This is a genomic window from Methanogenium sp. S4BF, from assembly GCF_029633965.1.
Lineage (GTDB): Archaea > Halobacteriota > Methanomicrobia > Methanomicrobiales > Methanomicrobiaceae > Methanogenium.
In genome coordinates this window covers 1,897,205-1,954,875 of sequence record NZ_CP091277.1, presented here as the reverse complement: position 1 = coordinate 1,954,875, position 57,671 = coordinate 1,897,205, and the positions used below count along the sequence as shown (strand labels likewise).

The 57,671-nt window shown below is 56.3% G+C and carries 42 protein-coding genes (1 of these 42 cut by a window edge); 27 read left to right on the top strand and 15 right to left on the bottom strand.

The window, feature by feature from the left end:
- Nucleotides 1-79: 79 nt before the first annotated feature.
- Both L1S32_RS09400 and L1S32_RS09395 read left to right on the top strand, forming a co-directional pair.
- On the top strand, nucleotides 80-811 hold the full coding sequence (locus L1S32_RS09400) for a metal-dependent hydrolase (RefSeq protein ID WP_278154840.1): 732 nt from the start codon (nucleotides 80-82) through the stop codon (nucleotides 809-811).
- A gap of 628 nt (nucleotides 812-1,439) precedes the next feature.
- Entirely contained in the window at nucleotides 1,440-4,574 is a 3,135-nt protein-coding gene (locus L1S32_RS09395; protein WP_278154839.1) for a PKD domain-containing protein, read from the top strand.
- Nucleotides 4,575-5,221: 647 nt separating this feature from the next.
- Here L1S32_RS09395 and L1S32_RS09390 read toward each other — a convergent pair.
- Nucleotides 5,222-7,297 carry a sodium-translocating pyrophosphatase gene (locus L1S32_RS09390; protein WP_278154838.1) on the bottom strand — a complete coding sequence of 692 codons (2,076 nt, stop codon included), beginning with the start codon at nucleotides 7,295-7,297 and terminating at the stop codon, nucleotides 5,222-5,224.
- A 487-nt stretch (nucleotides 7,298-7,784) separates the two neighbouring features.
- Nucleotides 7,785-8,258, bottom strand: a complete 474-nt coding sequence (locus tag L1S32_RS09385; RefSeq protein WP_278154837.1) for a universal stress protein — start codon at nucleotides 8,256-8,258, stop codon at nucleotides 7,785-7,787.
- A 345-nt stretch (nucleotides 8,259-8,603) separates the two neighbouring features.
- Here L1S32_RS09385 and L1S32_RS09380 point away from each other — a divergent pair, with 345 nt between their 5' ends.
- The 8 genes from L1S32_RS09380 (at nucleotide 8,604) to L1S32_RS09345 (ending at nucleotide 20,087) form a co-directional block, all read left to right on the top strand.
- Nucleotides 8,604-9,836, top strand: coding sequence for a methanogenesis marker 16 metalloprotein (locus L1S32_RS09380; protein WP_278154835.1), 1,233 nt, complete (start codon nucleotides 8,604-8,606; stop codon nucleotides 9,834-9,836).
- Between the two features lie 36 nt (nucleotides 9,837-9,872).
- Complete coding sequence (gene comE / locus L1S32_RS09375; RefSeq protein ID WP_278154834.1) at nucleotides 9,873-11,027, top strand: sulfopyruvate decarboxylase subunit beta; 1,155 nt, start codon at nucleotides 9,873-9,875, stop codon at nucleotides 11,025-11,027.
- A gap of 47 nt (nucleotides 11,028-11,074) precedes the next feature.
- Nucleotides 11,075-12,100 carry an iron chelate uptake ABC transporter family permease subunit gene (locus L1S32_RS09370; protein WP_278154833.1) on the top strand — a complete coding sequence of 342 codons (1,026 nt, stop codon included), beginning with the start codon at nucleotides 11,075-11,077 and terminating at the stop codon, nucleotides 12,098-12,100.
- A complete protein-coding gene (locus L1S32_RS09365) occupies nucleotides 12,097-13,350 on the top strand; it encodes an ABC transporter ATP-binding protein (protein ID WP_278154832.1) in 1,254 nt (417 codons plus the stop codon). Before L1S32_RS09370 ends, L1S32_RS09365 begins: the two co-directional genes overlap by 4 nt.
- A 109-nt stretch (nucleotides 13,351-13,459) precedes the next feature.
- The gene (locus L1S32_RS09360; RefSeq protein ID WP_278154830.1) at nucleotides 13,460-15,349 is read left to right on the top strand and encodes a PQQ-binding-like beta-propeller repeat protein; all 1,890 of its coding nucleotides are present in this window, start codon (nucleotides 13,460-13,462) and stop codon (nucleotides 15,347-15,349) included.
- Nucleotides 15,334-16,983: a DUF4430 domain-containing protein gene (locus L1S32_RS09355; protein WP_278154829.1), complete on the top strand. Its 1,650-nt coding sequence runs from the start codon at nucleotides 15,334-15,336 to the stop codon at nucleotides 16,981-16,983. Before L1S32_RS09360 ends, L1S32_RS09355 begins: the two co-directional genes overlap by 16 nt.
- A gap of 24 nt (nucleotides 16,984-17,007) precedes the next feature.
- A complete protein-coding gene (locus L1S32_RS09350; RefSeq protein ID WP_278154827.1) occupies nucleotides 17,008-18,993 on the top strand; it encodes a helical backbone metal receptor in 1,986 nt (661 codons plus the stop codon).
- Nucleotides 18,990-20,087 (top strand): PQQ-binding-like beta-propeller repeat protein, encoded by a 1,098-nt coding sequence (locus L1S32_RS09345; RefSeq protein WP_278154826.1) that lies wholly within the window; start codon nucleotides 18,990-18,992, stop codon nucleotides 20,085-20,087. The genes L1S32_RS09350 and L1S32_RS09345 overlap by 4 nt, the downstream gene beginning before the upstream one ends.
- A gap of 125 nt (nucleotides 20,088-20,212) precedes the next feature.
- On the opposite strand, the gene L1S32_RS09340 is transcribed toward L1S32_RS09345, so the two are convergent.
- Nucleotides 20,213-20,701, bottom strand: coding sequence for a helix-turn-helix domain-containing protein (locus tag L1S32_RS09340; protein WP_278154824.1), 489 nt, complete (start codon nucleotides 20,699-20,701; stop codon nucleotides 20,213-20,215).
- Between the two features lie 222 nt (nucleotides 20,702-20,923).
- On the opposite strand from L1S32_RS09340, the gene L1S32_RS09335 reads away from it, so the two are divergent.
- From L1S32_RS09335 to L1S32_RS09305, 7 genes are all read left to right on the top strand, one after another.
- Nucleotides 20,924-22,357, top strand: coding sequence for an aldehyde dehydrogenase family protein (locus L1S32_RS09335; protein WP_278154822.1), 1,434 nt, complete (start codon nucleotides 20,924-20,926; stop codon nucleotides 22,355-22,357).
- Nucleotides 22,358-22,435: 78 nt separating this feature from the next.
- Nucleotides 22,436-23,338, top strand: a complete 903-nt coding sequence (locus tag L1S32_RS09330; RefSeq protein WP_278154821.1) for an ADP-ribosylglycohydrolase family protein — start codon at nucleotides 22,436-22,438, stop codon at nucleotides 23,336-23,338.
- 26 nt (nucleotides 23,339-23,364) lie between these two features.
- Nucleotides 23,365-24,357, top strand: coding sequence for an N-acetyl-gamma-glutamyl-phosphate reductase (gene argC, locus L1S32_RS09325; protein ID WP_278154820.1), 993 nt, complete (start codon nucleotides 23,365-23,367; stop codon nucleotides 24,355-24,357).
- Between the two features lie 20 nt (nucleotides 24,358-24,377).
- On the top strand, nucleotides 24,378-24,863 hold the full coding sequence (locus L1S32_RS09320) for a CBS domain-containing protein (protein ID WP_278154818.1): 486 nt from the start codon (nucleotides 24,378-24,380) through the stop codon (nucleotides 24,861-24,863).
- Nucleotides 24,863-26,035: a bifunctional ornithine acetyltransferase/N-acetylglutamate synthase gene (gene argJ, locus L1S32_RS09315; RefSeq protein ID WP_278154816.1), complete on the top strand. Its 1,173-nt coding sequence runs from the start codon at nucleotides 24,863-24,865 to the stop codon at nucleotides 26,033-26,035. The genes L1S32_RS09320 and argJ overlap by 1 nt, the downstream gene beginning before the upstream one ends.
- Nucleotides 26,032-26,904 carry an acetylglutamate kinase gene (gene argB, locus L1S32_RS09310; protein ID WP_278154813.1) on the top strand — a complete coding sequence of 291 codons (873 nt, stop codon included), beginning with the start codon at nucleotides 26,032-26,034 and terminating at the stop codon, nucleotides 26,902-26,904. The genes argJ and argB overlap by 4 nt, the downstream gene beginning before the upstream one ends.
- Nucleotides 26,905-26,997: 93 nt before the next feature.
- Nucleotides 26,998-29,511, top strand: coding sequence for a PAS domain S-box protein (locus tag L1S32_RS09305; protein ID WP_278154811.1), 2,514 nt, complete (start codon nucleotides 26,998-27,000; stop codon nucleotides 29,509-29,511).
- Between the two features lie 32 nt (nucleotides 29,512-29,543).
- Here the strand turns inward: L1S32_RS09305 and L1S32_RS09300 are convergent, their stop codons facing one another.
- Complete coding sequence (locus L1S32_RS09300; protein ID WP_278154809.1) at nucleotides 29,544-29,828, bottom strand: chorismate mutase; 285 nt, start codon at nucleotides 29,826-29,828, stop codon at nucleotides 29,544-29,546.
- A gap of 109 nt (nucleotides 29,829-29,937) precedes the next feature.
- Between L1S32_RS09300 and L1S32_RS09295 the strand changes: the two genes are divergently transcribed.
- The 3 genes from L1S32_RS09295 (at nucleotide 29,938) to L1S32_RS09285 (ending at nucleotide 32,954) form a co-directional block, all read left to right on the top strand.
- Complete coding sequence (locus L1S32_RS09295) at nucleotides 29,938-30,597, top strand: peptidase M50 (protein WP_278154808.1); 660 nt, start codon at nucleotides 29,938-29,940, stop codon at nucleotides 30,595-30,597.
- A 381-nt stretch (nucleotides 30,598-30,978) separates the two neighbouring features.
- A complete protein-coding gene (locus tag L1S32_RS09290; RefSeq protein WP_278154806.1) occupies nucleotides 30,979-32,295 on the top strand; it encodes a PAS domain-containing protein in 1,317 nt (438 codons plus the stop codon).
- Nucleotides 32,296-32,378: 83 nt separating this feature from the next.
- Nucleotides 32,379-32,954, top strand: coding sequence for a flavodoxin family protein (locus tag L1S32_RS09285; protein WP_278154804.1), 576 nt, complete (start codon nucleotides 32,379-32,381; stop codon nucleotides 32,952-32,954).
- A 263-nt stretch (nucleotides 32,955-33,217) separates the two neighbouring features.
- Here L1S32_RS09285 and L1S32_RS09280 read toward each other — a convergent pair whose 3' ends face one another.
- A complete protein-coding gene (locus L1S32_RS09280; protein WP_278154802.1) occupies nucleotides 33,218-34,054 on the bottom strand; it encodes a transglutaminase domain-containing protein in 837 nt (278 codons plus the stop codon).
- A 247-nt stretch (nucleotides 34,055-34,301) separates the two neighbouring features.
- Between L1S32_RS09280 and L1S32_RS09275 the strand changes: the two genes are divergently transcribed.
- Nucleotides 34,302-35,420 (top strand): aminotransferase class I/II-fold pyridoxal phosphate-dependent enzyme, encoded by a 1,119-nt coding sequence (locus tag L1S32_RS09275; RefSeq protein WP_278154799.1) that lies wholly within the window; start codon nucleotides 34,302-34,304, stop codon nucleotides 35,418-35,420.
- A 58-nt stretch (nucleotides 35,421-35,478) separates the two neighbouring features.
- Here L1S32_RS09275 and L1S32_RS09270 read toward each other — a convergent pair whose 3' ends face one another.
- Together L1S32_RS09270 and L1S32_RS09265 are read right to left on the bottom strand one after the other, a co-directional pair.
- The gene (locus L1S32_RS09270) at nucleotides 35,479-36,936 is read right to left on the bottom strand and encodes an MATE family efflux transporter (RefSeq protein ID WP_278154798.1); all 1,458 of its coding nucleotides are present in this window, start codon (nucleotides 36,934-36,936) and stop codon (nucleotides 35,479-35,481) included.
- Nucleotides 36,914-37,396, bottom strand: a complete 483-nt coding sequence (locus L1S32_RS09265; RefSeq protein WP_278154796.1) for a MarR family transcriptional regulator — start codon at nucleotides 37,394-37,396, stop codon at nucleotides 36,914-36,916. Before L1S32_RS09265 ends, L1S32_RS09270 begins: the two co-directional genes overlap by 23 nt.
- Before the next feature lie 328 nt (nucleotides 37,397-37,724).
- Here L1S32_RS09265 and L1S32_RS09260 point away from each other — a divergent pair, with 328 nt between their 5' ends.
- The 3 genes from L1S32_RS09260 (at nucleotide 37,725) to L1S32_RS09250 (ending at nucleotide 41,092) form a co-directional block, all read left to right on the top strand.
- The gene (locus L1S32_RS09260) at nucleotides 37,725-38,849 is read left to right on the top strand and encodes a hypothetical protein (RefSeq protein WP_278154794.1); all 1,125 of its coding nucleotides are present in this window, start codon (nucleotides 37,725-37,727) and stop codon (nucleotides 38,847-38,849) included.
- 241 nt (nucleotides 38,850-39,090) lie between these two features.
- Nucleotides 39,091-40,587, top strand: a complete 1,497-nt coding sequence (gene pepD, locus L1S32_RS09255) for a beta-Ala-His dipeptidase (RefSeq protein ID WP_278154792.1) — start codon at nucleotides 39,091-39,093, stop codon at nucleotides 40,585-40,587.
- A 328-nt stretch (nucleotides 40,588-40,915) separates the two neighbouring features.
- Nucleotides 40,916-41,092 carry a hypothetical protein gene (locus tag L1S32_RS09250; RefSeq protein ID WP_278154790.1) on the top strand — a complete coding sequence of 59 codons (177 nt, stop codon included), beginning with the start codon at nucleotides 40,916-40,918 and terminating at the stop codon, nucleotides 41,090-41,092.
- Between the two features lie 160 nt (nucleotides 41,093-41,252).
- Here the strand turns inward: L1S32_RS09250 and L1S32_RS09245 are convergent, their stop codons facing one another.
- The 3 genes from L1S32_RS09245 to L1S32_RS09235 all read right to left on the bottom strand — a co-directional run bounded on the left by L1S32_RS09245 (nucleotide 41,253) and on the right by L1S32_RS09235 (nucleotide 48,263).
- Nucleotides 41,253-44,558, bottom strand: a complete 3,306-nt coding sequence (locus L1S32_RS09245; RefSeq protein WP_278154788.1) for an AAA family ATPase — start codon at nucleotides 44,556-44,558, stop codon at nucleotides 41,253-41,255.
- Entirely contained in the window at nucleotides 44,555-45,796 is a 1,242-nt protein-coding gene (locus tag L1S32_RS09240) for an exonuclease SbcCD subunit D C-terminal domain-containing protein (protein WP_278157078.1), read from the bottom strand. The genes L1S32_RS09245 and L1S32_RS09240 overlap by 4 nt, the downstream gene beginning before the upstream one ends.
- 364 nt (nucleotides 45,797-46,160) lie before the next feature.
- Nucleotides 46,161-48,263, bottom strand: coding sequence for a histidine kinase N-terminal 7TM domain-containing protein (locus tag L1S32_RS09235; protein WP_278154786.1), 2,103 nt, complete (start codon nucleotides 48,261-48,263; stop codon nucleotides 46,161-46,163).
- 117 nt (nucleotides 48,264-48,380) lie between these two features.
- On the opposite strand from L1S32_RS09235, the gene L1S32_RS09230 reads away from it, so the two are divergent.
- Both L1S32_RS09230 and L1S32_RS09225 read left to right on the top strand, forming a co-directional pair.
- Nucleotides 48,381-48,542, top strand: a complete 162-nt coding sequence (locus tag L1S32_RS09230) for a hypothetical protein (protein ID WP_278154784.1) — start codon at nucleotides 48,381-48,383, stop codon at nucleotides 48,540-48,542.
- Nucleotides 48,543-48,737: 195 nt separating this feature from the next.
- Nucleotides 48,738-50,987: a hydrophobe/amphiphile efflux-3 (HAE3) family transporter gene (locus L1S32_RS09225; protein ID WP_278154782.1), complete on the top strand. Its 2,250-nt coding sequence runs from the start codon at nucleotides 48,738-48,740 to the stop codon at nucleotides 50,985-50,987.
- A gap of 254 nt (nucleotides 50,988-51,241) precedes the next feature.
- Here L1S32_RS09225 and L1S32_RS09220 read toward each other — a convergent pair whose 3' ends face one another.
- From L1S32_RS09220 to L1S32_RS12020, 4 genes are all read right to left on the bottom strand, one after another.
- Nucleotides 51,242-52,654, bottom strand: a complete 1,413-nt coding sequence (locus tag L1S32_RS09220) for an MFS transporter (RefSeq protein WP_278154781.1) — start codon at nucleotides 52,652-52,654, stop codon at nucleotides 51,242-51,244.
- A 64-nt stretch (nucleotides 52,655-52,718) separates the two neighbouring features.
- Complete coding sequence (locus tag L1S32_RS09215) at nucleotides 52,719-54,119, bottom strand: MFS transporter (RefSeq protein WP_278154778.1); 1,401 nt, start codon at nucleotides 54,117-54,119, stop codon at nucleotides 52,719-52,721.
- Between the two features lie 30 nt (nucleotides 54,120-54,149).
- Nucleotides 54,150-55,709 (bottom strand): sodium:solute symporter family protein, encoded by a 1,560-nt coding sequence (locus tag L1S32_RS09210; RefSeq protein WP_278154776.1) that lies wholly within the window; start codon nucleotides 55,707-55,709, stop codon nucleotides 54,150-54,152.
- Nucleotides 55,699-55,788, bottom strand: a complete 90-nt coding sequence (locus L1S32_RS12020) for a hypothetical protein (RefSeq protein ID WP_347403377.1) — start codon at nucleotides 55,786-55,788, stop codon at nucleotides 55,699-55,701. The genes L1S32_RS09210 and L1S32_RS12020 overlap by 11 nt, the downstream gene beginning before the upstream one ends.
- On the opposite strand from L1S32_RS12020, the gene L1S32_RS09205 reads away from it, so the two are divergent.
- Complete coding sequence (locus L1S32_RS09205; RefSeq protein WP_278154774.1) at nucleotides 55,764-55,955, top strand: hypothetical protein; 192 nt, start codon at nucleotides 55,764-55,766, stop codon at nucleotides 55,953-55,955. The genes L1S32_RS12020 and L1S32_RS09205 overlap by 25 nt on opposite strands.
- Before the next feature lie 247 nt (nucleotides 55,956-56,202).
- Here the strand turns inward: L1S32_RS09205 and L1S32_RS09200 are convergent, their stop codons facing one another.
- On the bottom strand, nucleotides 56,203-57,671 hold the 3' end of the coding sequence (locus L1S32_RS09200) for a hypothetical protein (protein WP_278154773.1). Its footprint extends 1,723 nt past the window's final position; only the last 1,469 of its 3,192 coding nucleotides appear in the window; its start codon lies off the right edge, out of view — the gene reads right to left on this strand; its stop codon occupies nucleotides 56,203-56,205.

Genomic DNA, 57,671 nt, shown 5'->3' with positions numbered 1-57,671 from the left:
TAAATAAGAAGAGAAAGGTAGACGGAAAAATCAGGGGAATTCCAAAAAATATGATCTCAAAAAACAGGGAAAACGGGGCATGCTTCCGGCAGTTCACCTCTTAATCGGGATTACGCTCGGCATCTTTCTTTTGTATCTCACGAAGGATTGTCGGGCGGTCATCTACTGTTCCATTGGTAGTCTTCTCCCTGACATCATTGATAAACCGGTCGGGCATCTCATTCTGGCAACTCTTGGAAACGGCCGCATCTTCTTCCACAGCCTGACCATCTGTGGCATTGTTGCCTTCCTGGGGTTCATCATCCTGATAAAATGGCGGCATCCCGGTCTTCTCTTTATCGCAGCAGGCATGCTCTCCCATCAGCTTGCAGATGCGATGTGGGCCATTCCAAACAGCTGGTACTGGCCGTTTCTGGGTTGGTTCCGCCCGAAATATATGCCGTTTTATTTTGAGGATATGTTTTCCCTCGAATTCTCCTCGCCGTCTGAACTGCTTGTCATTATCCTGGGTCTCATTCTTCTCATCTGTATGGTACATGCATGGCGAAAGGGAAACATCGCCCTCTTCCGCCGGGTTGCAGGCGTGGTCGGGCTCATTCTCCTCATAGCAGGGGGTCTTGTCCTCTCCACGCTGGCGGGTTTCTTTTGTCCATCCTTTTGCTTTGTCATGCAGATTCTTCCCGGATTTCTGGTCTATTCGGGTTTTCAGGATATCTTCATCTGTGGCCTGGCTCTCATACTGGGAGGAGGGGCCTTCCTCCTTGTCTCGCTCTCTCCTCCGATCGGGTGCGGGATGAAAGATTTCCTGTGAAAGGTTCAGAGGGTTTGTGTTCCCCGTCGGCGTTCCCCCCGGAGCGTGGAGCACAGAAATGGTACAGAATGATACATATTTGCACGGACCTGAATCCGACCTAAAATAGTTCACGGCCCCAAATCATCGCGAACGATACCCGAACATCTCGGGGTTCTCAATTTGGTACTCTGTCTGATTTCACCGGAGAGGCCGGGAAAAAACCGGCATGACGGAAAATGTGTATGACTTAAGCGCTGATACTGGGTTAATTTATGTAAATAGCCTTTAAAATGACGGTTTTTTGCCTTGTTCAAATAAATATATTGCTTAATCAGAACTGATATGGTGAATGGCGGATATGATGAGTGCCGGATATGATCACTGCCTTTGAACCATGGAGGATGGTATATTTTGTCTGGGGGTGGGGTTATCGGTAACTGACAGGACAGGAAAATGCCGCTGGAACCGCTATCCCGAAACAGATTTCCATAATGGTATCGCGGTTGTACCTGTCCTAATATGAGTATAACGGTAAAATATCAGAAATAAGGCAGAAATCGAACCAGAACAGTCAATTTCATCAATAAATAGCCTTTAATACCATAAAATGAACAAAAAGAGTAATCTCTTTTAGGTGGTCGCAGGAATGGATAAAAAAACCCGAACAGTGGCAGTATCACTTCTTTTTTTCCTGTGCTTTTTGATCCCGGCAGCTGCCGGGGCAGATGATGTGGGGAATGATACCCCTGGCGATATACAAAATACCGGCTGGGTTGGTGATGAATTTCAAGTCAGTGATGAAGCGTGCGACTCCTGCGACTCCCGTGGGTGTGGTCTGGAAATGGTGGCAGAGGCAGAATCCGATGGGAATGCCGGCGACCCGGTGGAGGCATATCCTCTCGGCTATCACCCTGCACCGGAGAGCATTGCATACCGAACAGCAACGGACATCTCGCATCTGACCATCGCTGACGTGGCTCCGATTATGGCAGACGATCCTCTCCCCTCCCGCTATGATCTCAGGGATTACGATCGGATGACCAGTGTAAAAAACCAGGGGAGCTGCGGTTCATGCTGGGCGTTCGCAACCTTAGGTTCGCTTGAATCATATTTCATGGGAGATGAGGGGACTGCATATGACTTCTCCGAAAACAACATGAAAAATATGCATGGGTTTGACTGGGGGTGCTGTAACGGAGGCAATTATGAGATGGCAACGGCGTACCTGACACGGTGGGCTGTACCGGAGGATGTGTCATGGTATTCGGGTCCGGTGAATGAGGAGGACGACCCGTATGACCCATTCTCATGCTCAGGTCCGGATGCACCTTTGATACAAAAACATGTCCAGAATGTGTATTTCCTTCCGGTTCAGTCTCCGACGGACAATTCACTGGTAAAGTCAATGATACAGGACTACGGCGCCGTTGGAGCTACCATTCTGGTCAACAAAACCATTGGGTTTAATATGGCCGGCAGTTCGCCGGCATATTATTACGATCCCTCCGAAGGGATGAAACTGGACGGGGGGCATGCGATTCTCGTCGCCGGATGGGACGATTCGTTTCCCAAAGATAATTTCAATGTGATGCCGCCAGGGGATGGGGCATATCTGGTCAAAAACAGCTGGGGCAGTGACTGGGGCAATGATTCGGGATACTTCTATGTCTCCTATTATGATCCACAGATCAATAAGGACTTCACCATTTTTACGGCAGAATCTACAGACACCTATGACTCTGTCTATTACCATGATGAACTGGGTGCAACGACATTCGCGTATGTTCAGGCATCAACAACAGGCTCGTTTGCCAATGTTTTCCCGGCGTCGGACACAGAGACAATTGAGGCAGTAGGTGTCTACACCTATGAGGCGGGAGCTGAGTTTGTCGCCGGCATTTACCTGAATCCGGATTCCGGTCCGATAAATACCACGGCGGGCCCGGTTTCAACGGTAACGGGAATTTGCGGGCTTGCAGGATACCATACCATTGACCTTGAAACACCTGTTGAAATATCTCCCGGTGATGCATTCTCGGTCGTCTTTACGGTAACAAACCCTTCGCAGTATTTTACCATCCCGCTTGAAAAACAAATTGCCGGTTACTCCTCCGGCGCAACTTCAGCAGCAGGGGAGAGCTATTACCTAAATTATGCGGGCATCTGGAATGATGCATATGGTATAATCGAATTCAACCGCCCGAATGTCTGCATCAGGGCATACGCAACAGATCGTCATACTGTCCCCGCCCCGGTTGCAAATTTCACTGCAGAACCAATATCCGGCACGGCACCACTCACTGTTCAGTTTAATGACACCTCCACCGGCACTCCCACCGAATGGAGCTGGACCTTTGGTGATGGTGCCACATCAACAGACAAAAATCCGACTCATCTCTACAACACCAGCGGCAGCTACACGGTGAATCTGACCGTTACGAACACCGGCGGTTCGAATACAACAACACAGACAGATCTGATCACGGTCCTGGCCGCGGCACCGACGGCAGAGTTTGATCTCAACCGGAATTTTGTTGCATTAACGCAGAACAATACATTCGAGGCCGGCACCTACTCTTCCGATCTCAGCTACCGCCTTCATGCAGCGAATACCGGTCTGAACGTCACGCTTGGAAACCTGACGTATACTGCAGCCGCAGAGAATCTTGCATGGGTTGATTATCCATCATATGCAGTATGGAATGCAACCTATGCAGAGTGGAATTTCCCCCTCGGATATGTGATACCCGGTGGCAGCGGGCTTGACACACGGGCAGGAACGTCGTATTCCGAGGAGAAGGTCTACAATCACAGCATCACCCGCATCAACAACGTGAGTTTCTTCCGGACGAACGGTTCTCAGCGGACAAATGTTACCGTAGTATTCAATGATCTCGACTTTGAATCGGCCTTTGTCGGATTTGCAGCTGCAAAGGATGTGAATGTGACAACCGAAATCATTTCGGGGTCGGTGGAGACCAATGCACCGCTCGCTGAACCGCTCCCGTCTGCTGGAGCATATCACCTGAAACTTGACACGGAAGAGCTTGTCGCCGGAAGTGAGTACTACTTCACCTTTGATACCCGGATTTATCTCAACGGGTCTGCGGCGGTTCACAAACCGATGGTCTATGTCTGGGAAGGCATGAGCCATGATACGGCATCACTCGGTGAAACATACACAGCCACAGTCCCCTCCGCTATGCTTCCCGCCGATGCAGCAGCATTTTCGGTTGAGACGAACACCTCCTGTGACTGGACGGTTGTCCGGCAGAACAACCTGCTTTCCATCCTTGATGGCAGTTCGAATGCGGTACCGGGCCTTCCGGTTGCGGACTTCTCCGGGACACCGCGGACAGGGGCACCACTGTTGAATGTTTCCTTCACCGATCTCTCCACCGGAGAACCGGATACATGGCTGTGGACTTTTGGTGACGGCACCAGTTCAACAGAGCAGAATCCGGAGCACATCTATACCGCAGACGGTGTATATACGGTAATGCTCTCGGTGAACGGGGGCGAATCCACCTCCACAAAAGCCGATTATATCCGGGTCACCTCCCTTTTCCTCGGCGATGCAAATGGTGATGGGATAGTGAACCAGGCAGATACCCTGCGGGTGCTCAAAGAGGTTGTCGGGCTTACAACAGCACCACTCAGCGGAACCGATGCATTCGAACGGACCGATGTCCACTGGAACGGTGTGATTGACATTGGCGACGCGATGTACATTGCCCAGTATAATGTCGGGCTGCGGGACCAGTGGTTTGAACTGGTTTGACGGCGGAATCCGTCACCATATCTTTTCTTTTCTCCCCGGTTGCCCTCATAATGTTAGATCGTTCCTATTGGTCCGGATCTGGTGCTGGCTTGGGAGTGAGAGTCATGAACGGTATAAGATGGGAACCTGAGGATTGTTTCAGAGCCTTTACAGGAGGGGGACGTAAATTAGAGGATTGATTTGTTTTTTTGATTCGATTTTCCATTGCATCCAAATGAATTTCGGGTACCGATTGATCCTGATGCAACCATTCAACCGCTTATTTCATGCTTTTCCTCCCCCCGGAGGAGGGCGAAGGGTCACGGCATCAGCCGTACGGGGATGGAGGGTTTGGCAGGAAAAGGGGAGATCCTAAAACCGTTCTAGCATGCGTACGGTCTGGAGGGATTTCATCGTCACGTGCCCGCCCGTCATGAGATGTCCCTGTACGGGAACGAGAGGATCATCTTCGATGTACCCTTTTTTTCCGTCTGTCTCAACGTCAATTCTCCCTTTTAGCACGGCGTGCAATGACAAAGGCATCGACACCGGAATGGACTCATGAGGAGGTACGCTTCGCGGATTCCATGTCCGGAACGAGTGACATGACATATCCGCACCACCCCGTCTGCCGATCACAGGCAGGGAGGAGCAAAAAAAGAATGAGATTAAAGGAAGAGCGGTGCAAAGACCACTGCGACGATGCTCATCAGCTTCAGAAGAATGTTGATGGCAGGGCCGGAGGTGTCCTTGAACGGGTCACCGACGGTGTCACCGGTGACAGCTGCCTTGTGGGTGTCTGAACCCTTGCCGCCGAGGTGTCCCATCTCAATGTACTTCTTTGCATTGTCCCATGCACCACCGGCGTTTGCCATGGTGATTGCAAGCATGAATCCTGCGCCGAGTGAACCGACGAGGAGACCACCGAGGGCATCCTTGCCGAGAATAACACCAACGAGAACTGGTGCTGCAATGGCGATGACACCCGGGAGGATCATCTCACGCAGAGCGGATGAGGTGGAGATGGAGATACATGCCGCGTAGTCAGGTTCTGTGGTGCCTTCCATGAGGCCCTTCATCTCCTTGAACTGACGGCGGACTTCAATCACAATGGCATATGCCGCACGTCCGACTGCCATCATTGTCATGGATGAGAAGAGGAACGGAAGCATTGCACCGATGAGAAGACCGATGAAGACCGGAGGCTGCATGACATCGATTGCCTCGAGGTCCACAGCGATGCCGTAGGAAGCAAAGAGTGCGAGTGCAGTAAGTGCTGCTGAACCGATTGCAAATCCCTTGCCGATGGCTGCGGTGGTGTTTCCGACTGCATCGAGGGTATCGGTGATAGTACGGACAGACTCAGGCTGGTGGCTCATCTCTGCGATACCGCCTGCATTGTCTGCGACAGGTCCGTATGCATCGACTGCGAGGGAGATGCCGAGCGTTGCAAGCATACCGACTGCTGCAATCGCAATGCCGTAGAGGCCTGCGAAGGTGTATGCGAGGTAGATGGCAAGTGCGATGAGAAGGGTCGGGACGAGTGTTGACTCCATACCCTTGGCAAACCCGGTGATGATGTTGGTTGCAGCGCCTGTTTCACAGGAGTTTGCAATCGTCTGGGTGGGTTTGCGTTCGTAGGAGGTGTAGTACTCGGTGACCTGACCAATCAGGAACCCTGCGACAAGACCTGAGACACAGGCAACAAAGACACCGAATCCATAGCTTCCGAGGAGCATGGTGGCGATGAAGTAGGTTGCTGCGACCACGAGGATGAGTGCTGCGACAAGGCCCATGTTGAATGCCATGTGAATTGCGGAGGACTCGGTCTTGTTGGTTCTCACAAAGAACGAACCGATGATAGCGCAGATGATACCGACTGCGGCGATGATCATCGGGAGGACGACGAGGTTGTACTCCGGCATGCCGCTGAGAGCTGCGGTGGACTCAATGCCCAGAATAAGGCTGATATCGCTGCCCTTGCTGATTGCAAGAATGGCTGCAGCGCCGAGGAGCATGGTGGAGATGATTGAGCCGACGTATGACTCGTAGAGGTCAGCACCCATACCGGCGATGTCACCGACGTTGTCACCGACGTTGTCTGCAATGACAGCGGGGTTTCTGGGGTCGTCTTCAGGGATACCTGCCTCGACCTTACCGACGAGGTCAGCACCGACGTCTGCGGCCTTCGTAAAGATACCGCCGCCGACACGGGCGAAGAGTGCAATCGAACTTGCACCAAGGGAGAATCCTGCAACGACATTGACAATCTCATAGATGCCGGCGCCTTCCATCATGGTGGAAACTCCGATAAATGCGACGGAGAGACCAAAGAGGCCGAGACCGACGACGGACATTCCCATGACCGTACCGGATGCAAAGGATACCCGGAATGCATCAGCAATGCCACGGGTGGCTGCATGTGCTGTCCGGCCGTTTGCGGAGGTTGCGGTGAACATGCCGATGTAGCCGGCAGTTGCGGAGAGAGCCGCTCCGATGACAAAGCAGACCGCGGTTAACGGGCTGATGAGTATTGTCAGGATGATCGCGAGTACTATCACAAAGACCGCGATATACTTGTACTGGGTGTTTAAGTACACCATCGCACTTTTGTGTATCACGGATGTGAGCTTCTTGATGAGCTCACTGCCTTCCCCTTCGGACTGGACCTTTTTAAAGGAGAGTCCTGCAAAGAGGAGAGCAATCAGGGCACATACCGGTGCCAGATAGACGAGTGAATCCATGGTTTATCCAAATCCCCCTTTATGGTTTCAGGCACACAACCACACGGGTTTTCGATTCCATACAGATTAGGGTTCTCTATATAAAAAAAGAATAGGGCGGTTTATGGTGACTGCGGTATGGCATGTCTCCGGATGGGTGGAGCCGCCCTCATCGCCCGCCCGTTTCAGAATCAAAGAGAATGATACAGTTTCGATATCCGCCCGGTGGAGGCACCTTGGTATATCCGAATATCATGTCTGCCGGTCAGGTCACTTTTCCGTGAATCTTATTCTTCCTTTTTTGCCCAATTTAGTCGTCCATTTAGCTTTTAACTCTCAATTCTCCAGCCGTATTAATTTCGGGTCAGAAGAGAATACGGGATTGTGAACACCGGTGCAGGATGGTTATCGGGAGGAAACGCGTAAGTGCGGCGGAATGAGGCACCTATTGGAAAAACGGGTGAAATGGGACTTCAGTGAAGATCTGCCGGAAAGGAAAGCCTCATTCTCACTTTGATTCCGAACCCCGCACCACAAGCACGGGCTGGCGGGCCCGCCGGATCACATCCGCGGATACTGAGCCGAGGAATGCATGTGAAAGGCCTGTTCTCCCGTGAGCACCCACGACAATGAGGGAGGCCTCCCTGCTCTCTGCAATCCGGACGATCTCATCTGCCGGGTTGCCGCTGAGGATCACCGGCTCCACCTCAAGCCCAGCCTCGCGGAAGCGGCAGACAGTCTCCGTCATCAGCTGCTGGCTTTCCCGGTGAAGGCGGTCACGGAGCGTATCTTCATAGAGCGTGGCCGAATCTGCATCCAGACCGGGCGGTTCAGCGATGACGAACTGTTCTTTTGGGGCATCCGAGACGTGCAGGAGCACGACCTTCCTGCACCCGGCATCTGTGAGGCGGAGGACATAGTCCGCCGCCCGTGCAGACACAGGAGAGAAGTCGGTGGCAAGGCAGACAGTGTCAAAAAGCATACTGGCCCCTCCCTGGCACCGTATGTGGCATTCTCTGGTATATCATGATGACTCTTCCTGACAGAGATGTACATTTTGGCAGGAAAAAAGGTTGCGTATTCATTTCCGGGGGCGCATCTGAAAAATCTGATGGTACGCATCGGGCCGTGTGAAACGGCGGGGGGTGTATGCCCGTGATACAAATGAGAGGTGTACCCTCCCGATCTGGTTGAAGAACAGGCATCCGTTCACCTGACATCAGATGCATGTGCAGGCCGCTGAAGAAGTGAATCGTATCAGTGTTCCTGCTAAGAAGAGTGCAGAAGAAGAGAATACTATAAGTGTCCTTACGAAGAAGAGCGCACAATGAAGACGATGCAGGAAGTCCGGGATCGGCTGGCCCGCGGGGAGGCCACCGTCTGGACGGCGATGGAGATGAAAGAACGGGTGCGGGCGGGTGACATCCCGACAGCAGCAGAGGTGGATATCGTCACGACCGGCACCTTTGGGGTCATGTCCGGCACCGCTGCCGTGATGACCGTACCTGTTGCACCCCCCGGTGCGTTCCTCCGGGCCGACAGGGTCACCCTCAATGGTGTTCCCGCCTTTCCTGGCCCCTGTCCGAATGAACGGCTGGGCACCGTGGACCTCATCGTCTCCGGCACTGCCGCCGCCTCGGAGAGCTATGGCGGTGGCCACCTCTTCCGGGATCTGGTTGACGGGAAAGAGGTCGATGTGATAGCAGAGGCCGGAGGAAAGACCTTTGAGAACACTGTCTTCATCGAAGACCTCACTTCTGCCCGTATCTTCACCACCCGGAGCTGTTTTCGCAATTACACCGCATTTGTCAACCGCGGAGCCGCCCCTCTCGACACCATATTCTCGGTCCTGCCGCTGGAAGGCCATATGAGGGCGGCGACCGTTTCGGGGTGCGGGGAAATAAACCCGGTCGAAAACGACCCTGGCCTTATGCATATCCGGCCGGGCACCCCGCTTCTGGTAAACGGCGCTCCGGGTATAGTCATGGGGGAAGGCACACGGAGCACACCGGAACGCCGGAACATCGCCGCCTGTGCCGGGCTCAGTGCGATGGACGGTGAGTACATGGGAGGATTTGTGACTGCCCACGGGCCGGAATGCCTCACCTCGGTCGCCATTGCCCTGCCGGTCCTCACGGCAGATGACATCGCCCGCCTCTCGGTAACAGATGAGCAGATCGCCCTGCCGATAGCAGACATCACCGACCGTGCCCCGTTCTCAGCCGCAACCTATGGTGATGTCTGGCAGGGAACCGAACTCACGGTGCAGGTGAATCCCCTTCACTGCCTCTTCTGCGGGCCCTGCACCGCCGCCGGGGCCTGCCCGACGAAGGCGGTAATGATGGGAGGCGGAATCATGCGCTCCCGTTGTGTCTCATGCGGCACCTGTGTGCATACCTGCCCGAACGGGGTATATACGATGCAGGCAGGTGCCCTGCACCAGACGGACGACAGCACCATCGCTGTGCCCATCGTGCTCCGGCAGTCAGACCGCTCACGTGCAGAGGCACTCTGCAGGCGGCTGAAAGATCAGCTCCTGAGGGGGGAGTTCCTGTTATGAATATCTCTTCGCGGTGCAGTATGGAGGTGACCGGCGATGCATGAAGAGAGCGCCCTGCGGTATGTCGCCTCCGCCGGTGTGGACACGGTGGTCAGCCTGCCCTGTGACCGGACACAGGGTCTGTACTGTCTGATTCAGGAGAACTTCCGGCACATCACGGTTATGCGCGAGGAGGATGGTGTCGGCCTCTGTGCCGGTCTCTTCCTTGCAGGAAACCGGCCGATGATGCATATCCAGAGCTCGGGACTTGGCACCATGCTCAATGCGATAATGACGCTCCCGGTGCCATATGAACTCCCGCTCCCTGTCCTTGCCTCATGGCGTGGTGTCCACCGGGAGAAGACGGAGGTGCAGATGCCGTTCAATATCCATCTTCCCGATCTTCTGGATGCGCTGGATATCGTCTATACGGTGGTGCACGAGGCGGGGGACCTCGATCGTATCGAGGGAGCCATTGCCGATGCCTTTGAACACCACCGGCCGCATATTATTCTTGTCTCCCCGAAGGTATGGGAAGGAATCGGGGGTACAGCCGGAGTCCCGCCCGCTCAGATTTTTCCCCTCCGCAACCGTGATATCAGCCTTGCATACGAACGAACGATCACCCAGCCGTTCTGGCGGCGGGCGGATGCCATCGCTGCAGTCGCATCCCTCCTCACCGATGAACTGGTGGTCACGAATCTTGGCGTTCCCGGAAATGAACTCTATGCGGTTCGGGACCGGCCGGAGAACTTCTACATGATGGGCAGTTACACGCAGGCGACACCCATCGGTCTGGGGCTCGCCCTTGGGCAGGACAGGGATGTCGTTGTCTTTGACGGGGACGGGAGCCTTCTGGGGACAGCCATTCTGCCGGTGGTGGCAGCGGAGGCGCCGGCAAATCTCACGATCATCGCTCTTGACAACGGGTCATTCGGCAGCACCGGCGATCAGCCGACCCATGCATATGCGGTCGCTGACCTTGAGCTGCTGGCCCGCGGAGCGGGCATCACGAACACCTGCAAGGTGCAGGATGAGGAGAGCATCCGTGCGGCCTTCCGTTCGCACAGCTCCGGCCCCCGCTTTATCCATGCTGTTATTGCCCCCGGCAATTCGAAAGCCCTGTCGATCCCCTTCCGTGCAAGGGACATCAGGGACCGGTTCATGGGGGCGGTCTGGTCTCCTGCGATGAAACAAACTCTGTTTGGTTAAAGCAAACACATTTTAGTTAACCGCTCCAACGGTACTAGAGAATTCATATGCCTGAGATCTCGCGTGCCCGGACTGCCAGCATTATCACCCTCCTCGGAGCCATGCTTGTCTGTGCATTCTTCCTCGCACTGAGCCTCGGGCCGACGACGGTACCGTTTTCTGCGTTCATCCCGGATGATATCCCGGGTATGCTTATGGCCCTCTTCTCCGGCGGGGACACTGCAGGATTCTTCTCTGACCAGACCTCGTACCTCATCATCTACTCCATCCGTCTCCCGCGGGTGATTGCCGCAATACTCGTCGGTGCCGGTCTTGCTGCGGCCGGCACGGCGATGCAGGGGCTCTTCAGGAATTCGATGGCAGACCCCTATATCATCGGCACCTCTGCAGGTGGAGCGTTTGGCGCCGCTTTCACCATCGTCTTTATGGGCGGCTTCCTTCTGCCGCTTTTCGCCTTCCTGGGTGCACTTGGGTCAACCTTCCTGGTCTATGCCATTGCAACCCGCAACGGGCGTGCCCCGGTGGAGACCCTGCTTCTGACCGGTGTCGCGATTTCGATGTTCTTCTCGTCCATACTCTCGTTTCTCATGTATTCGGCGGGAAACAGCCTGCACCAGATAGTCTTCTGGCTGATGGGCGGCCTGTGGAACGTCTCATGGGATGATGTCCGGCTCGGTCTTTTGATCCCTGTCGGAGGGGTTCTTTTGTTTGTTCTCGCCCGCGACCTGAATATTCTCTCACTGGGAGAAGAGGATGCCCTGCACCTCGGGGTCAATGTCGAGCAGTTCAAGCGAATCTTACTCTTTGTCTCATCGGCCCTTACGGCGGTTGCGGTATCCATTGCCGGGTCGATCGGCTTCATCGGGCTCATCACCCCGCACATCATGCGGCTGGTGGTCGGCCCGGATCACCGCATTCTCTTTCCGGCGGCAATGCTTGCCGGCGGGCTCTTTCTTTTGGCGGCTGACACCCTCACGCGGTCGTTTCTGGGTGAGATGCCGGTAGGGGTGATCACCTCCTTTGTCGGTGCGCCCTTCTTCATCATGCTGTTGCGCAGGAGGATGCGGGCATGATCGATGTGGAAGACCTCTGTGCAGGCTACGGCGGCAAAGATATCATCGGGGAGATTACGTTTGCTGCAGGAAAAGGCGCGTTCATCGGCATTATCGGCCCCAACGGATCGGGAAAGACCACACTCTTAAAGGCCATCAGCCGGGTGCTGAACGTCTCCGGAGGTGTGGTGACGCTGGAGGGGCGGGCGATCACCGACTTCGGGCAGAAAGAACTGGCCCGCACGGTGGGTGTCGTCCCGCAGGAGACGGCGATGAACTTCTCGTATACGGTCGCTGATATCGTCATGATGGGCCGTTTCCCCCATAAGGAGCGGTTTGCAAAGGAAAATGCCGACGATTACCGCATCGTGCGGGAGGCAATGGAGGTGACCAATGTCGCCCATCTCGCGGACCGGCCGGTCACCGACATCTCCGGCGGGGAACGGCAACGGGTAATCATTGCTCGTGCGCTTGCCCAGCAGCCGAGGGTGATTCTTCTCGATGAGGCGACCGCCCACCTCGACATCAATCATCAGGTGGAGATCCTCTCCATCGTCCGTGATTTGGGGGAAGGTGTCACCAAGATCGGGGTCTTCCATGACCTGAACCTTGCCGCCGAGTTCTGCGACCGGATTGTGCTTATGGCGGGGGGGCGCATCCGTGCGATGGGTACGCCTGCCGAGGTGCTCACGATGGAGCGCCTGCGGGATGAATACGGTATCACCGCGATGGTCCAGACCAATCCGGTCACCGGCAGGCCACTGGTCACACCCCTGAGCGAAGGGGTCCCGCCCGCCCTTCGTGGCGCCCGTATCCATATCATCTCCGGCGGGGGCACTGGTGCGGGGCTGATGTATACGCTCACGGCGGCCGGATGTCTCCTGACGGCAGGCGTGCTCTCACCGATGGATTCAGACTTTGCGGCTGCATCACGGCTTGGAATTCCCTGTATTACGGTGCCTGCTTTTGCCCCCATCACCCCTGCTGTCTGTGAGGCGCTCGGCGTATATCTCGACGAGGCGGATGCAGTTATTCTCACCGCCATGCCGGTGGGGGAGGGCAATCTGCCGAATATCCAGGCGCTCACCAGCACCCGCCGCTCCCGGCTTCTCCTCTTTATGCCGCCCGGTGAGGAGTTCACCGACTGCACACCCGCAGGGGACGGGTCCTTCCTTGCAGCGATACGGGCTGCGGGGTGCCCGGTCGTCTCATCGCGCAGTAGCCTTTACCGGGAGATTGAGCGGCTTGTTCTGGCCCGAGACCGTGTCTAACCGGTTTTCCCCTCCCTTTTTAGACTCAGCACCGGTATACACATTTATTCGGATATAGCTAAATATAAATTTAGCAAATTATATTGAGTTAGTAACAATAGGTTTGTTTATGTTTCCCAAAACGGCTCTTCGTCTCTCTCTCCTCATTATGATGGTACTCATCATGGTGCAGGGCTGTACAGCTGCTGACTATCTCACCTTCCATGGTGATGCCCGGCGTACGGGATATGTCCCGGATGCGGGCCCGCTCTCGGAAAATATCCGCTGGTCGGCCTCACCCGGCTGGATCGATGCGTCCCCGGTGGTGGCAGGTGACCGCGTCTATATCGCGACCATTGCTGACTGGAACCACCCGGAGGCAGTGCCTGCGGTCTTCTGTTATAATACGACAACCGGTGTTGAGGTCTGGACGTATGCAGCCGGCTCCCAGTCGGGCCTTACGATCGCAGATGACCTCCTCATCGTCGGCGGTACAGACGGGTATCTCTGTGCTCTTGATACCGCAGACGGCAGTCTGGTCTGGTCTGTCCAGGCGGATGAAAACCCCGGATTTTTCGGTCTCTCATCGTCGCCGCTCTTTTATGACGGCCTGCTGTATGTGCTGACCCCCTCTGACGGCGGCCTGCATGTCTATTCCCCGGCAGACGGCAGTGAGGTCTGGTCGGTTGCGTTCGGTGCCTGGGACGCCGGGTGGACGGATGCCACCTACTACACCGCCCCTGCTGCAGCAGACGGTGTGGTCTACTTCCCGTCCAATCTCACTACCCTCTTTGCATATGATACGGCAACCGGGTCAGAACTCTGGAATATCACCCTGGATGGCACCATCAAGTCGGCGCCTGTCATCGGCACCGCCTCGCTCTTTGCGACAACAGAGGCAACGCTCTATGAACTCTCTTTTGCAGACGGCAGCATTTGTGCGACCCGCACGATTGCAGGCACCATCGGCACCCCGGCGCTTGACGAAACCGCCGGTCTGCTTTATGTGGGAACAGGTGACGAAGGTCTCATCTGTCTGGATGCCACCGATATCACGGCACCCCCGGTATGGCAGTCCGCTACGACTGCTGAAATCGCCTCATCCCCGGTGATTGCCGGTGATTATGTCTATGCCGGCACCAGTGAGGAGCAGTCCACCCTCTATGCCTTCTCTGCTGCGGACGGAACTGTGCTCTGGTCATACATCCTCCCTGCACCGGAAGGCGGGAACTGGGCCTCGTTCTGGGGCTCATCGCCTGCTGTCGCAGACGGTACACTCTTCATCGGCGCTGAGTATACGAACACTCTATTTGCCTTCGGGCCGGGTGCGGCTGCCGAGGCCACCGTTGTCCTGCACGAAGGCACGGAGGTGGCACTCACTGACGGCACACTTGTAAACGAAACCACTGCAGCAGGTGCCCTCCACGCCGCTGCCGCCGCCTGCGGGTTTACGGTTGACACCTCCACCGGCGCCTGGGGCTCTTCCCTGAACCTCCTTGGTGATATGGGATATGATGGAGTGACCGGGCGGTACTGGCAGCAGTTTGACAATGGAGAAGCCTCCATGGTCGGCATTGACCAGCCGGCCCGCGATGGCGACACCTTTACCTTCTGGTACTCGGGATGGGGTGACATCCTTCCGGCTGAAACGACCGGTCTTCCCGACTGTGTGACCATTCATGTCAGTGTGCCGGAAGATGACATCGGCGCCTTTACCATTGCAGACACCGGGGCTGCACCGGGCTGTAGCTTCCTCGCACGGCTCAATGTGACGAAGGCTGAAGCGGGATGGTACGTGATTGTCGTCTCCGGTGTTGATGCCGAAGGAAACAGTCTCTGCGGCCTTGCCACGGTGGAACTGGAGGCAGGGACAGAGAAGACCGGAATTCCGGTATATGTGCAGGTGCCCCTGAATGCCGCAGCTGGTGAGTATGAGCTCTTTGCAGCGGTTTACACCTTCGACACCTTCCCGTATACCAAACCGGTCACCTCCGAGGGAATCATATGCACCGTACAGTAGGCATCTGTGTGGTCCTCCTTGCCCTCATCGTCTGTGCGACGACACCGGCTGCTGCGATCAGCGTGCTGAGTGTCACCCAGGCAGGGGCAGGCGAACCGATGACGGTCACCCTTGACATGGAAGGGACGGTCGTCTTCCAGTATGGGGAGGGCACACCGGTCTTTGGCCACGGTACAATCGTGAAGTTCATTCCACCGGGAGACGGGATCGTCACCGTCTCGGCAACCGACCCGGTAACGGGCGCGATGACGGCTCCGCAGAGTATCATCATCACCAATCCGACACCTGCCCCGACACCGACTCCGCAGCCGGGCAGCGGTGGGGGCGGCAGCGGTAGTGACACTCCGGTCATTGCCTGGAAGACGGTCACTCTGCCCGCAGGCACCTTTAATGTCACTGCTGACAATTCAGGTGATGTTTCGGCTGTTTCGTGGCAGTGTGCGCTGGGCACCCTGCAGGCAGCCGGTGTCAGCTTTAAGGTAAGCGACGAATGGGACAACGGCCTCTTTGTCACTGAAGTGGACGGGAAACCCTCTGCAGGCGCCGCCGGGTGGATGTATCAGGTGAACGGGGCATCGCCCGCCACCACTGCAGACAAATGCACCGTCAAAGCCAATGATGAAGTGGTGTGGTATTATAGTGAATCGATGAGCCAGACCCCCCAGGAGTCACCAAAGGCATTCTTTTACCGGGTACAGATCAGCAGTCCCGCCCCTGGTACCAGCAGCACCCCGTCTGCCGGGATATTGGAAACCGGTACCGGCCTTACTACCGGGGCAGACGCCGCATCGTATCCGCTCTCCCTTCCGCCGGGTTCTGACCTCCGCCTGAGCGAGGGCCGGATGTATCTGACGGTCAATGTCCCGATGGCCACCGCAGCTGGCGACGTCATTGGTTTTTCCGGGAATATGATGCTCATCACCCGTGACGATGTCGTACTGAAGATTCGCTTTGCGGACTTCACCGAAAAGAGCGGTGTTGTCGCAGGTGAGATCACCGATGTCATGGTCGAGACCACACCGGTCACCGTGACGTGTGCAAACGGGGCTGGTCCTGAGGTTTCGCTCCTGATTAGGCTTCTGACCGTCCCGATGGACGCGGATCTTGATGTGACAGTCACCCCCCTCTCCGGTATCTCTGCCGTACCGTCAGCGTTTCTGAGTGCTGCCAATGCCGCACTCAGGCCTGAGGGCATGGCAGCCGGTGGCGCCGGCTGGCAGATGGACATCGACAAACGGGGGCTTGAAAATGGGGTGGACGTAGGGGATGTGACGGTCCGCATCACTGCAGACTCCGCATATATCACGGAGATGGGGGGTCTGTCTGCCCTCCGTCTCATCCATATCACCGATGACGGCACCGCAGAGGTGCTCACCCTACGGTCTGCAGGTGCCACTGCTGACGGGGAGACGATGCTTGAGGCAGGTCCTGCCGCAGGCCTCTCGTCGTTCTTCCTGATCTCGGTCACCGACGGACCGGCATCCTCCGGCACAGGCGCCGGAGCCACGCCGGTGTCGGCTGAGGATACTGCATCCCCTGCAGCCACGCAGTCCGGCACATGCCTGACGATCCTTAGTGCGGCAGTGGCCGGCATCCTCGGGATAACCGGCATATACCGGAACACAAAAAGATAATCTATACAGGACTGGTTGAACAAAATGAATACAAAATTCCTTCTTTTTTTTTTAACTCTTCTCATCGTTCCATGCATTGCGGTTACGGCTGCTGCCTATCCGCTTACGGTAGGGAACGCTGAGGTCGAAGATGCGCTTGGATATCTTGCTTCCTGCCAGCAGGCCGACGGCGGGTTTGCAGAAGAGGGGGAGGAGTCATCCCCGGCGCTCTCCACCTGGGCGATTCTTGCGATTGTCTCGGCCGGAGGCGACCCGGACCAGTGGTCCCGTGGCGGCGTTTCAGCTGGCGACTATCTCCGTACGGTGGCGGATGAAACCGTCGCTATTGACGGCACATCAGAGACGGCCAAACTCGTCTGCACTCTGGTCGCGGCAGGCGAAGATCCCCGCAATTTCGAAGGACATGACTTCATCGCCCTCCTGCAGGCAAAACAGCAGGCTGACGGCCGCTACGGCGAGCACATCTACACGACAAACTGGGCCATCATTGCCCTTTCTGCGGCTGGTAAGGATGTCTCTGGCGGTGTTTTGTGGCTGAAGAGCCAGCAGAATGAAGACGGCGGCTTTGGCTGGACCGTCGGGGGAGAGAGCGACTGTGATGACACTGCGTCAGCCATTGAGGCGCTCATCGCCGGCGGGATACCACAGGATGCCCCCGCCATCCGTGACGCGGTTGCTTACCTGAAATCCAGACAGCAGGCCGACGGCGGGTTCAACTACGGCGGATCGAGTGCGACCAACTCCGCCTCCGATGCATGGGTCATTCAGGCCCTTGTCGCGGCAGGCGAGGATCCCCTGACCTGGACGACGGCGACCGGCAATACGCCCGTTTCCCACCTCCTCTCATTCCAGGCAGATGAGGGGTATTTCCGGTGGACGTCTGTCCTCACCGATCTCCCCTGTAAGATGACTGCAACGGCCATTCCGGCACTGACCGGCAGGCCGTTTCCCGTCATTCCGGTGAAGGGTGCGGTGCCGGTTGCGCCGCCTGAAGCTGCAGCGACTCCGGTCCCCACCGAAGCACCGTCTGTTTCAGCCAAAGACACCCCCGTATTCGATTCATCAGCTGACAGCCGGACGATCACCGATGATTTCGGCCGCGAACTCTCCCTTCCGGCCCCGCCCCGGCGCATTGTCTCACTGGCACCGGCCAATACCGAGATACTCTATGCACTGGGCCTCGGCGACCGGGTGGTCGGCGTTACCGACTACTGCAACTACCCCGAAGCGGCGCTTGGCGTCGACAAGGTCGGCGGATACAGTTCGGTGAATATCGAGAAGGTGCTCCAGGCAAAACCAGACCTCGTCATCGCAGCGTTCGGCAACACCGAAGAGGTCATCACCCACCTGGAAAACCTTGGCATCACGGTCCTTGCCCTCAACCCAGCCTCCATCGAAGATGTGACGGACAATATTCTCCTCGTTGGTGAGGCGACCTGGGCAGATGACGAAGCGGCTGCCGTGGTGGCCGATATGCAGGCACGAATTGATGCCGTGAAGACAGCGGTTGCGTGTGCTGACACCACCCCGTCTGTCGTACATATGGTCTGGAATGACCCGATATGGGTCAGCGGCAGCGGTTCGTTTCAGGATGAGATGTTTGCAATTGCCGGAGCCACCAATGCCTTCTCGTCCGTACAGGGCTGGGAAATCGTGAGCATGGAGGAGTTCATCGTTACAGACCCGGATGTTATTATCGCGAACTCCGGTGCAGGCATGGGGGGGGGCAATTATGATATCCTCTATCGGTATGTCACCGAAGAACCCCGTTTCCAGGGCCTCAGCGCCGTTCAGAATGACCGGGTCTATCTGGTGGACTCAGACATCATTGACCGCGGCAGCCCGCGTATTGTAGACGCCCTTGAGGTGGTGGCACGCGATATCCATCCGGAGTGCTTCCCGGAGGATAACGGTGCTCAGCCGGTGCCGACACAGAGCCCTGCGTCATTCATCGGTGCACTGGCCGCTGTGACCGTGCTCGGGTACTGTCTTGGGAGGCAGGGGAAGTGAGCAGATTGCATGTGTCTGTCACTGCAGGCATTCTGTTTGCCTTTCTCCTTATCGCATCCCCGGTCATGGCAGGGGAGTGGGTGCCCGCCGGTTCGGATCAGCCGGGCTTTCGCATCGTCGATATAGCGGTTTCCGGAGACGGCGCATACAGCGCCCTTACGGGGAATGGCGGCATCATCCTCCTGACCGCAGACGGCACAGAGTGCTGGCGCAGTCCCGAGGGCGGCTACCGCTCTGTCTGTCTCTCCGAAAATGCGAGCATTCTTGCGGCAGGCGGTGACGGTCTGTGCGTGCTGGACAAAAACGGCACCGTTTGTGCAACCGTCCGGTCCAGAAACTATCTGAATGATGTCACTATAACGGCGGATGGTAGCCTGATTGTCGCCGTGGCTGATGACGAGACCCTGCGCCTCTACACGCCGTCAGGAGATCTCATCCGGAGCACTGAAACAGGTGATGATCTGGTCTCGGTTGCCATCAGCCCGGACGGGACCTACATCGCCGGCGGCACGGTGACCGGAAATGTGGTGCTTTTCTCCGATGCGGGAGAGGAGCGCTGGAGCTATGGGCTCTCCCGCCAGCCGGTGACCGCTGTTGCCCTTGCAGATGGTGCCCGGACGATCGCTGCCGTCTCTGCTGACGGTGCGTTCGCCCTGCTCTCACGGGCGGGAGCCCTCCTCTGGTCCGGGTCTGCCCCGCATGCAGGAGGGGTCGCGGTGACGGCGGACGGTGCGACTGCCGCCCTTGCCGATCGGCAGGGTATCCGGTTCATGGAGCGGGACGGCACGCCAGCCGGTCAGATTACCGGTCTGGACGGCTCGGTTGCAGCTGCGATGGATAGCAATGGAAGGATGGTGGCGATGACAGACGGCACCCGTATCAGCGGATTTGTTCCTAAGGTTACAGCCGTGGCAGAAGAAACACCCCTGCCGGAACAGTCACCGGGAGAAGCACAACCCGATATTACGACTGGACAGACTCAGCCGCATGAAGGAGAGGGCCCGGTTCCGACGAGCTCTCCTTTCCCGCTTCTTCCGGCAGGAGTGGCGCTCATTCTTTCGCTCGGTTGTGCCGGCAGAGGTCTCCGGTGTTAAGCGGCCATTCCACAAATATTTACCTCTCTTTTTTCGGTTACGGACCGTTTAATGTGGCCGTTTCTCTGAATGGCATGCGCTCTGCAGGAGAAAAATAGCAAAAAGAAATGGGGTTCGTGTTATCGTTATTCCCTGCGGCGGACCAGCGATTCAAAGGCCGCCCGGTAGGCATCCGGGCTGGGCCTGATGATGGCCACCGGTACGTCAACGATACGCTCCACCAGTGTGGTGAGAATCGGTGCACAGATGATCCCGATGGCGCCGTCTTTTTCAGCCCGCACGGCAGCGATGATCACTTCTTCCATGGTATTTGCGCTATAGCCGTGGATGCGGTAGGTCGTATCGCCTATCGTATACTTCACCGACTGGAGTTCATCCAGGAGAAACTTTGCAGCGATAACGGCGACAAAGTCCTTCTCTTTTGGGTCAAGGGCGTCTGCGATTGCCTTTACAAGGGAGAAGCGGGGGTCGCGATCCCCGGAGGTGATCTTATAGAGGGTGGCAGCGGAGATACCAACCATCCCTGCCAGCTCCTTTATACTCATCCCCCGGCGCTCAAGCTCTTCTTCCAGTGCCGTCCTGAAATCTGTCTCAAATACCCGGGCCGAAAACATCAATTGTTCATTTGAACAGCATCCTCTTAAGGATATCCAAGTCTGATGGTGGGGCGGCTTTTATTGCCGTCAGCCATAGGCGTTGCTCTTTCATGCATCTGTAGCCTTGAGAATGGAACCCCACTGCTCATCATCTCACCGGAGTATCCGGTCTGTATCACGGGGATCGGGGTACTCCGGGTAGACTTACGACTTATATATGGGCATGCCATAGTATCTTCCATGCAGGATCCGGAACCATTTCTTGTGGGCGGCGAGTGGCGCACCAGCCCTGCCGTTCTGGACGTTACTGACCCGTATCTTGGCCGTACGGTGGCGTCGGTCTGTCTTGCGGGGAGAGAAGACTGCAATGATGCTATTCATGCAGCTGAATCGGGTTTTGAACAGATGCGAGATCTTCCCGCATACCGACGTTCAGAGTGCCTCATCGCCATGGCAGACTATCTGGAGGAGCATGCGGATGAGGCGGCAGAGCTCATCATCTCTGAAGCAGGCAAACCCCGCAGATCGGCTGAAGGTGAGGTGATCCGCTCGGCTGACACCCTTCGTGTATCAGCAGAGGAGTCGCGCCGCATCTGCGGTGAGATTTTGCCCCTGGACTGGACGGAAGGCGGGGAGGGCCGGACCGGATACCTTTACCGGGTGCCGGTGGGCATCGTCCTCGGAATCACTCCCTTCAACTTCCCGCTCAACCTTGCCTGCCACAAACTCGGCCCCGCCCTTGCCGCGGGCAATGCCTGTATCCTGAAGCCGGCCTCAAAGACACCGCTGTCTTCCCTCTTCCTCGGTGAGGCGGCACTGGCAGCAGGTGTACCCCCTGAGGCCATCTCGGTTGTGCCCTGCCTGTCGGAGACCGCAGAGGCGATGGTCCGCGACCTGCGGATTTCGATGGTCTCCTTTACCGGCAGCCCGGAGGTGGGCTGGCACCTGCAGGCGGCGGCACGGACACCCCGTGTCGGGCTTGAACTGGGCGGAAATGCGGCGGTGATCGTGCATGAGGACGCCGACCTCGCCTACGCGGCCGCACGGATTGTGCAGGGTGCCTTCTCGTATAGCGGGCAGACCTGCATCTCGGTCCAGCGTGTCCTTGTCCACCACGCGGTCTATGAGGAGATGCGCCTTTTAATATGCGAGCGTGCGGCAAGCCTCGTCACCGGGGATCCGTCAGCTCCGGAGACCGATGTGGGGCCGATGATCAGCGAGTTTGCAGCGATGGCAGCGGAAAAGAAGATTCAGGAGGCGGTGGACGCCGGAGCGGTCTGCTGCACCGGCGGCATCCGTGAAGGTGCAGTCCTGCATCCGACGGTGCTGGAAAATACTGACCCGGCGATGGGCGTGAATGCGACCGAACTCTTTGCACCCGGCATAACGCTCACCCCCTACCAGACATGGGCAGAAGCCATTGCACTGGCGGCGGAGACGCCGTACGGTCTGCAGGCCGGCATCTTCACGAATGATCTTACCCGCATCCATCAGGCGGCCCGTGGCATCCCGGTGGGGGGGCTCATCGTCAATGATATCCCGACATTCCGGATGGATCATATGCCGTATGGCGGCACGAAACGCTCCGGCTTTGGCCGGGAAGGGCCGCGGTCCGCCATCCGGGAGATGACAGAAGAGCGTCTCGTGGTCATTAATCAGCGGGTCGGGCCCTGAAGGGCCTTTCTTCATCTCACTTCGGGGGCCTGTTTTCTGCAGAGCTTTTTTCCCTTCGGCACCGCTATACTACATTATATGCTCAGCAGGTACAGGGGATGCATGCTGGGTGCTGCCATCGGTGATGCACTGGGGATGCCTCAGGAGACGCTGCCCCCCTCTCTCTCGCGTCTGGGGGAGGGCTATGGAAAACCGCTGCGCCGCCACCCAAACGAGGGCCTCCGGCCGGGCCAGTTTACCGATGATACCCAGATGATGCTGTGTGCGGCCGAACTGTTAGGGGAAGGGATATTCACTCCGGATGAATACGGAAAACGACTGGCCGCCATGCATGCGAGGAGACGGCTGCGGTTCCCGGACGGCACGGTTTCAACCGCGTGTGCACGCATCACTGCCGGGATGGCGGACTCCGGCCGCAGTTCTACCACAAGCGGGTGCATGGCCCTTGCGGTCCCGTTTGCCCTGGCCTGCAAAAACGGTGATGAGATGCGCGAGCGTCTGAAGGCCGCCTGCGAGGTAACGCACACCCACCCTGCTGCCTATGGCGCCACCATCTCCTATGCCCTCTTTCTGCGTGCGGTTATGCACCGGCACCCGGATCCCTTCCGCGTGGCAGAAGAGATTGCAGGTGAGTATGACGCCCAGCTCGCCGGGTCCATCAGAAATGCCCGTGCCCTGGAGAAAGAGGGACTCTCGCTGGAGACTGCACTGATCTCTGTGGGGAATGATGTCGCAGTGTATCATACATATCCCTTAGCGCTCTTCCTGATTGCCCGTCTGGGGCACGATGAGGCGTTTTTGCCGGTTGCCACCCATGTCGGCGGCAACACTGACACCATTGGATTTATCTGTGGTTCATGGCTTGGTGCAGCAATGGGGACCGCTGCATTCACGAGCGATCTGGTGATGCAGCTGGAGGATCAGACCTATATTGAGGAAACTGCAGAACTGCTCTTTGACGTAGTTTCAGGAAAGAATTAATTCCTGTATAGAACGATACATTTTTTATGGAAATTGCGATCATCGGAGCCTCCGGTTTTACCGGCGGAGAGCTCATCCGCCTCCTTGCCGGTCATTCCGAAGGAGACGTGGTCTGTGCAACCTCCCGGAAGCTTGCGGGAACAGCGGTCGCTGCGACCCACCCGTACCTGAGGGGATTTACCGACCTGGAGTATACGAACCCTGATGTGGGTGATATCGATGCGGATGTTGCCTTCCTCGCCGTGCCGCATACTGCCGCAATGCAGTATGCCGGCTCCCTGATGGAACAGGGAATCAGGACCATCGACCTCTCGGCAGACTACCGCCTGCCGAAGGAGATCTATGAGAAGGTATACGGTGTCGAGCATACGGATTATCATGCCGTGCCCTACGGTCTGCCCGAACTGCACCGAAACGATATCCCCGGAGCTCTCTTTGTGGCAAATCCGGGCTGTTTCCCTACCGGTGCGACTCTTGCGGCAGCGCCCCTTGCGAAACGGGCCCACACCATCATCTATGACTCCAAGAGCGGTGTCTCCGGCGCAGGTGTCTCCCCTTCGGTCACCAATATGTATACCAGTGTCGGCGACAATCTCACTGCGTATAAGCTGACCGCCCACCGCCATGTAGCAGAGATGCGCCAGGAGATGGCATTTCTGGGCTCATCTGCCTCTGTGCACTTCACTCCGCATCTCCTGCCGGTGAACCGGGGCATCCTTACGACCGCCCACATCCTGCTCGACGAGCCAATAACACAGGAGGAGGCAGATGCCCTCTATCAGGAGTACTATGGGCGCGAGTACTTTGTGCGCCTCCAGTCACCATCCCTTTCCGGTGTCCGTGGCAGCAACTTCTGCGATGTGGCAGTTGAGGTTGAGGAAGGCGGTATGCGGGTGGTCGCAGTCTCTGCAATTGACAACCTGGTGAAAGGCGCCTCCGGGCAGGCAATCCAGAATATGAACCTGATGTGCGGGTGCGCTGAACCTGATGGCCTGATGGTCGTCCCGCTCCAGCCCTGAGATATAATGGTGAACAAACAATGAAAGTACAAGATGTAATGACCCCACGGCCGATATCGGTCACCATAGATACCCCGGTAAGCCAGGTCTCCCTCCTGATGAAGAAGAACCGTATCGGAGGTATTCCGGTCACAGAAAACGGAAAGCCGGTCGGCATTGTGACAGAGACTGATATTCTCTCCCTTCTCACGATGCCGGAAATCAGCGATGACCTCTGGCTCCCCTCACCCTTTGAGATCATCGAGATCCCGATTCGTGAACTGATGAACTGGGAGAAGACGAAAGAGGCGCTCTCAGACGTCGGCAGTCTGCCGATATCTGAAGTGATGTCGGATGACCTGATCTGCACCGCTCCGGATGTTGATATCGAGGAGGCAGCCAGTATCATGATGAAAGAGGGCATTGCGCGCCTGCTGGTCGTTGAAGGTGATGAACTGGTGGGTATTGTGACCCGGGCAGACCTGGTGCGTGGTCTCGGATCGCGCTACGGTGCGGTGGAGGAGTAATGCAGAGCATCTGTCTTGTTGAAGGAGTGCGGGCGGCTGGTGTGCGTGAGGGCAAGTACGGCGTTGCACTCATTGCTGCATCCGGCACTGCCGCGGCGGTCTTCACCAAAAATCTGGTCTTTGCAGAGCCTGTCCGCCTGATGCGTGAACGTATGAATGCTGGTGTTCTGGATGGCATCGTCGTCAATGCGGGAAATGCCAATGTATTCACCGGTGAACAGGGCTACGCCGATGCCTGCCGAATGGCTGAGGATGCGGCGGCCGTGCTCGGGACCGTTCCGGAACGCATCGGGGTCGCCTCAACGGGTGTCATCGGCCGGTATATGAAGATGGATATCGTGACCCGTCAGATAGCAGAGGCAGGCCCTATGCTCCGCAGTGATGAGTCGGCTGAGAAGGATGCCGCACGGGCCATCATGACGACCGACATCACCGAAAAGCATGCGGCGGCAGTGCGTGACGGCTTTGTGGTGGCGGGCATCACCAAGGGAAGCGGCATGATCGCCCCGAATATGGGGACGATGCTGGCCTTCATCTATACCGATGCGACGATTCCGGCACCGATCCTGCAGGAGGCCCTCCAGACGGCGACTGACCGGAGTTTTAACCGGGTGGTCGTGGACGGCGACACCTCAACCAATGACTGTGTCTTCTGCACGGCAACCGGCCGCCGTGAGACGCCGGATATGGCTGTCTTTCAGGAGGCACTGGAGGAGGTATGCATCTCTCTTGCACGCCAGATCGCAGCAGACGGCGAAGGCGCGACCAAACTAATTGAGGTCAGGGTCAGCGGGGCCCGGACAGAAGAGGACGCTGCCGCGATCGCCCGGACGGTTGTGGGTTCATCCCTGGTGAAGACTGCGGTCTACGGCAAAGACCCGAACTGGGGTCGTATAATCGCCGCCGCAGGGCGTGCCGGGGTGGAATTAGACCCGGTAACCGCGACCATCGCGGTGACTGACGGCACCCGACGGGTGCTCCTTGCGGACAAAGGCAAAATCTGTGCGGATAACGTGATGTACCCGGAGGCGCTCGCGGAAGCAGCTGCCCTGATGGGTGGGGCAGAGGTTATTCTTGAAGTATCCCTCACCGCCGGAACCGCATCGGCTACTGCCTGGGGCTGTGACCTGACAGAACGGTATGTGGAGATAAACGGGAAGTATACGACATGAAACGTGAAGATGTGCTGATGGAGGCGATGCCCTACATCCAGAGGTTCCATGGAAAGACGATTGTCATCAAACTCGGCGGCCATGCGATGGTTGATCACCGGATTCTCGATACGGTTATTCAGGATGTCGTTTTGCTCCGGTATGTGGGAATAAACGTCGTCCTCGTCCACGGTGGCGGCCCGGAGATCACCGAGAAGATGGAGGCGATGGGCAAGAAACCGAAATTTGTGGGTGGTCTGCGCATCACTGACCCGGAGACGATGGAGATCGCCCAGATGGTCCTTGTGGGTAAGATTAACGACAATATCGTCTCTGACATCTCGAAGTTCGGTGCCCTCGGCGTGGGTCTCTCCGGCAATGACGGCAACCTGCTCATCGCCCGCAAGGCAGGGACAAAGACTGTGGTGGTGGATGAAACTTCGCAGGAGGTTGACCTTGGGCTGGTCGGTGAAATCGAGGAGGTCAATCCGCGGATTCTGGAGGACCTGATGGCAAACCGCTACATTCCGGTGGTCTCTCCGGTTGCAATCGACCGGCAGGGGCATTCCCTGAATGTTAATGCCGACACTGCGGCAGGGGAAATCGCTGTGGCCCTGAAGGCCTATAAACTCATCAACCTTTCAGACATTGACGGCGTGATGAACGCAAACCGGACGCGTACATTTCAGCGACTTACAATACCCGAGGCTGAAGGGCTTATTGCTGACGGGACCATCGTGGGCGGGATGATCCCAAAACTGGATTCATGCCTCTATGCCGTGAATCACGGTGTGCTTTCGGCACATATAATTAATGGCAACCGTGAGCATAATCTCCTCCTGGAACTCTTCACCGATAACGGCGTTGGAACGATGATTCACCACTCCTGAAGCGGAACTGACCGCTTCGGCATCTATTTATTTCAGTATGCACGAAAATGTCCTATGAATATGGCGGGGAATGGCCGTGATTCTCAAAGGGCAATGAAATTATTAGTTATTGCCAGTCTGACGGTTCTCTCCTTTGTCGTTGTTACCACCGGTCTCTATGCCGGGGTTACGATTCTTTTAGCCCATCTCTTCTATATTCCCATCGTCCTGGAAGCCTACTGGTTTCGCCGGAAGTTCCCTCTCTTTGCGGTCGCTGTCGGCATCTGTTATCTCCTTCTTGTGGCAGGGTTCGGCAGCACCCAGCTGACTCTTCTCACGGCAGGCGGTAGAGTTGTCCTTTTTGTGTTGATCAGCGCTCTCGTCTCGTTTCTCTCGGGACAGCTTCACAACGAGGAGCAGCGCTTTTCACGTCTGGTCGGCAGTGTAAGTGATCCGCTGATCTGGATGACGGGGGATGGCAGGGTTGCCTATGTGAATGATGCCTACTGCACCCTTGTGGGTATTACCCCTGCATCCATCACCGGAACGTCATATATCCCTGCATTCTTCCGGAATGGTGCAGCAGGAATGGATGAATTTCTCTCATCGCTCAGCCCGGAACGTCCTGCCGGGATGATTGAGTCGGTGTTTTCCGGCGGTGACGGGCATGACCATGTGGTGCAATGGAATGTACATGTCCATTACACAGATGAGGGCGTGATCTCCGGGTCGATCACCATCGGGCGCGATATTACGGCGCTCAGGGAGGTGGAAGCGTCACTCACTGAACATGTGGAGGCCCTGAAGGCAATATTTTCCAATGCGCGGGAGTGCCTGATCATCGGCACCTGTGATCCAAACGGGATGCCGGGGCAGATCCGTGATGTGAACCGATATGGGTGCACGATATTCGGATATTCCCTTGCAGAGATGCGATCGCACCGCATCAAAGACCTCTTCCCGGACTCCCTCTCCTATCTCTCCACTGCCATGGAGGCCGGGCAACTCGGCATCACTGATGGCCACATTGAGGTCAGGGCACGGGGAAAGAATGGTGCCCGGTTTCCGGTGGAGGTGGCGGTGTCATCATACGAACTGCATGACGAAACGCATTTTGTGCTGGCGATGCGTGACATCACCGCATGGGTGACTGCGCAGAGAACGCTGGAAGAGAGCGAACGGCGGTTCCATGACTTTGCGAATTTCCTGCCGGTTCCGGCCTTTGAAGTCGAGTTTGAAGGAGGGATACTCTTCAGGAACAGTACCGCAGAGGCTTTCTTTGGCTATAAGGAGGCGGACTGGATGGAAGGGCTGACAGTCTTCTCCCTCTTCTCCTCCAGTGAGCAGCCGGAACTGCGGGAGATGTTTCAGGTATGTCTGGTCAAGGATACCATTCTGAGCAATGAGTTTACCGCGGTCCGGCAGGACGGCAGCCGCTTCCCTGTAATGGTCTACTGCCGGCGGCTGACGGAGAAAGGCATTGTTACCGGGCTCCGGGTGCTGGTGGCAGACCTCACCGAACAAAGGGGCGTGGAACAGGCGCTGAACCGTTCAGAGACGATGTACCGGACGGTCTTTGAGAACACCGGGACCGGTATGTTCCTGTTAAACGCAGACGGCACCATCGTAAATACCAACCGTACCGGGGCCGAACTGGTGGGGTATCCCCTCGGCACATTGCTCAGCGGGGAACTTTCCTTTGCGGATTTGGTTGTCGCGGACGATAGTATTGGATTCCGGGAGAATGCTCTTCAGATGTTTGCAGGAACGGTCCCTCCCCGCAGACTCCCGTCGGTTGGTCTGGTGGATGCGGGAGGGATGGTGCATGATACCTCGATCACGCTCTCGTTTATTCCGGACAGTTACCAGCTGGCGGTATCCATCACCGATGAAACCGGAAAAAATCAGTCTGAACGGCTTATAGCCGTTTCAAATGGGATCATTCAGCTGATCATCTATGAGGACGACACGGCCACTCTGCTTGCGGCTGCCTGCGCAGAGTTCAGCCGCCTGGACCAGTATTATGTCGTCTCCATTGCCCTGTGCACAGACGGGCAGCTCATCACCTCGGGCGTGTCATCATCAGCATTCCGGAAGACAGATGCAGCCTTTATCAGCACATCATCCGCCCCTGGTGAGGCAATATCATCAAAGCAGGTGAGCTATTCCCCGTGGACGGTGGGAGACGAGGAGGCAGGCACGGCAGAAGAGATCGATGTCTTTGTGCTCCCGATGATCGCAGGTGACAAAGTGGAGGGGGTGCTCCCGATATATATCCGGCCATCTGCGACGGTGACAGAACAGGAACTGACTACCCTGCAGGCGCTTGCCAATGATATCGCCTATGGTATCCGTTCGCGTCGTCTGGAAGAAGAGAAGTTGGAGGCCATATCGCAGATCGAGCGGAATATGGAGGATCTTTCAATTCTTAATGACCACATCAGAAATCCGTTGCAGGTCATCCTGGGGATGGCAGAAAACGGGGATGCAGCGTATTATGATACCATGGCCGCACAGGTAGAGGAGATTGACGGCATCGTCCGTCGTCTGGACCAGCGCTGCCTTGAATCAGAAAAGATACGGGATTTCCTGCGGAAACACTATCATTTTAAGATGAAGAGCGAATGAAGCTCATATAAATCGGAAATAAAGTGATGCACTCAGGGAAGGTTTCCTTCCCCGGAATATTCCCGCTGCCGCTCTTCGTTCATCGCAATCAGGATCTCAAAGATTTTTCGTACCTCCACCGGGTCAATACCGTGGGTGACGGCGTAGTCAAAGGCCCGATCCAGCACCAGGGTGCGCTGCTCCGGATCGGTGACCGGGGCACCGCTGTGGTGTTTCTCTTCGGCGACCGCTGCCGCGAGGCGCTGACGTTCTGCGATGAGATCGATTAACGCATAGTCGATGCGGCAGATCTCCTCACGGACGGTAACGAGTGTCATATCATCTTTTCTTCTGATTTGGAACGGTAAAAAAGGATCTCTTTTCACCGGCGGCATGCAGCCGACAACGACGTATTGAATACAGAGAAGAGAAGAAATATACCTATTCATGATCACCGATAAAATTGACCGCGAGGAGCGCAAGGATCTTGTTATTGCGTGCCTCGCCCTTGCCCTTGCCTTTACTCTGGTCTTCATCCGCGGGGGATGGAATACCTGGGCGGACCTGGTACTCATCTTTGTCATATCAGTCATCACCGTTGGTGCCGCCTTTATTCTGCATGAGATGGCGCATAAATTTACTGCGATGAAGTTTGGCTATTATGCGGCATTCAGGAAGGACAACGGGATGCTTCTCATGGGTGTGGCACTCGCCGCCCTCGTGGGTGTGGTCTTTGCCGCTCCGGGGGCAACGGTCATCTATGGGCAGCCGGGGCGTGAGATGACGAAACGGGAGAATGGCATCATCTCTGTTGCCGGTCCGGTGGTCAACCTCTGCCTTGGTGTGGTATTCTTCGTGATTCTCGTCGCGGGATTTGCCCTTCAGACCCTGCCGGTCATTCTGCTCGGTACGATGGGTCTTTCGGTGAATGGCATGATTGCCTTCTTTAACCTGCTCCCGATCAGTGTGCTGGACGGGAAGAAGGTACTGGCATGGAACCCGGTGATCTTTGCCGTGGCAATCCTCCTCTCGCTCGGGATGGTCCTCTTTGCAGCGGACTACGGCGGCGTGATGGATATGGTCATCGCTGCGATATTCGGGTGGTAACCCGGATATCATCCATCTTTTCGATACTCTGTTTTTTGTCTGTTCTCTGCCGGTTTTATCACTGCTATTTTCCTCTCATTTGCATTGATGCCGGATCTGTCATGATGATGAGGCCTGGTCTGGTATTGCTATAACGGCGGTCTATCGTCCGGAGCACCCGCCAATACAGATTGAATTGATTCTCTATAGAATATATGCAGGTGTATTTATTGTAATGTATAATATTATATGGTTCACGAAAAGAGTATCTGTACACGCGGCGCGGATATAGGGGATGCCGTAGGAGCACAGAAAATCGTGAATAGTTTATCACCAGACTGCCTGCCTAGATCTTCAGGTTCGGATATACCTCTCCCATTCACTGATGAGGAGATCAACCCGTTGCTCTGGTTCACTCTGGAGAGTGCGGTTGATGAGGTCTACTGGCTGAATGCTGTCGGTACGGTTCGGTTTGCAAACCATACGGCCACCCGAAATCTTGGTTGGGCACGAAAAGACCTTATTGGGATGAATATCGCCTCTTTCCAGAGAGATATGCCGGAGGGAGAATTTTTGGTGCCGCTGAATCTCAGTCTGGTGGATGTGGAGGGTGAAGAGGTCTTTGAGGCAGTCCATGTTCGTCGTGATGGGAGCATATATCCGGTCTCCGTTCACCGGCGGGAGTTTCCGGGAGAAGGTGACCTGAAGTATTTGGTCTTTGCCCGTGATACAGCGCACCGCCATGAGTATGCCCGGCAGCTGAAACAGGCTGAGACTGAGAAGACAATGATTCTCAATGCGATTCACGAAAATCTGGTGCTTTATGACCAGGATTTCCGCATTGTCTGGGCGAATGACGATCCGGCGGAATCATCCGGCCACTCCCCCGATGAACTGCCGGGACGTCTCTGTTACGAACTCTTTTATGGACGGGAGGCACCCTGTGAGGGATGCACGGTGCAGCGGGTGATGGAGACGAGGACCCCGATCACGGAGGAGAGGCGGCTCTTAAACGGCAAGTTTGTGAAGATATCTGCCTATCCGGTCTTTGCCGATACCGGGGAGCTAATTGGTGTGGTGGAGTCATGCCTTGACATATCAAAGCGCAAGCATGCCGAGAAACGCTATCGTGAACTCTTCTCGACGATGCAGAACGGGTTTGTCGTCCTCGAGCACTACTCCGGGACAGATACTGATGGAGATGACCTCGTATTTCTGGAGGTGAACCCGGCGTTTGAACAGCTGAGCGGCCGCTGTGAAACTGAGCTCATCGGAAATACCTGCCGCAGCCTCTTTCCGGAGAGGGAGACGATCATCAGCCGCTATGCAGCGGTTGCGAAGACAGGGGAATCGATGGTCTTTGATGATTATAATCCCATTTTTAACCGTCATTTCTGTATTCAGGCTTATTCTCCTAAAAAGGGGCAGGTTGCTGCTTTGTATACCGATAATACGGAGATTGTGAACCTGAATGAACAGAAAAAACAGTCTCTCATCCAGATTGAGCGCAATTTTGAGCAGCTGGCCATCCTGAATGATGAGATACGAAATCCCCTGCAGGTGATCATCGGGCTCTCGCTTCTTTCCCCGGCAGAAGAGAGTGAGAAGATCCTGTCCCAGGCTTATGTAATTGATAAACTGGTGAACAAACTGGACCAGCGCTGGCTGGAGTCGGAGAAGATCCGGGATTTTCTGCGCAAACACTATGCATATGCCTGAGGGGTCGGGCGGGTGCAGGATACCATCCGCATCACCACCACGCATAAATACCTCTTTTTTGAAGTATTCAGGAGGAGATTTCGATGAAGGTTGTAGCGTTTAACGGAAGTCCGCGACGGGACGGCAATACCGTCCGTCTGCTGCGGATGGTCTGTGAGACCCTCGAAGAGGAGGGGATTGAGACGGAGATTGTGCAGGTGGGAGGGAAGAGTGTGCACGGCTGCACAGCCTGCATGAAGTGTGCGGAGAATAAGGACCGCAGATGCGTTCTTACCGGTGATTCGATGAACGAGTGGATGGAGAAGATGTTTGCCGCAGACGGTATAATCATCGGCAGCCCGACCTATTTTGCCGACCTGACACCGGAAACGAAGGCCCTCATTGACCGGGCAGGCTTCGTTTCCTCTGCAAACGGGAACCTCCTCAGCCGGAAAGCGGGTGCGGCGGTGGTTGCGGTCCGCCGGGCGGGCGCCATTCATGTGTACGACTCCATTAACCATCTCTTCGGTATATCGGGGATGGTGACGGTTGGTTCATCCTACTGGAATCTGGGCATCGGGCTCACACCGGGTGAAGTGGACAAGGATCTCGAAGGTCGCCAGACGATGGCAGACCTCGGGAAGAATATGGCGTGGCTGTTAAAGAAGATCGGTGAATAAGCGGGTTTTCTCTGCTTATTTCCGATTTTGGTTTTTTTTGTTTGGTGTGACCATTTCGCCGGAGTTTTCCGGTTTTTCCTCATTGATGATCGCTCTCTCATTTGTGAACCAAATAGTATTGGGGTTGGAACGGGTCATGGTGGATTCTATTCCCTGTCGTCCGGCTATATCGGAGTATAGATGGTTATTCCGGAATATATTGGATGTTTGCAGGGGTATGGTGAGGTCCATATGAATATATCGTATCCGGGCTGGTATTTGCGTCAGCCGCTCGCAATGGCCGGGTAGCGGTCGGTGACGGACTCTCCGGTTGCGGTGAGGTATACGGCAGTCACCTGCTCAGGAGAATACGGCCGATAAACGGCAGGCAGGGTGTACCAGTCGTCTGCAAGGGAGTCCCGGCCGAACCGTTGGTACTGGGCATACAGGTCGGCGTCCACCACCCACCAGACGCCGTTGACCCGGACCTCTGCCCATGAGTGGCTGGCTGCGTTCAGGCCCGGTGTGAGGTCGGCCTTTACCACACGGGCCTCGTATCCGGCTTTATCAGCGACGAAGGCGGTGAGCGCGGCCAGCTCGCTGCAGGCCCCCATGCGGTACCAGAGGAACCAGTAGGGATCTTTTGCGTATGGCGAGGGCGGCAGGGCGCGGAGTTTTCCTTCGGTGTTGAAGACATAGGCGCCGGTATACGGGTCAAGATGCCGCCAGCGGGTTGACGGCAGACCATAGGCCTCCTCCCAGAATTCGTTGGTGACGTTTGACGCAGCGAAGGCGGCGATCTGTTCGATGCGTGCGGTGTCGTTTTCTGCCGGTAACTCTGCGAGGCCGGAGATGAATGAAGTCATCTCTGCTTCTCCTGCGGGCCGGATGGTTTCGTCGTAGAAGGCGGTGAAGTAGGCGTTCAGGGATTCGAGGTTTCGTTCATGGGAGGCCTGCGTTTCCTGCTGTATGGCGATGGTAAGAATGAGGCCCGAGATGAGGAATGTGAGGCAGATGATGACGATGCAGAAATGAGTGGTCCTGCTGATGGGAATGGTCTTTTTCCCTGCATCTGAAGGGGGTGGCGTGTTCTCTGCTGTCGGGGGTTTATCGGTGTTCATGCCGGTCTCCTCACGGTGTGAGGATAATGGCGGTGATCGGGAATAAGGGTGGTGTGTGGATGGGTTTTGATATTCCCGATGTGTATTGAGAGAAGGATGTCTCTGTAGATTTCTGCAGGAAGGATGGATTGATGGTATGATGGTACCGTACATACTCCTTGCAAATGGAATGAATCGGCTTCCATTGCCTGGTCCTTGTATTCACCCCCCCATGCCTATTTATCCCATCAGTACGCATGAATAACCCATGCAAATTCCCCCGTTTGCCCTTGAACGCTACTTTGGAAAGTATGAATTTTCAGCCCCCCATATGCTCTCGGCCGCCGACTGTGAGACCTGGTCTGCAGGCGAGATCTTTGCGATGGAGGAGGGCTCGCTTGATGCCTTCTGCGGGATGCGGTTTACCTATACCGAGCCGCAGGGAGACCCGGCACTGCGTGATGAGATATCAGCGCTCTCCGGTGACATCGGGCCGGACCGGTGCGTCGTCTTTGCCGGCGCCGAGGAGGCAATCTTTCTCACCATGCACGCCCTGCTCAGCCCCGGCGATCACGTAATTGTCCTCTCCCCGGCATACCAGTCCCTCCATGAGATCGCCCGGCACATCGGCGCCGATGTCTCGTACTGGCAGATGCATGAAGAGGACGGGTGGCGGCCGGATATGGCGGAGCTGTGGTCCCTCATCCGGGCGGATACCCGGTGCATTGTGATTAATACCCCGCACAACCCGACCGGCTTCCATTTCTCGGCCGCAGAACTGGACGAGCTCATCGGGATTGCAGAGGAGAAGGGCATATGGCTCTTCTCCGACGAGGTATACCGTTTTGGCGAGTACCGCTCCTCTGCCCTGCTCCCGTCGGTCGCTTCATGGTATGAAAAGGGCATCTCGGTCGGCGTGATGTCAAAGAGCTTCGGCCTTGCCGGCCTCAGGCTGGGGTGGGTCGCAACACAGAACACTGACCTTATCAACCGTCTCCTCGCATGGAAGGACTACACCACCATCTGCACCAGTGCTCCGGCGGAGTTTCTCTCCACCCTGGCCCTCCGCCACAGGGAAGAAATAGTCACCCGCAACCGGCAGATTATCAACGAAAACCGTGGCCTGCTCAAAGCCTTTTTTGCACGGCACCCCACCGTATTCACCTGTCAGGATCCGATGGCAGGACCGGTCTGCTTCCCCCGCTATCTGGGCGAGCAGGGTGCAGAAGCCTTCTGCGACATGCTCATCAGGGAGACGGGTGTCATCCTCCTTCCCGAGACGGTATTCGGCTCCGGTGATGAACACATCCGGTTTGGCTTCGGTCGGCGGGACATGGTGCCTTCGCTTGCCGTGCTGGAGGAGTATCTGGTCAAAAACGGATGCTGAAGCCTTCTTCGAAAAACAGTATATCAGAACCGGAACACTGCATTCCGGTCTCTCTTCTTTATGCGCCCGGCGGTGTGGCAGCGGCCGCCGCGGAGTCGTTTTTCTCCCTGTTCTTTGTCATGAGCTTGTGCACATACCAGGCCGCCCATCCGAATGCCACAAGGCCGCCGGCGATATCACCGAGGACGATGCCCCACCAGGCGCCTGACTCGCCCAGCCCGAAGGTGAGGGCAAGGAGGGAGGCAAAGAACGCAATGAAGATTACATTGCGCAGGAGGGAGAGGATAAATGAGGTGATGCCCCGTCCCGTCCCCTGAAAGAGCCCGGACGACATCATCCCCATCGGGACAAAGGGGTAGAAGAAGCACATCGTCCTGAGAAATGCGGTGATCTCCGGCAGCAGATGGGCGCTTTCGGGTGTGTAGGCGAAGAGCACCGCAATCTGCGGTGCAAAGACCCAGGTGAGGATGCTGATGGCAATTGCTATCGCTGTACCCACACCGGTGGAATAGCGGTGCACGGTCCGGAGTTCTGCGTAGCGTTTCGCACCGTACAGCGCACCGGTGACTGATATGACCGCGGTGGTTATTCCGATCATCGGGACGATGGCAAACATCACGACCCGCCATCCGCCTGTGTACACCGCAACGCCATCGGTTCCCGCCACCGTGACCAGGAGGCCGTTCAGGATGATCCCGACCCCTGCCATCAGCAGGAACTCTCCGCTTGCCGGCAGCCCGACCCTTAGGATATCGGCGGCGATGGCCGGCTGGTAGTGGAAAGATCTCCGGTGGATGGTGACATAGGTGTCGCGTTTCCCGAGAAACCACCACAAAAGAACGGCAGAGACAAGAGTGACTGAGATGACCGTCGCAAGGGCGGCGCCTGCCATTCCCATGTCCAGCCCGTAGATGAGGATGGGATCAAGCACCAGGTTGACGACCGATGAGGCAGCCATCGCGTACATCGTCCGTTTCATGTCCCCTTCCGCACGGAGGATCCCGTAGGCGACATTCGTGAAGAGAATGAATATCGTCCCCCCGAAGACGATGTAGGCATACTCCAGCGCAAGGCCGATGGTATCCCCCGCACCAATGAGGAGCAGGACGGGCCGGAGGAAGATGAGGAAGCACGCTGTCATCACCACCGAGACAATGACTGTCAGGTAGAGTGCATGCATTGCGGTATTGTCTGCCCCCTCCCTGTCCTTTGCACCGATTCTCCGGGCGATAGCCGATGTCGCGCCGGCACCGATCCCGTTTGAAAAGCCGATCAGCACCATGAAGACCGGCGTTACAAAGCCGATGGCGGCAAGGGCGTCCGGGCCCAGTCCTGCTACCCATATCGCATCGACGATATTGTAGACCGACATGAGCAGCATCGCGATGATCATCGGCCCCGAGAGTTTGATGATAGCCCGTTTCGGGTCTCCGGTAAGGATTGAGACGCCTTTGGTAGTCTCTGCAGCGGCCGATGGGGCCGTCCGGAGGGTTTCAGTCTGTGCTGTCTGTGTCATGGGTGTTGTGTGCCTCTCTGTCTGCCATGCAGCTGCTGGTGTACGCCATCGACCGGAGGATGGGCATCAGGTGTGCCCGTGCCTCTTCCGGGAGCCCTGCAATGATCTCCCGGTCGATTTCATCTGCTGCTTCGGTTGCTTCTTTTGCAAGGTATTTTCCCGTTTCTGTAAGAAAAATCCTGAATTTACGGCGGTTTCTCTCGTCCGGGGTCCGGATAAGGTATCCGTCCTCTTCCAGCCGGTGAATTGCACGGGCAATGGCTGCCTTGTCGATTGTCATCCTGCGGCTGATCTCATCCTGGGTTGCGTCCGGATGTTTTGCGAGATACAGCAGCGGGCTCACCACACCGGCTGAGATCCCCTCCCGCAATGCCCATTCACTGAGCACCCTGTTCCTGCTCCGGTAAATAATGGAGATGAGTGCTCCTGTCGGGAGGTCAGGAGGGAGAGGGCTGTTCATAGTTACAGGTTGGATTGCCCGGCATTTATTTGTTGACATGACAACAGTTGATTGGACCACTAAACCCGTTTTTATGATGGGGCTCTCTTTCCCACTGCATTTGGAACACCAGATGCCTGTTTGTTTGGAAAATCGGCTTTTAGGTGCAGCAGAGAAAATGGTTGGCTATTTCAGGCCCGTAATTTGCCATTTCCGAATAGGTGACATGTCAGCTAAGGTGGAAAAAAGATTTGGATCCCATTGCAGATTCTATGGTATATGGCTATGCCCGGCACTCGGTCGTATGCTGAGCATATTGATAATATAGAATAATGATAAGCCGGTGCTCATGTTCTCGGACAGACGTAACGCATGGGTGAGGCCAAATGCCATTGTCATGATGGTGGTTATGGCGATGTTGTTGATTCTGGTGCAGCCTGTTTCGGCAGGAATAGGAACGAACGATAATGCCGTTGCATCAACGAATGACATTGCGTTCGAAATGTCGCAGGTGGGTGCGAGTGCGGGTGCCATTTCCCCGGTGGTCACGGAAATCGGCATGATATGGGTTTCAATCGATGGAGTTGGCTCAAATGGTGAAAACGGTGCGATCATTCAGGCAGAAAAACCGGCAGGTGCCGTCGTGCGAAAGGCCTATCTGGCAGCAGCAAGCAAAGGATTTAGCGGATACAAAATCCCTGACGGTGGTGTCATGATTGATGGCGCCCCGGTCACATGGGATCTTGAAACTGCCAGCAGTATCTCTTCATGGAACTACTGGGCAGATGTAACCGCTCTTGTTCAGGGAAAGATTGATGCTGCCCCGGCAGGCAGGGTTGACTTCGTCATCACAGAGCTCTGTTCAACTGTGGTAGACGGAGAAATTCTTGTTGTGATCTTTGACGATCCGGCACAGGATCATGACAATACGGTCATCCTGTACTTCGGTGCTCAGGATGTGGCGGGAGACTCGTTTGCGATTACTTTTGCCAACCCAATCGATCTGAATGATCCAAATCTTGCCCTCGATTTCTCCCTTGGTCTCTCCTATGGATATCAGGATGATGACGAACAGTTCAGTCTGATTGATGTTAACGGTCAGCGGCTCTCCTCGTGGGCAGGAGGGAGTGACGATTGTGCGGATGCCTCTCCTTCCAATGGTGCATTATTAACGGTTGGCGGGCTGGATGACAGCACTGCCAATCCTGCAGATCCCTATGCACAACCTCTGGCAGATACCCGCTATGATGATGAGCTGTACAGTCTGCTTCCGTTTGTAAACCAGGGTGATACACAGGTTGTCATCGACATAATCAACCCTTCAATGGATGACAATATCTTCTTTGCAGGGGTTTATCTTCATTCTATGAGAGAGAATCCGATTGGGACCCCTGAATTCCCGACTCTCCTGTTCCCGGTGATGCTCATCGGCGGACTGTTTCTGGTAACTGTTGTTGGAAGAAAGAGAGAGTGATGAAAGAGTAATCACCCTCTTTATCATTTTCCTGCATATACTCCAGTCGCATTTCTGCACGAATTATCATCGCTATTCTATGGATACGGGATATGGTGTCTTTACTGGTAAGATTGCCAAAATGGTCCGGACGCACCGCCTCCGATGATGTTTTTGGATCAGAACCGTGCGAAACAGCCACCCTGTGGAGGGAATCATCATCAGGGATGGTGCTTATCTCTTCTTTTAGCAGGTGAACGAGTTGACAACAGAAGGGCATACAGCCGAAGGTGACAGCCGGACGGACGCAGCAGCGATACGCGAGATATTCGGCCGGATTGCGGCAATCCCCCGCTGTTCCGGATATGAAGGCGGTGTGGCCCGCTTTCTGATGGAACGGGCATCAGCAGCGGGATTTCCAGCAGATGAGGATGCAGCGGGCAATGTCTTCATCACCCGTCCGGGCAATGGGGGAGGGGAGGCTGCACCCGTGATCGTTTTGCAGGTGCATATGGACATGGTCTGTGTGGCAGCCCCTGGCTCCGATCACGATTTTGCCCGTGAGGGCATTGACTGGTACGAAGAGGACGGCATCATCCGGGCACGTGAGACCACCCTCGGGGCAGATAATGGCCTCGGTCTCGCAATAGCGCTGCACCTCATGGAGCATCCGGGAAATACCCACCCCCCTGTCCAGCTTATTGCAACGAGAGAAGAGGAGACGACGATGCACGGCGCCGCCGCCCTCGACTCCGCATGGCTGGCCGGGACGACAATAATCAACCTCGATGATGAGGAAGAGGGCGTCATCACCACCAGTTCGGCAGGGATGATGGCTGTGGGGTTCACCTTCCCTGCCCATCGTATCCGTGTCGGGGGTGCCGTCAGCTGGCAGACCGTGGAGGTGGCCGGCGGCAGGGGCGGCCATTCAGGGATTGAGGCTGGTTCCGGACGGGCCAATGCCCTCTCCCTTTTGGGAATCCTGCTATCGGGGCTCATGGCAGAGACCGGATGTGCGGTTAATTCGATCACCGGCGGTGAGCGGGATAATGTGATACCCGGACAGGCGAGGGCCTGCATCGGCCTTGATCCGGTGGCAGTGAAACAGGCTGTCCGGTTCATCCGTGAGGAGGAGCGTGCCTGCCGGGAAAGATATCGCGAAACAGATCCCGACCTGCGGATACGCATATTCCCGGCGACACCGCAGGAGGATGTCTTTGCCCCGGAGATCGCAGCCGGAGCCGCTTCTCTCCTGGCCGGCCTGCCCGCAGGTGTCTGTGCGATGGATCCGGTTATCCCGGACCTCGTCGCCACCTCATCCAACCCGGCAACGGTCTCTGAGGATAGAGGTGTCCTGATGATTGGCCTCTCTGCACGCAGCAATGATGATGCGGCCCTTGCAGCACTGGGCGATGCGTTCCGGCAGCAGGGGAGAGAAACGGGGGCCACGGTTTTCATTCCGGGTGTCGCACCATCCTGGCACTACCAGGAGGAGTCTCCCATCCGTGAAACCATGAAGGCGGCGTATCGTGGACTCTTTGGCGGGGAGATGCGTCTTCGTGGCCTGCATGCCGGCCTTGAGACCGCCTGGATTGCACAGAAGATACCGGCAGCAGACATCATCGCCATCGGCCCTGATATCCGGGACGCCCACACCATACGGGAATCTGCATCCCTCCCTTCCGCGGGGCGTGTATGTCTGCTCGTCCGGGAGACACTCAGGCGGTCTGTCGACATTCCCCGGAGAGCAGATCGGTAGCTGATTCTGTGATGGCGTCTGACTCGCATATTGTCACTTATAATTGCCTTCGGGGCTGATATCTGCCACTAAACGTTCAAAATGATATTCTGAGAGTTTAGTGGATTATGGGAGGTTATTCGTTTTCATTTTAGCACGTTTGAGTGCTGTGTGATACTGCCTCGCATATCATTTTTTATTTTATTTGCATCACTAGGCCACGGGGAAAGCCGGTATACATCAGTTGCCTGCCTCTCCCTCTCAGTGTGTGAAGATGGTCAAAATGGGAAAAAGTGGTATTTTCATTGTGGTGCTATTGATGTGCCTTTCCATTTCCGCGGTAAGTGCAATGGATATGATCGATTCACAGAACAGCGCCGGTTCTGATGAGATATCCTATCAGACAATTCAGCCTGACGTTTCGTATATAAACAGGCCTACCTGTGTACCGGAATTCCCGGTGGTGGCGCTTCCCCTTGGCATGGTTGTTGGTCTTCTGGGTGCTGCATTCCTGCTTCGTCGCTAATTACCCCTCCTTTTTTTCTCTGTTTATCAATACCGAAAAAAATAGAGGGCGGGGGTACCTGACATTCAGGGATTTCCCGTCACCGAAAAAAGATGAGCTGATCTCCCGCCTCTTTGACGGAGAGTGTCGGAGTATTTCCGTGTATGTCCGGCCCTTTACCTCAGGCACCACACCAAGTCACGCCCGGTCCTTTCGCCGTACTTCTCCCGCCGCTCTCCTTTTTAATCCTGATGACTGTTCCGATACGCTCATGTAAGGCCGGCACATGGGAGATGACACCGATTATCTTTCCCTGATCACGCAGGGAGGAGAGGGTGGCAAGGGCCATCTCGAGGGCATCCGCGTCCAGTGTTCCAAATCCTTCGTCAAGAAAGAGGGAATCGACCTGTATCCTGCCGGATGCCATCGAGGCAAGGCCGAGGGCGAGTGCCAGACTCACCAGAAAACTCTCGCCGCCGGAGAGGTTTCTCGTCGAACGGATGGTGCCTCCCTGGTAGTTGTCTGTTACCGCGAGTTCCAGGGGCAGTTCCGGGCTTTGAATCAGGAGATACCGGTCGTTCATCGCCTGCAGCTGGCGGTTCGCTGATGCGATCATCACCGCAAAGGTGAGGCCCTGTGCGAAGTTGCGAAACTTCTTCCCGTCTGCTGACCCGATGAGGGCATGGAGCTCGTCCCACCGGGCGGTCTCGGTTCGCTGCGCAGCAATCCGTGCCTGCTGTCCGGCATACCTGGCCTCCTCCTCTTCCTGCCGCCTGAGCTGCTGCAGGACTTCACCTCTCCGGGTATTGGCTTCCTGTTCGGCTGTGGTGAGTGCATGCAGATCTTCGGTGAGGGCTTCTTCGTCTTTCACCGGGCCGGTTGAGGAGCGGTGCACCTCCGCTTCTCTCAGTGCGGTCGTATACCGTGCCGCAAGGCCTGCCTGCCACCGCTCAAGACGGTCGCGTACGGCTCTGAGGGCTGCAGTCTCATCCGGTGCAAGGAGGGCAGCTGCAAAGTCATCCTCTGCGAAGAATCCGGCACTGCATACTGCCTCATCAAACTGCTGCTCCGCCTCTTCCCGCTCCTCACGCTGTGTCCGGATAGCCGTCCGGAGGGTTCTGGCTTCTCCTTCCAGCCCTGCATACTCCTGTACAAGCTTTCGGTGCAGTTCCTGCGCCGCTTTATAGACTGCCTCTTTCTCCCGAACTGTCCGGGAGGACTGCTGTTCGACCTCGTCCGGGCTGGCGTCCCCGAAGAGTTCCCGGCGTTTCTCCCTAAGCTGGTACAGGTCTGTCTGCTGCATGGCAGTGCGTACCGCACAGCCCTTTGCGGCGTCGAATCTCTGGATCGCTTGACGGAAGCACCTGATGAGGGTATGGATGGCCCGTGTCTGCTCTTTGAGTGCCCGGATGGCCCTCTCTGCCATATCATAGCGTTCGATTCTCTGACCGGCGGTACTGAGAGCAGCCCGCACCTCCCCCTCCCGGTCCTGTGTATCCGGATCAAGGCCGCGGGCCAGGCACCCGTCCGCCCATGCCTCTTCCCGGTGTGCCGCCCGTTCATGGATGGCGGCGAGCGCCTCCTGTGCAGCCAGTGACTCGCTTTCGCTCCGTGCGATCGCCGAGAGATGCGTTTTTTCCGTGTCCCTGAGTGCGGCGACAGCTGCCCGCTCCCGTCTGAGATCTTCGTCTGCTGCACGGGGCAGCGCCGCTGTGTCCCGGACATACGGATGGCTGGTGGCACCACAGAGTGGGCAGGGCTCCCCGGCCTTCAGGTGAGAGCGCTCCTCCTCCAGATCACGGACCCGTGCGGCCAGGCGGGCAGTCTCCTCCATCTGCTCTGCAAGGCGCTCCCGTGATTCCCGTTCGCGAATGCAGGCTGCCTGTGCCGCCCGGTGGTTTGCGGCCTCTTCTTTCTTCTTCTGGATGCGTTCGGCGAGTTCACGGCTCCGTCTGTCATCATCCGCAGCGTCTGTGAGGCGGTCAAAGAGCCTGTTCAGATGGGTTATCCGCTCCTGGCAGGCGGCTCTCTCTCTGCGGAGGGCGTCAGGATCTGCGTACCAGAGTGCCCCGTCCAGTGCCTCTTCCAGGGAATTAACCTTTCCTTCTGCATCGGTGCATATCCGTGCGGTGTCCGGGGGAAGTGGCGATGCGGCATTACCCGGGACGGCGTCTCCCACCTGTGCAGCGATTCCCGTAAGTGCTGCAGAAACAGTGGTGGTGTTCACTGCTATGCGGTGTTCTGCGAGGAACCATGCCACCGCGTCAGCTGCTGCCGGGGAGACGGCACCTGCTTCTGCTGCCTCCCGCAGTTCTTTCCGGGCCTCCTCCCAGTCATGGTCTGCTCTCTCCGCTTCCCTGACCAGTTCCCGGAGCCGGTCTTCCGCGGCCCCCTTCTGCATGTCAAGGGCCCGCACCTTCCGTATGACCGGCCCTGTTCGTTCTGCCTGTTCCTGTGCGTCCCGAAGCGCCTCGTGCTGAAGCATGACGGCCGCCTCTGCCTGCCGGACCGCCTCTTTGTGTATTGGCAGTGCTGCTTCAAGCCGGGTGAGAGCTGCCTTGTCATTCTGCTCACCTTCCCGGAGGGTCGTCACCCGGCGGTAGGGCCCTTCCAGTGCGGCAGCCGCTTCCCCTTTGCGGAGGCGGCTGAGCGGTTCCTCTGCTGCAGCCCGTTCTTCGGTCCAGTCTGCCTCTTCCCGTTCCGTCTCGGAGATCACGCGGGCAATTCTCTCCTGCTCCCGGTGCCAGGCGATCCCTGTTCTGCAGCCTCGTATCTCCTCCTGCAGGGCATCTGTGTTCTGTATGAGGGCTGCCTCCTCCTCCCTGAGTGTTGCTGTTTCTTCATCCGAAAGCAGGGTGATTCCGCTGCCCTCCGCCTCCATCACCTTCAGTTTATCCTGCTCATCCCGTCTCCGCTGATGGACGGCAACCGAGATTCTGGAGTAGATCTCCGTTCCTGTGATCTGCTCAAGCAGCGGGGAGCGGTCATCAGGCGAAGCGTTTAAGAATGCCGCAAAGTCACCCTGTGCGAGCATCACCGAACGGGTAAACCGGTCGTAGTCCATACCGGTCAGCTCCTCGACCCGTTTGGGCACCTCACGTTTTCGTGTCGTAAGAATCTCCCCGGTGAGCACATCTGCAATCTCATGGTGCGGTGTCTGGAGTGCACCGTCCGGCCTCCCGTGTGCACGGTCCTGTGCCCATGTACACCGGTACACCCCGCCTGCTGTGGCAATCTCCACCTCTGCACTGCACTCCGCCGCCTGGCGGTGCATAATTTCATTTGTCGATTTGCTGATGGTTTTGAGCCGGGGCGTGCACCCGTAGAGGGCGAGGCAGATGGCATCCAGAATGGTTGTCTTCCCCCCGCCGGTTGGTCCGGTGATCGCAAATATCCCGTCTGCAGTGTAGGCTTCGCCGGTGAAATCAAACTCCCAGTTTCCGGCAAGCGAGTTAAGATTGTTCAGCCGGATCTTCCGGATTCTCATAACGGCGCCCCTCCGAATGGTTCATCGGCGTCCAGTTCCCTGAGCACTTCCCGGAATGCGGTCATCAGCCGCCCCTGCTGGTCGGGGGGAATATCTGCGGTTTCCATGCAGCGTTCGAATACCTCGGTCTCCGTCAGTTCTGCAAGTTCCTCGCAGGACTGGTATGCCGAGAGTGCTGCAGAAACGAGACGGGCATCCTTCACCTTCAGGATCTCAATCTCTGTCCCTTCTGCCATCGCAGTCACCTCTCCCATCAGGTCACCCGGAATGGCGGCACCGTCGTATATCACCTCGGCCCAGACCGGGCCACCGTCCTCTCTGAGTGCATGTATCCTGCGGCTGATTGTTGGGAGATCCCCCTGAATGGTGGCGAGCCGGTGGAACTGAGGGACCGGGACGGAACGGACGGCAGCAGGCATTCCCGGCATGGTGGTCACAAGAATTACCTCCTTTTGCTGTTCGGCCTCCCCGAATCCGACCGGCACCGGAGATCCGGGATAGCGTATGGTTTCAATGCCTGCCACGGTCTGGGGGACATGGAGGTGCCCGAGGGCCACATATGCGGCCTCCTCTGCAAAAATATCCGCGCCGACCCGTTCAATGAAGCCTGCGACCTGTTCGCGGACGCCATCGCCATCAATGGTCGTCCCCCCGGCAACAAAGAGATGTCCCGTGATGATCACCGGCACCGCCGGCCCGGTGGATGGCTGCATGGCACAGGCCGCATCCCATGCCTCACGGTACAGGGACCGTACGCCCTCTCTCATCCGGCCCGCTCTCTCATGAATGGAGCTTCCGGGCACCGAGCGGCGTATATCCCTGTCACGGAGGTAGGGAACCGCGGCCACGATGAGGTCCGGTTCTCCATCCGGCCCGTTCAAAAGAAAGGTGTTTCCCGGCCTTCCTTCACCTGCTGTTCCCACGACATGAATATTGAGGGCTGCGAGGATCTCCTGCGGCGCCTCAAGGAATGCCGGAGAGTCGTGGTTTCCCGCCGTGATGATGATATGGCGGCAGCCTGCCGCTGCCGCTGCGGTCAGGAACTGGTAATAGAGTGTCTGGGATCGGGCAGACTGGGTCCCGTTGTCAAAGATGTCCCCGGTCACGAGCAGGAGGTCAACGTCCTCCCGATGTATAATATCCGCCAGCCAGGTGAGAAATGCCTCTGCCTCAGCGTCCCGGCGGCGCCCGCAGAGGGTCATACCGAGGTGCCAGTCGGCAGTGTGGAGGACCTTCAGATGTCGCCGCCCCCTTCTGAGAAATGAGCTGCGGCCGTATTGTGGGCCGTATGGATGGTTCTGCCCTGCATATGGTGTTTGCGTCTTTCTGCTATCATAAAGGAGTGGTCTGCGGAGTGAAACTGTTGTCTGTGAAGCCGGTGACTGAGTGTCATAGAAATATCACACAAATCTGCTGTATTCTCTGGTCCGAAAAGAAGTTGTTTCGAGGCTTATATCGTTGTATCGAAGGGTGTTTCAGGCAGAGGGAAAATGGTGTCCGTTTTTGTTCGTCATCCCGGTTTCCCGGTGCGAAAGATCTCCTGTGAGAAAGAGGAGAAGTGATGGTAGTGCAGATGGTCCCTTCCCGGCCCTCCTGCCAGCACTATTCCCGATAGGCGCGGTATCCGCCCTTTGGGATGTGCATCACAAACCGTGAGCCTTCTCCTTCCTTTCCTTCCTCAGTGATGGTAATGAAAGTGAGGGCGAGGATCTCTCTGCTCAGGAAGAGGCCGAATCCGGTATTCTGCCCGTACCCCTGTTTGAATATTTTCTCCTTGAGCTCCTCCGTCACACCCCGGCCGTCATCTTCCACAATCAGGCAGGCCTCACGATCCCTGTGCTCAAAGCGCACGGTCACCGTTGTCACATTGCCACCGTGGCGGTGGGCGTTTTCAAAGAGGTTCTCCAGCACCTTCCGAAACATCGGGTCAACATAGATTTCCAGTGTACCAGTATTGCAGAAGAATGTGATACCGGTCCGGCTGACTACGCCTTTGGCCCGTGTGGCCACGTCTGCAACATTCTGCCATGAAGGGGTGAAGGTGCCGAGGTCTTCATAATCCCGGGTGAACGAGAGCTGGTCTTCGATCATCGCAGCGGCATGGTCAATCTGGGCGACTCTTTCTCTCAGCTCTGGTTTCATCGTCCCTTCGGCCTCCATTTCGGCGAGTTCTGCCACCATCCGAATTACCATCACCTGGTTGAGGACATCATGCCGGGTTATTGATGTGAGCAGTTTGATCTTTGTGTTCGCCTCCATAATGGCGGCACGGGCTGCATGGTGCGTGGAGACGTCCTGAGTGATGCCCACCACCCATATGGGTCTTTCGGCCTCGTCCCGTTCAATGATCTGGCCGGTGATCTGGATCCAGCGGCCCTTATTCGGGTTCCCGACCGGAAACTCAACGGAGAAGGTGTTCTTTCCCCCGTGGAGAATCTCTGTAAACGGCTGGTCAAGTGCGCCCTCATATCCGTTCTTCAGGTAGTGCTTCATCTGGTCCATGAGGGCTTCTATGGTGGTGACATTCTGAATTGCACGGTCAGCAAGGGGGTTCTCGTAGGTTACATAGCCGGTTCCTTCACGCCACTCCCACGAGGCCAGACCGGCCCCTTCCATTGCTATCTTCAGCCTGAGTTCATTTGCCTTCATCTCCTCTTCTATCCGTTTTCGTTGTGTTGCGTCACGGATGAGGATGATTGTCCCACCTGACCGGAAGTCGTATCCCTCTACCCTGCTGACGGTCAGGTCAGACCAGCATTTTTCTCCGGCACTGTCTGTGTGCGATACTGTGAGTGAACGGGCCTTTCTGAGATCAGCCAGACTGGTCCCGAATACTCTCCCCAGAAGTGCATCGGCAGATGAGGTGACTGCCGCTTTTTCGGTTATGCCTGCAGCCTGGCAGGCGGCACTGTTGATATCAATGACCACACCGTTTCCGTCTGCAACAATAACTCCTTCATGAATCTCGGTGATGATACGGGTTCGTGCAAACGGCATGATACTGAAAAGACGCAGCCAGAATATGGTGATGAAGATGAGGATGGCACTCAGGGCGAAGAAGAGCGGGGTGAGGTCGGCAGTCTCGGCACCAACCACGACAAAGATTGAGATGATATTGGCGGTGAAGGGAATGAGGGCGCTGAAGATCAGGAGATGTACCTGCCGCCGGAAGTGCCGGGGAGAGGAGATCAGAAGGCTTGCAAGAAGTACCAGGGCGCTTGCTATCAGGGCGTAGGAGTAGACGAGGTGTACCCAGAACCAGATGCCGTATGGGCCGGTGTAGTTGTTGAATATCCAGAGCCAAGGGTCGGGGAGCTGCAGATAATACAGGCCTGTCCAGGCATTGGTGAGCAGAATGCCGATGCTGATTGCCGGAAGAATAGCGATTACGGTCCGGTGCCAGACCTGCATCTCCTCGTCCTTTCCGGTATAGGCGAGCGTAAAGAAGAAGAACGCAAGCGGTGTGATGATGATGAAGATGAACTTTATTCCTGAGAACACGAACTTCAGGGTGATGTCAGGCACAGCGACGATAACGGCGTCACAAAAGAGCCACCCGGTCAGTGAAGCGGTGGTGTATGAGAGCCATACCGTTCCGCGTGTGTCATTCCGGGACCGGAGCACATATGCAATACCTCCGGTGATACATGCCGTTCCCAGTAAAAGCACAAATACGATTAGCTCCGGGGTATTCATCGTCATCATCGCTCTCTATGCTGCTCTCTGATCTGTTATTTGTGGATTGTTCTGTCAGATGACGCTGTAGATTGGTTTATATTGGGTTTCTGTATTAATGATGGTATAGATGGGTGTAAGGCCGTCGTGCTATGGGGTAAGGAGCGGCCCTCCCTGATCTCCGGTCTTTCGACAGCAGAACTGAACCATCCTGCCCGAAGTATTCCGCGCTTCGGGACGCCACAGGATGCACTGTCGTTAGCGATGCCGGTAATGAAATCCTCATCCGGCTTCTCAATCATTCGATGATCCGATAATCCCTGCCTTTCATACGGTCTCCATCGTTTTGGCACTATTCCCCGGGTAAACTGGCATAGTGTGCACCTTTTAATATCTCAGACGTTGTTGTTTTTTAAGTAACAACAGTTGGGGCCACGTGTTTCGGCCTGCCCCTGCATCCGTGGATCTCCTGAACACATACAATAGTAAAAACCGAGTGATAGCATGCAGTCACCATTTGCCCTTCTGGCCAATTCAATAATCAATCACCCAAAGACCGTTGCAGCGGTAGCCATTGGCGTGATCCTGGTGATGATCTTCTTTGCGTCCGGCGTTCAGATGAAGACCGGCACCGAGACCTATGTGGACATCAACTCACCCTCAGGTTCCCTCATCAAACACTATGAGGATACGTATAGCTCTGATTCTGTCATTCTCATGTTCGAGGGTGATGCGGTCTATATGCCCGAGATGCTGGATTATCTCCGGGACCTCTCGGATGATATTGAGAACGAATATCAGGTCGTCTCGGTACTGAGCGTAATCGACCTGATTAATCTCTATAACGGCGGGGTGATACCCGGATCTGAAGCAGAGATAAAAAACATCGTCAATCAGCATAAAGATGTCATTCCCGGTGCCTCGACGACCGGTGCAATGACCCTGATGCAGGTGATCGTGCAGCCCGGTCTCTCCGACTCCGCCGCTACCGCCGCCCTCAATAACATTCGCTCCGTGGTAAGTGCCCATTCTCCGCCGCCCGGAATTTCTGTGACGGTTACGGGAACCGCGGCATTCTCTGATGAGATGAAGACCTCGATGGGATCATCCACCGGGATGCTGATTGGCCTTGCGATGCTGTTGATGGTCGTTGCGATGGCATTTCTCTTCGGACATGTGCGCTACCGCTTCCTGCCGGTATTTATTGTGATGATGGGTGTCATCGTCTCCTTTGGTATGATGGGCGCAAGCGGCACCGGGCTCACCATGATGGTGATGGCAGCCTTCCCGGTGATGATCGGTATCGGTATCGATTACGCCATCCAGTTCCAGACCCGGTTCGATGAGGAGGTGCGCAAAGGCTCCATTGACGAGGCGGTCTATACCACCATCACCCAGTCAGGCAGTGCCGTTGCCATTGCGATGGTCGCCACCTCGCTTGGATTTATCGCGCTTGCCATGGCACCGTTCCCCATGGTGGTTGATTTTGGGGTGATCTGTGTGGTCGGTGTTCTCTCCTGCTATCTCTGTGCACTGGTCATCGTCCCCACCTTTGCCAAACTGGTGCATTACCGGCCCCTGGAACCGAAATCTCACAAAAACGGCACTGGAAACAAGGTTTCCATGATGGAGCGCTATGACATTGTGCTCGGAAAGGTAGCCGGATGGATAGCTGACCACCCGGTCGGAGTACTCCTTCTTGTGGGTTGTATTGCGATGATCGGCATCCCCCTTGATGACAAGATTGTCATCAACACCGAAGAGGAGGCGATGGTGCCGCCGACGATGCCTGCCAAGGTGAGCATGGAAAAACTGGGCAGTGCGATGGGGTCGACCTCCACGATACCACTCGTAGTGCGCAGTGACGACATCTTTGAACCCGATACGTTGCGCTGGATGTATGCATTCACCGAATATGAAAAACTGAAGCATAGTGAGATCACCGGTGCAACGAGCATTGCCAGCGTCCTTACCTCGATGAACGGCGGTGTCCTTCCGCAGGACCGTGAACAGATTGCCGCCCTCTTGAAACTCGTTCCTGAGACTACCCTGTCGCGGTACACGGATGGCCAGATGGAGGCGGTCATTGAGTTTTCCACCGAGGATCTGGACCTTAACAGTATGAAGGCGCTTCTTGATGAGATGCGTGTTGACCTTGGGTGGTACGAGAATGACCCCGGTACGACTACGGTCTTTACCGGCACGCTGGTGCTCTTTGGTGACATGATCGACGGCATCACCGAGTCCAAGAGCGACATGAACCTGATGGGATTCGGCCTGATATTTGCCTTCCTCATCCTTATTTACCGGAAGGCTACGGCTATAACGCCGATTATCCCGATCATCATGATCGTCGGGTGGAACGCGGTCATCATGTATGTACTCGGTCTGGAGTACAACATCCTCACTGCAACCCTTGGTGCGATGACCATCGGAGTCGCATCCGAGTATACGATCCTCATCATGGAGCGGTATGATGAGGAACGCGAACGGGGGCTTTCGTGCCACGATGCAATCCAGACCAGTATCCAGAAGATCGGAACCGCGATTACCATCTCCGGTCTGACAACGGTTTTCGGCTTCTCCGCCCTGACGCTCTCGGAGTTTCCCATCATGGCCAACTTCGGCCTGGTGACCGTGATCACGGTGGCCTTCTCTCTCATGGGTGCGATTCTTGTGATGCCTGCGGTGCTTGCCATTACCAGCAGGATTCAGGACTGGCTTGCAGCACGAAAACCTGCAAACGCGTTCTGAGGTGGACGCACAAAAATGCAGGGTCCGGTCTTTCGGCCCTGCACTGTTCGTTTCTTTTTTTTTCCATTCCGCCGGACAGCGGCCTGTTCTTCAGATGGCGGGATACATCAGTGAAACGGGGCAATAATCAGTCCCATGGCACTCATTCGCCCGGATGGCTCTTCATTGCATGACTCTCTCATGCGATTCAGGAACCGTATGTGCGGGACAGATCACAGGAGAATGGGCGTACTCTCTCGTGTTTCTGATACGGATTATCTGCTCTGGTCTGCCGGAGCATCCCGGAGGTTCCCCCGCACCGCTGAGAACCAGACGCCTGCGGTGCAGAGGAAGCCGAATGCCAGAAAGGCGTAGTGTGTCGCCGTGAGGAGTTCTTCGGTCATGCCAGGTGTGATGATGACGGTTCCGATCACGATAGAGAATGCCATCATTGCAATGGTCATGGAGAGGTTCTGGCCCAGCACCCGCATGGTGGCGGCGGTGGCAGATGCAATGCCTGCCTGTGCGTTCCCAACCGAGCTCATAATGGAGTTCATATTGGGGGGTGAGAAGATGCCGTAGCCAAGCCCAAGGACCATCAGCACCGACACGATGAAGAAAAAGGGCGTTTCTCTTCCGATAAAGGAGAGGAGAAAGAGGCAGGCGGTGACGATGGCCATGCCTGCGGTGGCGAGGACGCGGGGCTCGATGCGGTCCGAGAGCCTGCCTGCTACAGGCGCTGTCACAGCCATGAGGACGGGTTGTGCAAGGAGGATGGTGCCTGCCGCCTGTGGGGAAAGGAGTCTGATATACTGGAGATAGAGGGAGAGGAGGAAGGTAACTGCATAGGTGGATGAATAGTTGATGAGTGCAGCGATATTTGAATAGGTGAACCCCCGGTTGCCGCGGAGGAGGCGGACAGGGAAGATCGGTTCGTCTGTCCGGGTTTCCCAGCAAAAGAAGCCGAGAAGGCCACAGGCGCCTGCAAGGGCAAGGCCTGCCGCCCAGATGGCAGGCAGGCGGGAGGCGCCTAGGATGAGAAGGATGAGGGAGACCCCGTAGATTACCGTCCCCGGATAATCAAACACACGCTCTGGTGCGCTATTTTTGTCCTTTGGGATGACAGAATATCCGACGGCCAGAGCGGCGAGGATGGTCGGTGCCGTCACCAGAAAGAGGGCCCGCCACCCGAGATAGCCGGTGATGATGCCGCCGAAAAACGGGCCGGCGGCGAGGCTTACATAGACGACGGCCGTATTGATGCCGATAATTTTTCCCCGCTCCTGCAGGGGGTAGTTGGTGGTCAAAAGCGGGAGGGCGGTTGCAAAGGTCATTGCACTCCCGAATCCGGTGATGGCCATCCCTGCCATCAGCAGCCAGAATGAGGGTGCCAGCCCGGCACAGATGAGGCCGGTGCCCATGATGGCTATTCCCAGAAGGAAATATCTCCGTCTCCCGAGCATATCAGCCGTCTTACCGAAGGGCAGCAGGAACATGGCATAGGGAAGGAGAAACGCGGTCGGGACCCATCCCAGCAGGGTGGCCGGGACCCCGAATGCCGCTGCAATGAGGGGCAGGGCAATCTGGACACCTGAGGAGATGAAAGGAGTTGCAAAGGAGGCAAGGCAGACGGCGAAAAGAATCACCGTGAGGGTGCGTCTCGGCAGCGGGGATGTGGCAGTATCCATGGAAAACTCCGGTATATACCTCTGTTGGCATAGCAGGGAATGAATGTTGGGGAGGGAAGTGTGCTTATTCGTCCCGGAGGTTGCCACGGGCCGCAGAGAACCAGATGCCTGCGCCGCAGAGACCGGCACAGATGGCAAAGCAGACCTGCACCGCAAGCAGGAGTTCACCGGTGACTGCAGGGCCGAACTCCACACCGCCGATGACGATGGAGAATATCATCATCGCAATTGCCATCGAGAGCATCTGGCCAACGACCCGCATGGTCGCGGCGGTCGCCGAGGCGACACCGGCGGCATGGTCGGGCAGGGCGCTGATGATGGAGTTCATATTCGGGGAGGAGAAGATGCCGAATCCGCATCCGACGACGATGAGCAGGCCTGCCACAACGGGGAGGGAGGTATTTGGCCCGAGGAGTGCGAACCCCGCAAGTCCCCCTGCGACGATGGCCATGCCGGCGGTGGCAGGTATCCGGGGTTCAACCCGGTCAGAGAGTCTCCCTGAGAAGATGACGACGAGGGTCATCACGGCGGGCTGGGTGATGAGGATGATGCCCGCAAAACCGGGCGAGAATCCCCTGACGCCCTGCAGATAGAAGGAGAGCAGAAATCCGATGGCAAAGGTGGCGGCGTAGCTGATCAGTGCTGCGATATTCGAGTAGGTAAATATCCGGTTGCCGGCAAAGGCCCGCACGGCAAAGATTGGGTTTTGGACCCGCGCTTCCCACCAGAGAAAAGCTCCCAGTCCGGCTGTCCCTGCCGCTGCAAGAAGCCCGCCCTGCAAGTCGGGGATCCGGGAGAGGCCGGTGATGAGCAGGATGAGGGCGGATGCATAGATGAGTGCCCCCGGATAGTCGAATCTGCCGCCCTGTCGGCCGGTTCCCCGGGTTGCGGGGATGTCACGCACACCCGGGATAAATGAGAGAACAGCGATGCCTGCCGCCAGCGCGAAGACAGCCCGCCAGCCGAAGGCACCGCTGATGATGCCGCCGATGAAGGGCCCTGCGGAGAGTGCAATATAGATGATGGACGTATTGATGCCGATGACCGTCCCGCGTTCCCGCAGGGGATAGTTCATCGTGAGAAGGGCAATGCCGGTTGCATAGATCATTGCACTTCCGATGCCTGCCGCAAACATCATCCCGAAGAGCGGCCAGAACCCCGGGGAGAGGGCGGCACCTCCAAGCGAGACGGCCATCACGAGGATGCCTATAAGAAAGATCTGTCTCTGCCCGAGGGTGTCAGCAATTCTGCCGAACGGGATAAGAAAGATTGCGGAGGCAAGCAGGTATGCGGTGGGGATCCAGCCGACAAGGTCTGCATCCACCATGAATTCTGCGGCGATAAGGGGGAGGGCAATATTGATGGCAGAACCGATAAAGGGCAGAATAAATGTGGCGGCGCTGGATGCGATGAGAATGGCCCGGAGTCTTTTCCGGGAAAAGGAAGGAGGGGATCTACTGTCCATCAGAAGGAGAAATGTTCATTGTGGACAGGGTTAAGGGTTATGCAGGCGGCATCTCTTCTCGACGGCCAGGATTGTCAGGAGTGCGGCTGCTGACAGGGGGAGGGCAATGACAATCGGGTTTACCACGCCCCATGGCATCGGAAGAACGGACTGCACCCCGAAAAGGGCATCTGATATGCCGAGAACGGATGACTCCTTTACGTGAACGAATGCGGTCCACAAAAACCATGACCCCGCGCCTGCCAGGATGCTTATTTTTGCGGCATAGACGGATGGTTTCTCTGCATAGAGTGCATGAGCATATGCCGGAATGAAGGATGCCGCACATAGACCCATGAATATGACGGTGGCCCGCGCAATGATGTTAGCAGGCAGGGCATAGGCAATGACCGTGCTGACAACAATCATCGCAAGCGTTCCGAACTGAATCGCAGTCATTGATGGCTTCTCCTCCTTAACCAGGGGGTTTAAATCATATCCTATGGTGGTTCCCATCGTGTGGAAGAGAGAACTCAGGGTGGACATTGCCGCTGCCAGAAGGGCGAGCATAAAGATGATGATAAAGAGATCCGGCATGGCAGAGTTGATGTACAGCGGAATGATGCTGTCCACATTCCCTCCGGCGGCATCAACTGCAAGGATGCCGGAATTCTCCATAAACCAGACATTGGTAAGGGGCCCGACGGTGAATGCGACCCCGGTCATCATCAGTACAAACGGCCCCCCGATCATGACCGCCCGGTGAATCGAGCGGTTATCTTTCACGGTCATGAACCGGACAGCAAGCTGGGGCTGGGCCAGCACCCCGATGCCCACTCCGAGGACCATGGTGGTGATCATGGTGAGCCATATCGGCGACAGCAATTCCGGCATGGACGCCCAGCCTGTCATACCGGCTGCGGCAAGGTTCTCCGGCACCAGCGGTGCAAGTGCATCGAGTGCGGCGTTTGCCGTACTGACTCCCCCGAGGTATATGTAGGTCAGGGCGAGCAGAATTGTCATCCCGACAAACATGATCGCACCCTGGAGTGCATCGGTGTACATCACGGCGATAAGCCCGCCGAGGATAACATAGAGCGCCACAATCGCCGCGAATGCAAAGAGGGCAGTATCGTAGGGGATGGTGAGCGTTGTCTCGATGAACCGTGCACCGCCGATGAGAATTGCCGCTGTGTATATCGGCATGCTGACGATGATGATGAGCGCCGATACTTTTCTGATAAAGGGTGACTGATAGCATTTCCCCAGAAGATCCGGGTATGTGAGGGCGCCTGTTGCATGCCCGAGGCTCCGTGTCCTCTTTCCGAACAGGATGAATGCCGCAAGAACGCCGACGCCGATGCAGAAAACGGTCAGCCACACGAGGCCCATGCCAAGCTGTGCTGATATGCCACCGAATCCGACGATGGCGGATGTGCTGATAAAGGTCGCACCATAGGAGAGTGCAAGCACCACCGGATTGATTCGTCTTCCGGCGATCAGGAAATCATCGCTTCCTTTTGTCTGGCGGTAGCCGATATATCCGAGAAATATCACTGCTCCAAGGTAGACAAGCGTGATTGCAGCAAACGTCAGGGTGTCAACTGCCATCTTCCAAACCCTCTTCAGAGCCTTTTTTCCAGTTTATGATGCCGTACGCTATACATGCTGCCGTCAGGAGAGCTGACAGCAGGTAACCTGCCCAGATACCAGGATCAGAAATTCCAAACATGGGATAAACCTCTCGGTATTGAGAATGGTGACCAGAATACACGGGCTGTCGGATTTTTGTGTTATCCGAAAGCCCTATCTAAAGCTGATAAAGCTAAAAAAACCAAAGAAAAAAACAGGGCCTGAGGTAAGGGATACGATCCCTGTCCCATTGCCGGCAATGCTGTCTTCGGTCATATTCAAAATACCTGAGCTGAGTTGGATAAGATAATATTTAATGGTGATCTCACTGGGGAAGAAACGGCATCTCCTGTGGTCAGCCCGGGAAGGCGCACGGCGGAGATGCGTTTACCAACGGGGTTTGGAGCGTATTGACGTAAAATTTGCCAATATATTCAAGAAAACAGTTTAAATGTATTTATAAAAATGGGGATTATCCCAGCCGGATATAGAACTCCTGCGCATCACCGATGACTAGCGGGAGGGTTGCCGTATCATATCCTGCATCCTCTGTGATGACTTTGATGCGTGCTGAATAGATGCCGGGTGCGAGGTCAGCTGTATATGCAATCCCCGTGCTGCTGTTTGTCTCCGGTGAACATGTCCTGGCATTGACCGTCTGCCAGACACTTCCCACATCACCCGTATCTTTCAGGGCAACCTCTTCTGAAAACGGGAATGCGCCGTCATAGGCGATATTCCAGGCGAGCTGTGCGGTCTGTGCGTCCTGTGCCATGAGATTAAATGCTGTGATCCGGATGGTGGCATTCAGAAGCGCATCGGGCGTAAGGCCGGGAATGACGGTTATCATTGTCTCGGGAAGGATTTCCATAATATTTCCTCCCTCCTGGTTTTCGAACTCAACATATGACCCGTCTGCAAAGAGGCTGAAGTTAAGCGTGCTGTCGATGGTTTCATTCACCTGCAGGCTGAAGTCCACGGTCCATGTCTGTTTAATCGTGACATTGCCGACGGTAAAGGAGAGGGACGCCGGCCGGCTTCCGTCATCTCCCCGCCACATGACAGACTGGTCCTCTGTGGAGGGGTATCCACTCAGGTGGGTGGCAGGGATATAGGGGTCAGCAGTCCAGTTGTAGAAGTCAACAGCGGTGGGGGGCAGGTACTCCAGCACCTCCTCTGCTGTGTAGGTGACATCCTCGGGCATACCGGCAAAGTTCAGGTTCACACGGGTGTTGACCCCTGCCTCCCGCAACAGGGTGTCCCGGATCAGGCGGAATGCCTCGGCGAGATCTTCCTCACTGTCCGCGAAGTAGTAGTCGCCGCCGGTATCCTCGGCAAGACGTTTCGGGACCGCTTCGTCTGACTGGGAACCGCCTGACGGGTAGTAGATTGCATAAATTTTCACATCGTTGGCGAGTGCATAGTTCACCATGTTCTGCTGGTCTGAGGGGAGATCACTAAAGTAATAATAATCCGACCCGCCCTTTGCCAGAGTGTTTGAATCAGGGAGAACGATCATCACATTCTCCGGGTTATCTGCAAAGGGGTCACCATAATACCGGTAATTATTCTGCATCAGCACCACCACGGCCTGGATGGCACTCCCCTGTTTATTGTCTGCAAGGTATTCGATGGATTTCTTTAGCCCATAGCGGAGGGGGGCGCTCGCCTGCCCGGTGTCATCCGCTTTGAAAGGTACGGTGTAGCGGAGGGCTGACTCAAGTTCGCTCCAGTCTGAGATGTTTCCGGCGGCAAAGGCCACATCAGTGGTGGCATAGTCTGCATAGGCGGTAATGCCGTTTCCCGGGTAATGGGATGCCAGTACATAGCCTTTATTCTTCTCCAGATTGTCAATGGACGCAGTGTCATCGCCCACCAGTTTCACCCAGTTAAACGTGGGGAGGTTGTCACTGATGTAGTGGAGGTCCACGGCCCCGGTGG

Bases quoted from the DNA above. Each gene is read 5' to 3' on its own strand.
- L1S32_RS09400 (WP_278154840.1), top strand. From the start codon at position 80: ATGCTTCCGGCAGTTCACCTCTTAATCGGGATTACGCTCGGCATCTTT.
- L1S32_RS09395 (WP_278154839.1), top strand. From the start codon at position 1,440: ATGGATAAAAAAACCCGAACAGTGGCAGTATCACTTCTTTTTTTCCTG.
- L1S32_RS09390 (WP_278154838.1), bottom strand. From the start codon at position 7,297: ATGGATTCACTCGTCTATCTGGCACCGGTATGTGCCCTGATTGCTCTC.
- L1S32_RS09385 (WP_278154837.1), bottom strand. From the start codon at position 8,258: ATGCTTTTTGACACTGTCTGCCTTGCCACCGACTTCTCTCCTGTGTCT.
- L1S32_RS09380 (WP_278154835.1), top strand. From the start codon at position 8,604: ATGAAGACGATGCAGGAAGTCCGGGATCGGCTGGCCCGCGGGGAGGCC.
- comE (WP_278154834.1), top strand. From the start codon at position 9,873: ATGCATGAAGAGAGCGCCCTGCGGTATGTCGCCTCCGCCGGTGTGGAC.
- L1S32_RS09370 (WP_278154833.1), top strand. From the start codon at position 11,075: ATGCCTGAGATCTCGCGTGCCCGGACTGCCAGCATTATCACCCTCCTC.
- L1S32_RS09365 (WP_278154832.1), top strand. From the start codon at position 12,097: ATGATCGATGTGGAAGACCTCTGTGCAGGCTACGGCGGCAAAGATATC.
- L1S32_RS09360 (WP_278154830.1), top strand. From the start codon at position 13,460: ATGTTTCCCAAAACGGCTCTTCGTCTCTCTCTCCTCATTATGATGGTA.
- L1S32_RS09355 (WP_278154829.1), top strand. From the start codon at position 15,334: ATGCACCGTACAGTAGGCATCTGTGTGGTCCTCCTTGCCCTCATCGTC.
- L1S32_RS09350 (WP_278154827.1), top strand. From the start codon at position 17,008: ATGAATACAAAATTCCTTCTTTTTTTTTTAACTCTTCTCATCGTTCCA.
- L1S32_RS09340 (WP_278154824.1), bottom strand. From the start codon at position 20,701: ATGTTTTCGGCCCGGGTATTTGAGACAGATTTCAGGACGGCACTGGAA.
- L1S32_RS09335 (WP_278154822.1), top strand. From the start codon at position 20,924: ATGCAGGATCCGGAACCATTTCTTGTGGGCGGCGAGTGGCGCACCAGC.
- L1S32_RS09330 (WP_278154821.1), top strand. From the start codon at position 22,436: ATGCTCAGCAGGTACAGGGGATGCATGCTGGGTGCTGCCATCGGTGAT.
- argC (WP_278154820.1), top strand. From the start codon at position 23,365: ATGGAAATTGCGATCATCGGAGCCTCCGGTTTTACCGGCGGAGAGCTC.
- L1S32_RS09320 (WP_278154818.1), top strand. From the start codon at position 24,378: ATGAAAGTACAAGATGTAATGACCCCACGGCCGATATCGGTCACCATA.
- argJ (WP_278154816.1), top strand. From the start codon at position 24,863: ATGCAGAGCATCTGTCTTGTTGAAGGAGTGCGGGCGGCTGGTGTGCGT.
- argB (WP_278154813.1), top strand. From the start codon at position 26,032: ATGAAACGTGAAGATGTGCTGATGGAGGCGATGCCCTACATCCAGAGG.
- L1S32_RS09305 (WP_278154811.1), top strand. From the start codon at position 26,998: ATGAAATTATTAGTTATTGCCAGTCTGACGGTTCTCTCCTTTGTCGTT.
- L1S32_RS09300 (WP_278154809.1), bottom strand. From the start codon at position 29,828: ATGACACTCGTTACCGTCCGTGAGGAGATCTGCCGCATCGACTATGCG.
- L1S32_RS09295 (WP_278154808.1), top strand. From the start codon at position 29,938: ATGATCACCGATAAAATTGACCGCGAGGAGCGCAAGGATCTTGTTATT.
- L1S32_RS09285 (WP_278154804.1), top strand. From the start codon at position 32,379: ATGAAGGTTGTAGCGTTTAACGGAAGTCCGCGACGGGACGGCAATACC.
- L1S32_RS09280 (WP_278154802.1), bottom strand. From the start codon at position 34,054: ATGAACACCGATAAACCCCCGACAGCAGAGAACACGCCACCCCCTTCA.
- L1S32_RS09275 (WP_278154799.1), top strand. From the start codon at position 34,302: ATGCAAATTCCCCCGTTTGCCCTTGAACGCTACTTTGGAAAGTATGAA.
- L1S32_RS09270 (WP_278154798.1), bottom strand. From the start codon at position 36,936: ATGACACAGACAGCACAGACTGAAACCCTCCGGACGGCCCCATCGGCC.
- L1S32_RS09265 (WP_278154796.1), bottom strand. From the start codon at position 37,396: ATGAACAGCCCTCTCCCTCCTGACCTCCCGACAGGAGCACTCATCTCC.
- L1S32_RS09260 (WP_278154794.1), top strand. From the start codon at position 37,725: ATGTTCTCGGACAGACGTAACGCATGGGTGAGGCCAAATGCCATTGTC.
- L1S32_RS09250 (WP_278154790.1), top strand. From the start codon at position 40,916: ATGGATATGATCGATTCACAGAACAGCGCCGGTTCTGATGAGATATCC.
- L1S32_RS09245 (WP_278154788.1), bottom strand. From the start codon at position 44,558: ATGAGAATCCGGAAGATCCGGCTGAACAATCTTAACTCGCTTGCCGGA.
- L1S32_RS09235 (WP_278154786.1), bottom strand. From the start codon at position 48,263: ATGATGACGATGAATACCCCGGAGCTAATCGTATTTGTGCTTTTACTG.
- L1S32_RS09225 (WP_278154782.1), top strand. From the start codon at position 48,738: ATGCAGTCACCATTTGCCCTTCTGGCCAATTCAATAATCAATCACCCA.
- L1S32_RS09220 (WP_278154781.1), bottom strand. From the start codon at position 52,654: ATGGATACTGCCACATCCCCGCTGCCGAGACGCACCCTCACGGTGATT.
- L1S32_RS09215 (WP_278154778.1), bottom strand. From the start codon at position 54,119: ATGGACAGTAGATCCCCTCCTTCCTTTTCCCGGAAAAGACTCCGGGCC.
- L1S32_RS09210 (WP_278154776.1), bottom strand. From the start codon at position 55,709: ATGGCAGTTGACACCCTGACGTTTGCTGCAATCACGCTTGTCTACCTT.
- L1S32_RS09205 (WP_278154774.1), top strand. From the start codon at position 55,764: ATGCTGCCGTCAGGAGAGCTGACAGCAGGTAACCTGCCCAGATACCAG.